At 65.7% G+C, this 56251-nt stretch carries 53 protein-coding genes and 2 pseudogenes (2 of these 55 only partly in view); 24 read left to right on the forward strand and 31 right to left on the reverse strand.

Annotated features, from left to right (window positions below):
* Positions 1–846, forward strand: the 3' portion of a protein-coding gene (gcvA, locus tag WS95_RS31430; RefSeq protein ID WP_059828050.1) for a transcriptional regulator GcvA. The gene continues 45 nt to the left of window position 1, outside the view; the window shows 846 of its 891 coding nt (coding positions 46–891); its start codon lies off the left edge, out of view; the stop codon is at positions 844–846.
* A 25-nt stretch (positions 847–871) separates the two neighbouring features.
* Here gcvA and WS95_RS31435 read toward each other — a convergent pair whose 3' ends face one another.
* The 8 genes from WS95_RS31435 to WS95_RS31470 form a co-directional block, all read right to left on the reverse strand.
* On the reverse strand, positions 872–1459 hold the full coding sequence (locus WS95_RS31435; protein WP_059828052.1) for a pyridoxamine 5'-phosphate oxidase family protein: 588 nt from the start codon (positions 1457–1459) through the stop codon (positions 872–874).
* 94 nt (positions 1460–1553) lie between these two features.
* Positions 1554–1745: a hypothetical protein gene (locus tag WS95_RS31440; protein ID WP_059828054.1), complete on the reverse strand. Its 192-nt coding sequence runs from the start codon at positions 1743–1745 to the stop codon at positions 1554–1556.
* A gap of 12 nt (positions 1746–1757) precedes the next feature.
* On the reverse strand, positions 1758–2957 hold the full coding sequence (locus WS95_RS31445; RefSeq protein WP_059828056.1) for an aminotransferase-like domain-containing protein: 1200 nt from the start codon (positions 2955–2957) through the stop codon (positions 1758–1760).
* Between the two features lie 226 nt (positions 2958–3183).
* Positions 3184–4659, reverse strand: a complete 1476-nt coding sequence (locus WS95_RS31450) for a phytoene desaturase family protein (protein ID WP_059828058.1) — start codon at positions 4657–4659, stop codon at positions 3184–3186.
* A complete protein-coding gene (locus WS95_RS31455; protein ID WP_179950246.1) occupies positions 4646–5278 on the reverse strand; it encodes a pyridoxamine 5'-phosphate oxidase family protein in 633 nt (210 codons plus the stop codon). Before WS95_RS31455 ends, WS95_RS31450 begins: the two co-directional genes overlap by 14 nt.
* Positions 5257–5664: a hypothetical protein gene (locus WS95_RS31460; RefSeq protein ID WP_059828062.1), complete on the reverse strand. Its 408-nt coding sequence runs from the start codon at positions 5662–5664 to the stop codon at positions 5257–5259. The genes WS95_RS31455 and WS95_RS31460 overlap by 22 nt, the downstream gene beginning before the upstream one ends.
* A 334-nt stretch (positions 5665–5998) precedes the next feature.
* Positions 5999–6364: a hypothetical protein gene (locus WS95_RS31465; protein WP_257139981.1), complete on the reverse strand. Its 366-nt coding sequence runs from the start codon at positions 6362–6364 to the stop codon at positions 5999–6001.
* A 75-nt stretch (positions 6365–6439) separates the two neighbouring features.
* A complete protein-coding gene (locus tag WS95_RS31470) occupies positions 6440–8740 on the reverse strand; it encodes an NADP-dependent malic enzyme (protein WP_059828064.1) in 2301 nt (766 codons plus the stop codon).
* 134 nt (positions 8741–8874) lie between these two features.
* Here WS95_RS31470 and WS95_RS31475 point away from each other — a divergent pair, with 134 nt between their 5' ends.
* Complete coding sequence (locus WS95_RS31475; protein WP_034205524.1) at positions 8875–9846, forward strand: LysR substrate-binding domain-containing protein; 972 nt, start codon at positions 8875–8877, stop codon at positions 9844–9846.
* A 5-nt stretch (positions 9847–9851) separates the two neighbouring features.
* Here the strand turns inward: WS95_RS31475 and WS95_RS31480 are convergent, their stop codons facing one another.
* From WS95_RS31480 to WS95_RS31490, 3 genes are all read right to left on the reverse strand, one after another.
* On the reverse strand, positions 9852–10550 hold the full coding sequence (locus WS95_RS31480; protein ID WP_257139982.1) for a hypothetical protein: 699 nt from the start codon (positions 10548–10550) through the stop codon (positions 9852–9854).
* Positions 10529–10903, reverse strand: coding sequence for a VOC family protein (locus WS95_RS31485; protein WP_034205526.1), 375 nt, complete (start codon positions 10901–10903; stop codon positions 10529–10531). The genes WS95_RS31480 and WS95_RS31485 overlap by 22 nt, the downstream gene beginning before the upstream one ends.
* Before the next feature lie 158 nt (positions 10904–11061).
* On the reverse strand, positions 11062–11403 hold the full coding sequence (locus tag WS95_RS31490; RefSeq protein WP_059828068.1) for a DHCW motif cupin fold protein: 342 nt from the start codon (positions 11401–11403) through the stop codon (positions 11062–11064).
* Between the two features lie 190 nt (positions 11404–11593).
* On the opposite strand from WS95_RS31490, the pseudogene WS95_RS35975 reads away from it, so the two are divergent.
* Positions 11594–11764, forward strand: a pseudogene (locus WS95_RS35975) (TetR/AcrR family transcriptional regulator); the annotation flags it as partial.
* Positions 11765–11867: 103 nt separating this feature from the next.
* Here the strand turns inward: WS95_RS35975 and WS95_RS31495 are convergent.
* From WS95_RS31495 to WS95_RS31515, 5 genes are all read right to left on the reverse strand, one after another.
* Complete coding sequence (locus tag WS95_RS31495) at positions 11868–12374, reverse strand: GNAT family N-acetyltransferase (protein ID WP_059828070.1); 507 nt, start codon at positions 12372–12374, stop codon at positions 11868–11870.
* 96 nt (positions 12375–12470) lie between these two features.
* Complete coding sequence (locus tag WS95_RS31500; protein ID WP_059828072.1) at positions 12471–14495, reverse strand: SMI1/KNR4 family protein; 2025 nt, start codon at positions 14493–14495, stop codon at positions 12471–12473.
* A gap of 79 nt (positions 14496–14574) precedes the next feature.
* Positions 14575–15672, reverse strand: coding sequence for a NucA/NucB deoxyribonuclease domain-containing protein (locus tag WS95_RS31505; protein ID WP_257139983.1), 1098 nt, complete (start codon positions 15670–15672; stop codon positions 14575–14577).
* A gap of 371 nt (positions 15673–16043) precedes the next feature.
* Positions 16044–16613, reverse strand: coding sequence for a YdeI/OmpD-associated family protein (locus WS95_RS31510; protein WP_059828249.1), 570 nt, complete (start codon positions 16611–16613; stop codon positions 16044–16046).
* Positions 16614–16709: 96 nt separating this feature from the next.
* On the reverse strand, positions 16710–17837 hold the full coding sequence (locus WS95_RS31515; RefSeq protein ID WP_059828076.1) for an aminotransferase class V-fold PLP-dependent enzyme: 1128 nt from the start codon (positions 17835–17837) through the stop codon (positions 16710–16712).
* Between the two features lie 277 nt (positions 17838–18114).
* On the opposite strand from WS95_RS31515, the gene WS95_RS31520 reads away from it, so the two are divergent.
* On the forward strand, positions 18115–19296 hold the full coding sequence (locus WS95_RS31520; protein ID WP_059828251.1) for a serine hydrolase domain-containing protein: 1182 nt from the start codon (positions 18115–18117) through the stop codon (positions 19294–19296).
* A gap of 140 nt (positions 19297–19436) precedes the next feature.
* On the opposite strand, the gene WS95_RS31525 is transcribed toward WS95_RS31520, so the two are convergent.
* From WS95_RS31525 to WS95_RS31545, 5 genes are all read right to left on the reverse strand, one after another.
* Positions 19437–19652, reverse strand: a complete 216-nt coding sequence (locus WS95_RS31525) for a hypothetical protein (RefSeq protein ID WP_059784705.1) — start codon at positions 19650–19652, stop codon at positions 19437–19439.
* Between the two features lie 186 nt (positions 19653–19838).
* Positions 19839–21011 carry an NAD(P)/FAD-dependent oxidoreductase gene (locus WS95_RS31530; protein ID WP_059784708.1) on the reverse strand — a complete coding sequence of 391 codons (1173 nt, stop codon included), beginning with the start codon at positions 21009–21011 and terminating at the stop codon, positions 19839–19841.
* A gap of 203 nt (positions 21012–21214) precedes the next feature.
* On the reverse strand, positions 21215–22366 hold the full coding sequence (locus WS95_RS31535) for a branched-chain amino acid ABC transporter substrate-binding protein (RefSeq protein WP_059828078.1): 1152 nt from the start codon (positions 22364–22366) through the stop codon (positions 21215–21217).
* A gap of 421 nt (positions 22367–22787) precedes the next feature.
* Positions 22788–22979 (reverse strand): CsbD family protein, encoded by a 192-nt coding sequence (locus WS95_RS31540; protein WP_059828080.1) that lies wholly within the window; start codon positions 22977–22979, stop codon positions 22788–22790.
* 141 nt (positions 22980–23120) lie between these two features.
* Positions 23121–24653, reverse strand: coding sequence for a helix-turn-helix transcriptional regulator (locus WS95_RS31545; protein WP_059828082.1), 1533 nt, complete (start codon positions 24651–24653; stop codon positions 23121–23123).
* Positions 24654–25037: 384 nt separating this feature from the next.
* Here WS95_RS31545 and WS95_RS35440 point away from each other — a divergent pair, with 384 nt between their 5' ends.
* From WS95_RS35440 to WS95_RS31555, 3 genes are all read left to right on the forward strand, one after another.
* The gene (locus WS95_RS35440) at positions 25038–25202 is read left to right on the forward strand and encodes a hypothetical protein (protein ID WP_179949047.1); all 165 of its coding nucleotides are present in this window, start codon (positions 25038–25040) and stop codon (positions 25200–25202) included.
* Between the two features lie 69 nt (positions 25203–25271).
* Positions 25272–25622 (forward strand): BON domain-containing protein, encoded by a 351-nt coding sequence (locus WS95_RS31550; protein WP_034205538.1) that lies wholly within the window; start codon positions 25272–25274, stop codon positions 25620–25622.
* Positions 25623–25675: 53 nt separating this feature from the next.
* Positions 25676–25873 carry a CsbD family protein gene (locus tag WS95_RS31555; protein ID WP_034205539.1) on the forward strand — a complete coding sequence of 66 codons (198 nt, stop codon included), beginning with the start codon at positions 25676–25678 and terminating at the stop codon, positions 25871–25873.
* 244 nt (positions 25874–26117) lie between these two features.
* Here the strand turns inward: WS95_RS31555 and WS95_RS31560 are convergent, their stop codons facing one another.
* Positions 26118–27146, reverse strand: coding sequence for a DUF1338 domain-containing protein (locus WS95_RS31560; protein WP_034205540.1), 1029 nt, complete (start codon positions 27144–27146; stop codon positions 26118–26120).
* A gap of 431 nt (positions 27147–27577) precedes the next feature.
* On the opposite strand from WS95_RS31560, the gene WS95_RS31565 reads away from it, so the two are divergent.
* Entirely contained in the window at positions 27578–28525 is a 948-nt protein-coding gene (locus WS95_RS31565; RefSeq protein WP_059828084.1) for a LysR family transcriptional regulator, read from the forward strand.
* Positions 28526–28544: 19 nt separating this feature from the next.
* Here the strand turns inward: WS95_RS31565 and WS95_RS31570 are convergent, their stop codons facing one another.
* Together WS95_RS31570 and WS95_RS31575 are read right to left on the reverse strand one after the other, a co-directional pair.
* Positions 28545–29006 (reverse strand): hypothetical protein, encoded by a 462-nt coding sequence (locus tag WS95_RS31570; protein ID WP_059828087.1) that lies wholly within the window; start codon positions 29004–29006, stop codon positions 28545–28547.
* A gap of 87 nt (positions 29007–29093) precedes the next feature.
* Positions 29094–31223, reverse strand: coding sequence for a TonB-dependent receptor (locus WS95_RS31575; protein WP_059828088.1), 2130 nt, complete (start codon positions 31221–31223; stop codon positions 29094–29096).
* A 938-nt stretch (positions 31224–32161) separates the two neighbouring features.
* Between WS95_RS31575 and WS95_RS31585 the strand changes: the two genes are divergently transcribed.
* Positions 32162–33790 (forward strand): NADP-dependent glyceraldehyde-3-phosphate dehydrogenase, encoded by a 1629-nt coding sequence (locus WS95_RS31585; RefSeq protein ID WP_059784728.1) that lies wholly within the window; start codon positions 32162–32164, stop codon positions 33788–33790.
* A gap of 73 nt (positions 33791–33863) precedes the next feature.
* Here WS95_RS31585 and WS95_RS31590 read toward each other — a convergent pair whose 3' ends face one another.
* Positions 33864–34496: a LysE family translocator gene (locus WS95_RS31590; RefSeq protein WP_034205545.1), complete on the reverse strand. Its 633-nt coding sequence runs from the start codon at positions 34494–34496 to the stop codon at positions 33864–33866.
* 593 nt (positions 34497–35089) lie between these two features.
* Between WS95_RS31590 and WS95_RS31595 the strand changes: the two genes are divergently transcribed.
* From WS95_RS31595 to WS95_RS31610, 4 genes are all read left to right on the forward strand, one after another.
* Positions 35090–35413: a hypothetical protein gene (locus WS95_RS31595; protein ID WP_034205546.1), complete on the forward strand. Its 324-nt coding sequence runs from the start codon at positions 35090–35092 to the stop codon at positions 35411–35413.
* Positions 35414–35523: 110 nt separating this feature from the next.
* Positions 35524–36009: a hypothetical protein gene (locus WS95_RS31600; protein WP_059828092.1), complete on the forward strand. Its 486-nt coding sequence runs from the start codon at positions 35524–35526 to the stop codon at positions 36007–36009.
* 243 nt (positions 36010–36252) lie between these two features.
* Complete coding sequence (locus WS95_RS31605; RefSeq protein ID WP_059828094.1) at positions 36253–37728, forward strand: PepSY-associated TM helix domain-containing protein; 1476 nt, start codon at positions 36253–36255, stop codon at positions 37726–37728.
* Between the two features lie 40 nt (positions 37729–37768).
* Positions 37769–39892 carry a TonB-dependent receptor gene (locus tag WS95_RS31610; protein ID WP_059828096.1) on the forward strand — a complete coding sequence of 708 codons (2124 nt, stop codon included), beginning with the start codon at positions 37769–37771 and terminating at the stop codon, positions 39890–39892.
* A gap of 94 nt (positions 39893–39986) precedes the next feature.
* On the opposite strand, the gene WS95_RS31615 is transcribed toward WS95_RS31610, so the two are convergent.
* The gene (locus WS95_RS31615) at positions 39987–41219 is read right to left on the reverse strand and encodes an NADH:flavin oxidoreductase/NADH oxidase family protein (RefSeq protein WP_059828097.1); all 1233 of its coding nucleotides are present in this window, start codon (positions 41217–41219) and stop codon (positions 39987–39989) included.
* A gap of 77 nt (positions 41220–41296) precedes the next feature.
* Here WS95_RS31615 and WS95_RS31620 point away from each other — a divergent pair, with 77 nt between their 5' ends.
* The 3 genes from WS95_RS31620 (at position 41297) to WS95_RS31630 (ending at position 43056) form a co-directional block, all read left to right on the forward strand.
* Positions 41297–41755, forward strand: a complete 459-nt coding sequence (locus WS95_RS31620) for a MerR family transcriptional regulator (RefSeq protein WP_059828100.1) — start codon at positions 41297–41299, stop codon at positions 41753–41755.
* A gap of 163 nt (positions 41756–41918) precedes the next feature.
* Positions 41919–42569 (forward strand): hypothetical protein, encoded by a 651-nt coding sequence (locus WS95_RS31625; protein WP_257139984.1) that lies wholly within the window; start codon positions 41919–41921, stop codon positions 42567–42569.
* A 166-nt stretch (positions 42570–42735) separates the two neighbouring features.
* On the forward strand, positions 42736–43056 hold the full coding sequence (locus WS95_RS31630; protein ID WP_034205553.1) for a DUF1330 domain-containing protein: 321 nt from the start codon (positions 42736–42738) through the stop codon (positions 43054–43056).
* Positions 43057–43154: 98 nt separating this feature from the next.
* On the opposite strand, the gene WS95_RS31635 is transcribed toward WS95_RS31630, so the two are convergent.
* Both WS95_RS31635 and WS95_RS31640 read right to left on the reverse strand, forming a co-directional pair.
* A complete protein-coding gene (locus WS95_RS31635; protein ID WP_059828104.1) occupies positions 43155–43874 on the reverse strand; it encodes a tetratricopeptide repeat protein in 720 nt (239 codons plus the stop codon).
* A 201-nt stretch (positions 43875–44075) separates the two neighbouring features.
* The gene (locus WS95_RS31640; protein WP_034205555.1) at positions 44076–44909 is read right to left on the reverse strand and encodes an NAD-dependent epimerase/dehydratase family protein; all 834 of its coding nucleotides are present in this window, start codon (positions 44907–44909) and stop codon (positions 44076–44078) included.
* 108 nt (positions 44910–45017) lie between these two features.
* Here WS95_RS31640 and WS95_RS31645 point away from each other — a divergent pair, with 108 nt between their 5' ends.
* The gene (locus WS95_RS31645; protein ID WP_059828253.1) at positions 45018–46082 is read left to right on the forward strand and encodes a LacI family DNA-binding transcriptional regulator; all 1065 of its coding nucleotides are present in this window, start codon (positions 45018–45020) and stop codon (positions 46080–46082) included.
* A gap of 78 nt (positions 46083–46160) precedes the next feature.
* On the opposite strand, the gene WS95_RS31650 is transcribed toward WS95_RS31645, so the two are convergent.
* Positions 46161–47453 (reverse strand): MFS transporter, encoded by a 1293-nt coding sequence (locus WS95_RS31650; RefSeq protein WP_034206257.1) that lies wholly within the window; start codon positions 47451–47453, stop codon positions 46161–46163.
* A 323-nt stretch (positions 47454–47776) separates the two neighbouring features.
* Here WS95_RS31650 and WS95_RS31655 point away from each other — a divergent pair, with 323 nt between their 5' ends.
* Both WS95_RS31655 and WS95_RS31660 read left to right on the forward strand, forming a co-directional pair.
* Entirely contained in the window at positions 47777–49249 is a 1473-nt protein-coding gene (locus tag WS95_RS31655; protein ID WP_059828107.1) for a DNA-3-methyladenine glycosylase 2 family protein, read from the forward strand.
* Positions 49246–49779, forward strand: a complete 534-nt coding sequence (locus tag WS95_RS31660) for a methylated-DNA--[protein]-cysteine S-methyltransferase (protein WP_059828109.1) — start codon at positions 49246–49248, stop codon at positions 49777–49779. Before WS95_RS31655 ends, WS95_RS31660 begins: the two co-directional genes overlap by 4 nt.
* A gap of 13 nt (positions 49780–49792) precedes the next feature.
* Here the strand turns inward: WS95_RS31660 and WS95_RS31665 are convergent, their stop codons facing one another.
* Positions 49793–50611 carry an AraC family transcriptional regulator gene (locus WS95_RS31665; protein ID WP_059828111.1) on the reverse strand — a complete coding sequence of 273 codons (819 nt, stop codon included), beginning with the start codon at positions 50609–50611 and terminating at the stop codon, positions 49793–49795.
* 77 nt (positions 50612–50688) lie between these two features.
* On the opposite strand from WS95_RS31665, the gene panB reads away from it, so the two are divergent.
* Positions 50689–51543, forward strand: a complete 855-nt coding sequence (gene panB, locus WS95_RS31670; protein WP_034205560.1) for a 3-methyl-2-oxobutanoate hydroxymethyltransferase — start codon at positions 50689–50691, stop codon at positions 51541–51543.
* A 29-nt stretch (positions 51544–51572) separates the two neighbouring features.
* Here the strand turns inward: panB and WS95_RS31675 are convergent, their stop codons facing one another.
* Positions 51573–52064, reverse strand: coding sequence for an Lrp/AsnC family transcriptional regulator (locus tag WS95_RS31675; protein ID WP_059828113.1), 492 nt, complete (start codon positions 52062–52064; stop codon positions 51573–51575).
* Between the two features lie 156 nt (positions 52065–52220).
* Between WS95_RS31675 and glmS the strand changes: the two genes are divergently transcribed.
* The 4 genes and pseudogenes from glmS to WS95_RS34490 form a co-directional block, all read left to right on the forward strand.
* The gene (gene glmS, locus WS95_RS31680) at positions 52221–54050 is read left to right on the forward strand and encodes a glutamine--fructose-6-phosphate transaminase (isomerizing) (protein WP_059828115.1); all 1830 of its coding nucleotides are present in this window, start codon (positions 52221–52223) and stop codon (positions 54048–54050) included.
* 771 nt (positions 54051–54821) lie between these two features.
* Complete coding sequence (locus WS95_RS34480) at positions 54822–55535, forward strand: DUF6708 domain-containing protein (RefSeq protein ID WP_373557177.1); 714 nt, start codon at positions 54822–54824, stop codon at positions 55533–55535.
* The gene (locus WS95_RS34485) at positions 55532–55840 is read left to right on the forward strand and encodes a PAAR domain-containing protein (protein ID WP_082747047.1); all 309 of its coding nucleotides are present in this window, start codon (positions 55532–55534) and stop codon (positions 55838–55840) included. The genes WS95_RS34480 and WS95_RS34485 overlap by 4 nt, the downstream gene beginning before the upstream one ends.
* Before the next feature lie 27 nt (positions 55841–55867).
* A pseudogene (locus tag WS95_RS34490) lies at positions 55868–56251 on the forward strand (helix-turn-helix domain-containing protein) (its annotated part continues 120 nt past the right edge of the window); the annotation flags it as partial.

Below are 56251 nucleotides of genomic sequence, written 5' to 3' on the forward strand. Positions count from 1 at the left end.
GCGTTCGAAGTGTCCGCGCGGCACCTCACTTTCCGCGCCGCCGCCGACGAGATCGGCGTCACGCAGGGCGCCGTCGCGCAGCAGGTGCGTCATCTCGAGGACGTGCTCGGCCTGAAGCTGTTCGAGCGCCTGCCGCGCGGCCTCGCGCTCACGCACGACGGCGCCGCGTATTTCTCCGACGTGCAGCGCGCGCTGCACGCGATCGCCGACGCGACCGACAAGCTCGTGAAACGGCGCGCCGCGCTGACGATCAGCACGACACCGTCGTTCGCGTCGAAGTGGCTGATCCCACGGCTCGCGCAGTTCACCGACGCGCACCCCGACTACGACGTGCGCGTGATCGCCGACCCGCAGATCGCGACGTTTCGCCACGACGGCGTCGATCTCGCGATCCGCTATGGCAAGCCGCCGTTCGGCAAGCATCTCGCCACCCATGCGCTGTTCCCGCTCGACGTGTATGCGGTATGCAGCCCGTCGGTGCTGACCGCGCCGGCTTCGCCGCGTGCGCTCGCCGGCCAGGTGCTGCTGCACGACGCGCACGATCTGTGGCCCGCGTTCCTCGCGGCGATGCCCGAACCGGTCGACGTCGATCCGCACAAGGGGCTGCGCTTCAACCAGACGTCGCTCGCGATCGATGCGGCCGTCGCCGGCCAGGGCATCGCGCTCGCGACCGAGCCGCTCGTCGAGCGCGACATCGCCGCCGGACGGCTGTGCAAGCCGTTCGACTTCGCGTTTCCGCTGTCGATGGGGTTCTATCTCGTGTATCCGGCCGAGCGCCGCGACGACGACGCGATCGCGGTGATGCGCGAATGGATGATCCGGGCCGCGTCGGACGGGCGGCCTTGAACGGCGCGAGCGCGCCGGGTTCGCGTCAGGGCGCGATCCAGCGGGCCTCGTAGCCGCTTTCGTTCAGACCGAATACCGCTCGACGATGGCCGGTGCGCGCGAGTTCGAGCCAGTCGATGCGCGTGACCGTCATGTGGATCAGGCAGAAGTTTTCGTAGCCGTCGCCGGTGGGGGCGGCACCGTCGACATGCGCGACTTCGGGCGACGCGACCGGCGTACCGGGCGGCAACGGCGCGCGATACAGCAGCAACGTATGCGGGCGGCTCGCTCGCCAGATCGCACGCCGTTGCGCTTCGTCGTCGCAGATCGACGCAACGCCTTCCGCGCGAATCTGCACGAGCGCATCGAGATCGCCGGCGACGATCGAGATACGCGGATCGCGACGCAACTCCGCCACCTTCGCCGAACGCGCATCGGTATGAAACGACAGCACGCGCTCGGTGCGATTCACCTCACGCAATACGATCGTCCGGACCTTCGGCGCGCCGTCGAGGCCGAGCGTCGCCGCCTGCAACATCGTGAACGGCGAGCGCGACACGCGCACGCCGGATTCGAGGCAGAACCACAGCCGGTCATAGGTTTGCGCGAGCGATTCGGAAGTCGGGTCGGACATGAGGCAGCGGCGATCGTCGGTGTGTCGATCGCGCAAGCTTAACCGTTCGTGTCGGCGACCGCTCGCATGCGATGCGCCGCCGCGCGTGCGCCGCTCAGTTGTAGCCGAGCACGACCGGCGCCGCATCGCCGGCATCGATCGCCGGCTCCGCGCCGAAGCGGCCGAGCACGTCGGCCACATATTGCGGCCCCGCGCCGATCTGCGTCGAGCGATGCGTGGCCGGCCGCTCGTCGCCGGCGACCGGTGCTGCGCCCGTCGATGTCGTTTCGTTGACGGTGATCGTCATGTCGATGTCTCCTCACGCGGCCAGCGCCGCACCATACGCGCGCACGAGGCGCGCGACGCCTTCCCTGATCGCATCGACGTCCGGCGCGGCGAACGACAGGCGCAGCGACGCTGCGTCGACGTTGTCCGCGAAGAACGCGTTGCCGGGCACGAACACGATCCTGTTGGCGATCGCCTGCTGCAGCAGCACGTCCGACGGCACCGCGCCGATCCGCGCCCACACGAACATCCCGCCTTCGGGACGATGAAATGCGATTGCGTCGCCGAAACCGTCGCGCAGCGCGTCGCACATCGCGTCGCATTTGCGCCGGTACGCGGCCGCGATGCGCGGCAGATGGCGTTCGAGCGCGCCGTCGGCCAGGTATTCGGCGGCGGTCGCCTGCGTCCACGGCGCGCTGCACAGATCGACCGTCTGCTTCGCGATCACGCAGCGCCGCGCGATTTCGGCCGGCGCGATCGTCCAGCCCACGCGCAACCCCGGCGCGACGATCTTCGACAGGCTCGCGAAATGCACGATCCAGTCGCGTGCGCCGTCCACTTCGGCGGCCAGCGCGAGCATCGACGGCACGGCTTCGCCCGCGAAACGCAGGTCGCCGTACGGATCGTCCTCGACGATCAGGAAACGGTATTGCACCGCGAGACGCAGCAGCTTCAGCCGGCGTCCGCGCGTGAGCGTCGCACCCGTCGGGTTCGCGAAGGTCGGGACCGTGTAGAGCAGCTTCGGCTGCGCGATCGCGCCGGACGCGAGTCGTTCGCCGAGACGATCGACATCGAGCCCTTCGCCGTCGACCGGGATCGTCACGATGCGCGCCTGTTGCAAGCGCATCGCCTGCAGCGTGGCCGGGTAGGCCGGCTGTTCGGTCAGCACGACGTCGCCGGGCGACACCATCACGCGCAGCAGCAGGTCGAGCCCTTGCTGCGACCCGGTCGTGACGAGCAGCTCGGCCGGCGTGCAGGCGACGCCGCGCCGCGCCATCAGCGCGATCAGTTGCTGCTTCAGTTCGGCGAGGCCGTCGGTCGGGCCGTATTGCAGGCAGCGAACGGGCTGCGCGTATGCGCGTTCGGCGGCCGCATTCAGGCCGTCGACGTCGAACAGGTCGCTGGCCGGATAACCGCCCGCGAAGGAAATCATGCCCGGTTCGGACAGGTACTTGAACAACTCGCGGATCGGCGAGCCGGCAGGGTTTTGGAATGAGGGCGTGAACGCGTACATGTCGTCGTGAGCGGGTGGGCACGGCCGGCCGGGATAGCCGTCGCGTGCCGGCCGCCAAGGCGCTTCCGGCGCCGCGGCGGGGAATTCGAGCCACGATTGTCGATAGTCATTAAGGGCTCGGCAAACGATATCTATGCACTAGGTCTTGCGGTTTGGTCATCAAATGGGGGAACGGCGGGCGCTCGATCCGGCGGCGGGCATTGCTGACGGTCACGCGACGCGCCGATCACGCATTCCCGCGCCCGTCCTGCATCGCGGCTTCCGCCGCCTGGATTCCGGAGAACATGGCCGTGGGTACGCCATACCCCGGGAACGTCGTTTGTCCTCCGAGATAGAGGCCGCGCAGCCCTGCCCGATGCGGAAAGAATTTGTCGGGCGCCGTACCCGGGGCAACGCCGTACAGCGCGCCTTCGTACACATGCCGTTCGCTCGCGAAATCCCGCGGATCCGCCACGCGGACGGTTTCGACGCACAGGCCGGGAAAATGCGCCTGTATCGCGGTGAGATAGTCGTCGACCGCAGCCTGTGTCATCGCGCGCGTCCACTCCGATACGGAGCGGATACCCGTCGCCGGCGCATACAGTTCCAGCACCGCCTTGCCGTTCGGCGCAAGCTCCGGCAACACCAGCGACGGACAGGTATAGGCGAGCCAGTGCGGTATGCCTGGAGTCGATACATGCAGCGCCGCCTGCTGCCGCATCGAGGGCACATGATTGGTCATGAACGCGCGTGGCGGCATGGCGCCCGAGCAACCGACCTGAATCGAAATCGCCCGATGCGACAGCGGCGCCGTGCGCGCCCTGTGCGCGAGCCGCCGTGGCACCGCGCGGCTGGGCAACAAGTGCCGAACCACTTCGAACCCCGAACAGGTCGCCACGACGCAATCGGTCGAAATGCGCTCGCCGTCAGCCAGCACGATGCCGCGGACCGCCCCGTTCTCCACGACGATTTCGCGTACATGGGCGCCGAACCGGATCGGCACCGAGCGCCTGGACAGCTCGCGCGTCATCGCCGAACTGATCGCGCCCATGCCTGCACGCGGCAGATGGAATCCCTCCTCCAGCATGGCAATGAGGCCGATGATCTGCGTCGCCGGAAGGCGGTCGGGGCCTTGCCCGGTGTAGAGCAGGGTCGACGCAACTGCCGACTGCAGGTCTGCATCGGCAAAGTGCGCTTCGATCAGACGGCCGGCATGCCCGCTCATGCGGGGCAGGTAACGCCATAGTTTGCCCAACGTCCGCAGCAGCGAAGGCTCGTGCGGCAACACTTCATCGACCAGCGTGCGGTAGGCGGGCCCCCATTGCTGCCGGAGCCTGCCAAGGCCGTCGCGCAGTTGCCGTGTCCTCGAATCCGCGCGATCGCCTTCCACATACGACGTATCGGCACTGGACAGATGAACGGCCGTTCCATTGTCCAGATGCGTGACGTGCGGGCGCTCGATGGCCACCATCGGCACCTCGCGATCGAAGTCGAGGCCGAGACGCCGGAAAGACGCGCGAATCAGCGACGGCACCGCGACATACATCGCGCCGTTGTTGAACGTGAAGCCGTCAGCCGTCGTGGTCGAACAGCAGCCGCCTGCTTCGTCCGATGCCTCCACGATGACGACGCGCCTGTCAGTGCGCGCCAGCATCAGCGCAGCAGCCAGGCCGGCGAGGCCGGCGCCGATGACGACGGCGGGCCGCTCGTCATTGCGCGTCATACGATCCCTCACGCAACGATTCGCGAGCGCCCGGAAACGTATGATTCACGCGCCAGTTGCCGTCCTTCCGGAACAGCCGGACCGAATTGAGGCCCAGCGGATCGGGCGCAATCCCCCGCATGCGCGACCACATCTCGACCCAGACCGGCGTGCACGTCACGGCGATCACGTATGAATCGTCCGGCCCGTCGGGAAACCACGTCAGCAACGACTCTTTCCAGATGCGTCGTTTCAACGCGGAGTCGGCGGAAACCGCCGGAGCGGTTCCGAGCGTCACGTATCCACGGTCGGCCATGCTGAGGAAGGACAGACTGATCGCACTTCCCCGGCTGATCTCCAGCGCCTTGCGCGTTCTCGAGTCGGTCATGAAACGAATCGTGAGGTCGCTTCCGATTTCCAGGATCTCGACGACCCTGGCGTTGATCTGACCGGCGGCGTCGCTCGAAGACACGAAACAGAGCGCGCAATGACTGACGATTTCATGGGCGTGTTGAAAGAGCTGGTTGGCATTCATGGTGATGTTGGACAGCGTTTCGTTTCGGGAAACTTCTCTAGAACCGTGAAAATCCGGCAATCGGAAGCACGCCGACGCCGCTTTCATGAAAGCGGTTGAGCGCATGACCATGCCTCGACGCCCACTTTCGCGGAATCAACGTATGTGACCGCATGCAGGCCCGCGCCAAGAACGAACACGGCCACGAAAACCCAGCTCAAGCGCGTTCCGGCAAACAGCACCGGCTGCGCAATCGCCCTCAGCAACCAGAATCCGGTTCCCGCCAGCGCGAGCGGGCCTCGGGTTCGCGTTTCGGCCAGGAAGAGCGACACCGCATAGACAATGAACACGTAACTCAACATCACGTTGAGGGTCTGGGTGATGCCCCGATTGAGTCTCCCGCTTTTCTCGAGAGATCTTGGCCAGTTGAACCAGCGCCAGAAGGTCACATGGAACAACGCGAAGCCAAGGTCATACATCGTGCTGAGCAAGGGCAATGGCGAGTGATGCATCGACGTCGCTCCAATGTTGGGTGTTGAACATCGAAGGTCCCGCTTGGCGTCGGCCTGTCATGGCTGTCGACCGGCTATACAGGAAACCCCCTGATGCACTACGGGCAACTGTATACGTCGTGCATTATTTTGGCAACACGTGTCGGCGATGTTCTCCCGCTTTTTCATGCAAGCCGTTTCGCCGGACGTGGCGCGACCTCACGGCCCTTGCGGCCGTGATAGTGGTTGAAGATGCCTATGGGATGAGTTGCGACGCGCGGGCAACGGCCACGCGAAGCCAGGATGTGGTCCGCCCCGCCTCAACGCGATGACCGCCCCGGAAACGGAAACGTGCTTAGCGAAGCCAAATCGGAATTCTCGCCGCAACCCGATCGAGCGTGGTGGGAAGCATCGAGATCGATCGCATGCCGTCATATCGATCCGACGCGTCGAGGTAGATCAACTTGCCATCACGGATCTCGATCGGCTCGTAGCCCGGTCGGCCGCCCCAGAAAACGAATGACAACCTGGTGGCCAACGTCGATCCGTGAGCATCGGCTACGACGATTTTGACCTGCTCATTTTGATCCGAGAAAAGGCCATCGCCGCGGCCACCGCTTCCGCAGATGTTCACGATGTACGTCGTGCCGTCGACTTGTTTGATACCGCCATTCAGCTTGGCGTTGTAATTGAAGCGCCGGCAATCGGTATCGTCGGTCATGATCCCGCGAAAGCCGATCATTACCGAAGCTGACAGACAAGGGGCGGCCGGAGCCGCCCCACAAGCGCCGCTCAATCAGCCCGTCACACCCCGATTGGCCTCGATCACGGTCAAAGCGGCCATATTCACGATCCGCCGCACGGTTGCGCTCGACGTAAGAATGTTCACCGGCGCATTGACGCCGAGCAAGAACGGCCCCACCGCCACATTGCTCCCCGCTTCCGTCTTGAGCAGGTTGTACGCGATGTTGCCGGCATCCACGTTCGGACAGACCAGCAAATTCGCCGCTCCCTTCAACGGCGACATCGGCAGCAGCTTCGCCCGCAGCCCTTCGTCGAGCGCGCAGTCGCCATGCATCTCGCCATCCGCCTCGATATCCGGCGCCTGCTCCCGCACGATCTCCAGCGCCCGGCGCATCTTCACGCCGGAAGCCGCACTTCCCGACCCGAAATTCGACCGCGACAGCAGCGCCACCTTCGGCGTCAAATTCAGCCATTCCATCTGCCGCGCCGCCGCGATCGTGAATTCCGCGATCTGCTCCGCATCGGGGTTGTCGTTCACGTGCGTGTCCACCAGCGCGACCGTCCGCTGATCGAGCAACAGGATGTTCATCGCCGCGTACGTCGACGCGCCGGGCTTCTTGCCGATCACTTCGTCCACGAACCGCAGGTGATTGTGATACTCGCCCACCGTCCCGCAGATCATCCCGTCCGCGTCGCCGAGTTGCACCATCATCGCGCCGATCAGCGTCAGGCGGCGGCGCATCTCCACGCGCGCCATTTCCTTCGAAATACCGTCGCGGCACCGCAGTTCCCAATACTTCGTCCAGTACTGCGGGAAGCGCTCGTCGTATTCCGGATTGGTCACTTCGACGTCCTGACCGAGCCGCAAGCGCAGGCCGAACCGCTCGATGCGCGCGAGCAGCACCTCCGGACGCCCGACCAGAATCGGCCGCGCCAGCTTCTCGTCGACGATGACCTGCACCGCACGCAGCACGCGCTCGTCTTCGCCTTCGGTGAACACGATCCGCGCCTTGCCGCCGTCGCGCACGAGCTGACGCGCGGTCGCGAACAGCGGCTTCATGAACGCGCCCGAGTGATAGACGAATTGCTGCAACTGCTCGACGTACGCATCGAGATTCGCGAGCGGACGCGTCGCCACGCCGCCTTCCATCGCCGCCTTCGCCACGGCCGGCGCGATCCGCACGATCAGACGCGGGTCGAACGGCTTCGGAATCAGGTATTGCGGGCCGAACGACACGTCGTATGCACCGTAGGCCGCCGCGACGACTTCGTTCTGCTCTTCCTCGGCCAGCCCCGCGATCGCGTGCACCGCGGCGATCTCCATCTCGCGCGTGATCGTCGTCGCACCCACGTCCAGCGCGCCACGGAAAATGTACGGGAAGCACAGGACGTTGTTGACCTGGTTCGGGTAGTCCGAGCGGCCCGTCGCGATGACGACGTCGTCGCGCGTCTCGTGCGCGAGTTCCGGGAAGATTTCCGGCGTCGGGTTGGCCAGCGCGAGAATCAGCGGGCGCGCCGCCATTTGCTTCAGCATCTCCGCCGTGAGAATGCCGCCCACCGACAGCCCCAGGAACACATCCGCGCCGCCGATCACGTCGGCGAGCTTGCGCGCATCGGTTTCCTGCGCGAAGCGCGACTTGGCCGGGTCCATCAGCGTGGTACGGCCGCGATAGACGACGCCTTCGATGTCGGTCACCCAGACGTTTTCCACGGGCAGCCCGAGGTCGACCAGCAGGTCCAGGCACGCGAGCGCGGCCGCGCCGGCGCCCGACGTCACGACCTTCACGTCCTCGATCGACTTCCCGACGACCTTCAGCCCGTTGATGAACGCGGCGGAAACGGTAATGGCCGTGCCGTGCTGATCGTCGTGGAAAACCGGAATCTTCATGCGTTCGCGCAGCTTCTGCTCGACGGTGAAGCATTCCGGCGCCTTGATGTCCTCGAGGTTGATGCCGCCGAACGTGGGCTCGAGGCCGGCAATGATGTCGACCAGCTTGTCCGGATCGGTCTCGTTGATCTCGATGTCGAACACGTCGATCCCGGCGAACTTCTTGAACAGGACGGCCTTGCCCTCCATCACCGGCTTCGACGCGAGCGGGCCGATGTTGCCGAGACCGAGCACGGCGGTGCCGTTCGTGATCACGCCGACGAGGTTGCCGCGGCTCGTGAAGCGGTGCGCCTGCAGCGGATCGGCGGCGATCGACTCGCACACGCTCGCCACGCCGGGCGTATAGGCCAGCGCCAGATCGCGCTGGGTCACCAGCGGCTTGCTCGCCACGACCGAGATTTTCCCGGGGGTCGGAAACTCGTGATAGTCGAACGCGGCCTGCTGCTGTGTCTCTGTCTGTTTCATGTTGGGGTCCCGGCGTGGGCGCCAGGCCAGTCCCGGCGCGATCCATGAAGGGGATTCTAGGGATCCGCCATAACGTGATGATTCTGTTTTAATATCGGTCCATCACTTTTTCCTGATGAATGCATGACTAGTCAATGAATTTTGACGCGAACGACGTGGTCAGGCGGCTCGGTGCGCGTCTGAAGATTCGGCATCTGGTGCTGTTGTTGCAGATCCAGCAGCACGGATCGCTGACGCGCGTCGCCGAGCACATGGCGAGCAGCCAGCCGGCCGTGACGAACGCGCTGTCCGAGCTGGAGAGCATGTTCGGCACGCCGCTGTTCGAGCGCTCGTCGCGCGGCATGCGGCCCACCGCGCTCGGCGCGGTCGTGCTCGAACGGGCAAAGGCGATGATCAAGGATCTCGACCACCTCGCCCGCGAGATGGAGGCCGTCGCCGCCGGGCATGCGGCCCATCTGCACATCGGCGTGATTCCGTTCATCTCCGGCCAGATGCTGTCGGCCGCGCTGAAGCGGCTGCAAGCGCGCATGGAGCGACGCCTGACCGTCACGATTCACGAAGGCACCAGCGATCAGTTGCTGCTGCAACTTCGGGATCACAGTGTCGACATCGTGATCGGGCGTGCGTCGTCGGCGATCGATCTCGGGCAGGTTTCGTTCGAAGTGCTGTATCAGCAGCAGCCGCGCATGATCGCGAGCCGGCGGCTGGCGGCGAAGCTCGCCCGCACGCCGCTGGACTGGCACAAGCTGCACGCGCTCGACTGGATTCTCGGCGCGCCGCATACGCCGATGCGCGAACAGGTGACCGACCTGTTCCTGTCGGCCGGCATCGCGCCGCCCGTGCCGATCGTCGAAAGCTACTCGTCGAAGCTGATCGGCGAAATGATCGCGTCGAGCGACGAGGCCGTGTCGATCGTGCCGGCCGATATCGCGGAAGAACTCGTGCGGATCGCCGGCGTGGCGATCGTGCCGTATTCGCTGGTATGGACGCTGCCGCCCATCGCGCTGTTCACGCGCTCCGCCGATTCGCAATCGCCCGCGCGCGACCTGCTCGTCGACGCGCTGCGCGCGGTATGCAAGGAGACGTACGGGGACGCGCAGCGATAACCGCGTTACTTGCCCGCTGAAAGCCGACGCAGGATTTCCGCGCGCTCGGCGGCCAGCACGCGGTCCGAACCCTCGCCTCTGTCGTAGCGTTTGCTCGTGCGGTAAGAAAAGCGCTTCGCGTATTGATGGGCGGCAGGGTCGAACACCCAGGCGTCGACTTCGAAGAAGTGCTTGTCGAAACGCACTTCGCCCTCTTGCCACTCGGCGTCCGCGCGAACAAACAACGGATACGGCGACACCTCCGGCAAGCTCCACATCGCGCGATCGGCCATTTCCGTCTGCGTGACCCTCGGCATCAGGTTCTCGATCTTGCCGTTCGCGCCGACTCGCAGCACCGCCACGCGCTCCAGCATCCCGCTGCCGCCACCCGAGAACATTCCGGAGAAGAACACCCACGAGCCGCCGGACGCGATCGGCAACCGCTCGGACCGTGGATTCAGGCCGAACTGGTACAGCGCCTTCGAAGAATGGGGAAGCGGCGCCGGCGGCATCTCGAAGCACGGCGCACGGTCGGGCAGCACGCAGAGCCTCACGCCGGAGAGCGGAAGCCCGTCGCCGTCGAGCTTGCCTTCCGTCTGCGTGAAGCGCGGGAATGCAGTTTCGCGGGGCGCTGCCTGAACGCAGGCGATGCCGACGAGTGCAATGCTTGCGATCGCCGCGAGCGTTTTACCGATCCCGCGCATCACGCCTCGGCCCGATGACACACCGCCTCGATATTGTGCCCATCCGGCCCGATGACGAACGCCGCGTAGTAATTCGCGTGATAATGCGGCCGAAGCCCGGGCGCGCCATTGTCTTTCCCGCCGGCCTCCAGCGCCGCGCGATGGAACGCATCGACTTGCTGCCGCGTGTCGGCCACGAACGCGATGTGGAGATGCGCCGGCTTCTCGTCGGTCGGGAACAAACACAGCGAGGACTTGCTGGGCAGTCCGATCTCGATCCCGCCCGACGGCTCGCGCTCCCCGACGATTTCGGCACCGAGCGGTTCGAGCGCCTTGAGGAAAAACGCCTTGCTGGCGGCGTAGTCGCTGACGCCGAATTTGACGTGGTCAAACATGAGTTCCCCCGATGGATGGATCAGTCAGCATGTTGATGCGATGTCGCGATGACCGCAACGGTGTCGCATGCGGTGGTGCTCCGTTACCCGCTCAATCGACCCGTATGAGACGTCCGGGGCATCCGAAAGCGGACTGAAAAAACGCGCGGGCACCCGGATCAGTCGACAATGAAAAGTTTCGCCCCCGTCCGGGTGTAGGACCGATGTGGCTCCGCGTCGTCGCCAACCTGGTAGCTCATGCCCGCCGTCAAAACGAACTTCCGCCCGTCCTCGAGCGTCGTTTCCAGTTCGCCTTCCATACAGAAAAGAACATGCCCTTTCTGGCACCAGTGATCGGCGCGATAGCCGGGCGTGTATTCCACCATCCGCACACGGATCCGATTCGGCTCTTCACCAAAGAACCGCGTGCGCCAATAAGCGACGCCGGTTTCTCCTCGATGTTCCGTTCGTTCGATTTCGGCCCAGTCGGTCGTGCCAAAGGCAAACGCATCCATTTTCATACTGTCGCTTCCTGTATCAGGTCGGGCTTTCGTGCCGGGGTCGATCCGCCGTCGCGATCATGCAATCCGTTCGCATCTGATCGCCTTGGACATCAAACACTATTCCACAATTGCAAGTCGAGCATTCCGTGACGAATGCGGAGTGACCGATACATGCCCCTGAGCTTGCGTCGTGACGCGGTAGCGCGGCAAGGTTCTGTCCTCGGCGACAGTGGTCGGTGCCCGGGAGCGCAAACAGCGGGCACGGGCGATCTTCGCCGCCATCGCCGGCGCCCAGCTCATCGCGCGGAGCCGCGCCGATCTCTCGCTCTATGACGCGCTGATCGACAGTTATCGTAAAGCGGGCCTTTTGCCGGCGTAGCAGGGTAACGGGGGCGCGGCTTCAGATGAACGCGTGGTGTTCGATCGTGCGCCCCCGCCTGACGTGGATTCCGTCGCCGATGTTCGCTGCAGGACCGCCGCGATCACCGGCGGCCCGAACTGACAGGTTTTTCGTAAAGAGACCAGACAATACCGTCCGCTTTCAATCCGACGCGGACAAAGCCCAGCGACTCGTAGTAAGCGCAGAGCGTGATGTTTTCAGCGCCGCAGTCGAGTCGAAGCAAACGCCGGTTCAAGCGGCTCACCTCACGAGCGCACCAGTCGAGCATGAAGCTGCCGAGCCCGAGGCCGTTGAAACCCTGCCGCACACAGAGGCCGTGCACGTAGCCTGCAATCGGCGCTTGGGGCCCCCAGTGCCTGTCATCGTCGAAGTCGAGCGAGAACGTTCCGACCAGCGCGCCATCCTGTTCGACGACGTATACGGCTTTCTCGGCGACGTGGTTTCGTACCCACCCTTCGGAGAATCCGTCGCCCTCCTTGCCCCATACGTAGTCGCGGTGCGCGACCTTCTTGGCATGTGCATCGTTCCGGATCCGTGTCAGCACCGGAACATCGTCGACCGTCGCCTTGCGGACGCTTTTCGACACCATCGTTCGTTTCTCCGTCGGGTCTGGGCCGCCATCCCGCCACATCGCGCCACGCGTTGGTTATCGACGAGGCGGCACGACTGCACGCTCCATGAGTACTCAGCTTGATTGTCGCGCCGACGCGATGCCGGCCAGCCACGCGGGAAAACTCCCCGCGACACGCTCGCGCCGCGCATCATCATGCCAGACCCGAATCACTTGACCGGCGACGCCGCCTTCAGCGGGATCGAGGTCGACACACAGGTGATTGCCACTGCCGTCGTGGGTGAACGGAATCCACTTCAGGTTGTACCAGTCGTCGGCGATGCCGGGATCCGGCTCCGATGTCATGCCGTCAAAATCGCCGCCGTCCACGAGACCTTTCCAGATGCGCCATTGCGCGAGGATCTCGTGAACGCTCAGCAGCGCATCGCTTCCGGAAAACGCATCGCCCAATGCCGTCTGGCCATTGTGAATGCGCAGACTGTCGATGAAAACGTCGGGCAGCGTCGTACCCAGCGCGACCTGCAATGCATCAATGTCATCGTCGGACGCGGGTCCGTTGAGTCCGCCCGGCAAGCGTGACGCATCGGCGGCGAACGTTGCATCGATCCGCTGCCATGTTTCGCGAAGGTCGATAGTGCGTGCGTCGTCGATCGCGTGGGCGGCCACGCGGGTGTCGACCGCCGGCAACGCTTGTTCGGCTCCCTCGGCGGATGTCGCCGTGACATGGCGCGGCGGCTCGCTGGCAAGGCCGCGATCGAGACGCAGGAACAGCACGGACGAACCTGCCGCCATCGGATAGTCCGCCGCGGGGATCGCGACGAGCACATCGGCATGGACGACACCACCGATCGACCCGTCATCTTCGGCCGGCAGCAGGCGAACGACCGGGTTACCATCGACGCCGCGGTGCAGATTGCCCCATCGCATCGCGTTCAGTCGAGCATCGCGCTCGACGCTGTGGTCAATGATGCCGGCTTCCCAATGGGGCCCCGGTGTTGCGGCGTGCTCGAGCAAATCGAGCACGCGCGGCATGATCGCGTGCATCAGCATAGCGACCGCATTCGTGTGGCCCGGCAGGTTGATCAGCGTGGCCTGATCGTAGCTGGTCATGACCGTCATCCCGCTCTGCGTACCGTCCGGCCGCGTGAACGTGAGCGTGGTTTTCTTCGGCGGCGAGCGATCGTCGCTGCGTCCGAAGTTGAAACGATCCGCCGGTGTTTGCTGGATCTCGACGGTCGCGTCGTCGCGCGAATACACCGGTTGCGCATTCAGTCCGACATCCCGGAAGGGCGGCTTGGCAGGCAATCCGGCTCCGACGATCAGGTCATAACGTTGCGCGAGCTCGGCGAGCTTCTTCCTGAATGCGTACTCGTTCTGTTGCACCTCGAGCGGCGACAACGCCATGTCCGGAGGCTCGATGTATTCGACCGAGTGGACTTCGTATCCCCAGCGCTGCAGTACCGCACGGATATACGGTCCGCTCGTGTCGGGCCGCTGCCAGCGTTCGCGAGCAATTCCGGGCGCGCGCTGTTCATATCCGACGATCACCACGCCGATGCGCGGCCGTTTGGTAACCTCGATATCGCGAACGCCTGCCGCTATCAGCGCGATCCGCCGTTCGGCCGTTATCCGGCTGCCCTTGGGCAGGAGCAGACTGCCTTGTCGATATTCGCTGCCGGGAGCGATGACGTGTTGCCCGGCGGATAGCGGCGCGTGCAACAGCAGGAAAGACCGGGCGCCGCGATGCGTAATTTCAACGTTGCCTTTCGGGACGACGGTGTCGGCGTTTTCCGGCAGTGCGAAATACGGAGGAACATCGACCGCACACCGCGCGCCGATTGCGCGAGCCGCCGGACTGCCCGCTGGCGAAGCCAGCGCGCGTCGGCTGAACTCGAAATCGAGTTCGGCGGGCGCACTATGCGTCGCGTGTACGGTATCAGATGCGCGCAATGCATAGCCTTCGATCGCAGCGAGCGGAACGGGCGGGACATTCTCCAGCGCGAAAACGTCGGCCGCCGTCACGCGCGTCAGCGCATCCTCCACCGCCACCGTCTCGGATTGCATCGCGCCCGGCACAACGCGTCGACAGCGTTCATAGGGCTGGTTGAGCCAGAAAGGGAAATTCTCGTGATCGCTCATGTGGTGAATGTTTTCATGCCGCGGTTTGGGGTCACCCGCGAACCGCGGCAACGGTACGGTTTTCCTTTTCCCCAGCGGCTCAACGTTTTGCGGCAGGCTGCTGAGATCCGACGTCGACGTAGAAATTCTCTTGGTCGAGCACACGCTGGTTCAAATAGAAATTGCCGAGAAAAGCGCCCGCGCGTCGATTATCGCTGGCATCGATACGCTTGACCGATACTTCCGGGTCACTCGATGCACCCTGCTCGGTCGACGCAAACGGATACTCGTCGCAATCGCAATCGGTCGGCGTTTCGTCCGGATCGCCGGTGAACGTGCACTGACCGTTAACCGAGCCGTATTTCGCAACGCATTGCTTCTTGGATGCATCCCGATTGTCGCGCCGAAGCGTTGCGTCGCGCGTGCGTGTCAGCGGCCGGGACTCCCAAGTATCGGGAAAAATCGTGCCGTCTCCCTTCGGCACGAACTTGCCGGGCCGCCCGGCCGCTTGCGCTTCGCGAATATGGATCGCCGATTCATCGACGTCGGGATTCGTGGCGACGATGGTACGGAGAACCGCCGGTGCGTCCGCGTAGACACATCCTTGCGAGTTGCTCTTGACGAGCGCGACGTCGCATCGAATGTCGGGAATATAACCCACACCCGCGTACGGACTCACGCTTGCTCCGTTCTCGAACGAGTCCCCCGACTTCGCGACCCGATACTCGAGGGTCGGACTGAACCTGAGCGGGTTATTGGCTCCCATGTTCGGCGTAACCATCACCGATATCTCGTTGGACAATCCGCCGAGGGCAAGCGGCACGCCGGCATTGGGCGCAACCGTGCAATCCGATCCGCATTCGACGACGGGCTTGATCATCAGGCCGCCCGGATTGCCGGAAATGACGCGGGTGCGAAATCGGAACTTCAATGGCCACGCAAGCTGATTCGACGGATTGTAGGAATACGCGTAGGCCTCGATAGCCACTCGCCCGATTTCATTGTTTTGATTGTCCTTCGCGACATATTCGAGCGGGACCGTTTTCTGGCAATAACTGCTTCGACTCAATAGCGAGTCCCTGGTCGGTTCGGTCCGGACTGTCGTGCAAATGGGAGAAACATCCGTCGCACTTTCCGCATGAGCCGGCATCGCCGTCGCAAGCACAATCGCACCGGCAAAAAGCATTCGATGAATCACATCCCCTCCTGATTATTTCATTAATCGAAATGACCGATTTCGCTGCACATCCATTTAAACTAACATTTAGATGAAATGCAGCTGTCAATTTCGTCAGGGATATGTAAATCATCGACACGACTACATATCTATTGTTTTATTTTTATAAACATAATTACCCATAAAATCAAAAAAACGAATTTTTCATGTCACGCCGACTAAATCGATCCCGTACGCGAAGCCCATGTCGCATAGTTCAATCCGTATGCGACGCAACCGACCTCGGCATGCCGAATAATTGAACGCTGCCGCCGTCAAGTGGCGGCAGCCGCCCGCTTCCGGCTGTTCTCGGCCAGTCATGCTTCTTCTGGTATGCCACCGGTGCCAAAGCCCTACGGATGAAACGTCTCGCCCCGCTTGAGCATGTCGATGAATTCCGCGATCTTTCGCGCCCGTGTTTCCGGCTTCTTCGCGTTCTGTATCCGAAACAGGATCGCATAGCGATTGCGGCTGTTCAGCGTCGCAAAAAACTTCGCGGCTTTCGGATTGGCGTCCAGCGCCGCCTGCAGATCGTCCGGCACGATCGAGTTGCTGGCCGACGTATAGGCCGCCTCCCAGCGGCCGTCCTTCCTCGCCCTCTCGATTTCGTCCATGCCGGCCGGCCACATTCTTCCTGCGGCGATCAGCGCTTCGGCCTTGTCCTTGTTGAGCCTGGACCAGATGCTTTTCGCCGAGCGTGGGGTGAAACGCTGCAACCAGTATTGCTCGCTCTCGGCCTTCTTTTGGCCATCGATCCAGCCGTGGCAGAGGGCGCTTTCCACCGCCTCATCATAAGTGACGGTTCGCTGCCCCGCGCCTTTTTTCGCGAGCCGCAGCCATGCGCCGGTCGACGCGCCGCCGTTTTTTTCCAGCCAGCTTTCCCATTCGGCTTGACTGGCAAACGTCAGCGCGCCTTCGGTCATGTCACGCTCCTGAACGGTCGGGTTTTCAACGATCCGGAAGCCGCCGCTCGACGAACGCGCGGCGGCCACCGGCGCAACCCGTTGCGCACGATCGCCTTACAGAATCCGGTTCAACGCATCGGCAAACCGCTTCACCGCGCCGTCGACATCGTGCAGCTTGTCGAGACCGAACAACCCGAGCCGGAACGTCTTGAAATCCTCCGGCTCGTCGCATTGCAACGGCACGCCCGCCGCGATCTGCACACCGACATCGGCGAATTTCTTTCCGGTGCGAATACCGTCATCGTCCGTGTAGCTCACCACGACGCCCGGCGCCTCGAATCCTGCCGCGGCCACGCTCCTGACCCCCTTCTCCGTCAGCAGCGCACGAATGCGCTCGCCGAGCTCGAGCTGTTCCGCCTTCACCTTGTCGAAACCGTACGCATCGGTTTCCTTCATCACGTCGCGCAGCGTCGTGAGGCTGTCCGTGGGCATCGTCGCGTGATACGCGAACCCGCCGCCCTCGTACGCTTCCATGATCTGCAGCCACTTGCGCAGATCGCACGCGAAGCTGGTGCTGGTCGTCGCATCGATGCGCTCGCGCGCGAGCGGGCTCAACATGACCATCGCGCAACACGGCGATGCGCTCCAGCCCTTTTGCGGCGCGCTGATCAGGACGTCGACGCCGCTCGCCTGCATGTCGACCCACACGGTGCCCGACGCGATGCAATCCAGCACGAACATGCCGCCGACCGCATGCACGGCATCGGCCACCGCGCGCAGGTACGCATCGGGCAGCATCATGCCGGACGCGGTTTCGACGTGCGGCGCGAACACGAGATCGGGTTTGTTTTCCTTGATCGCGGCGACCACTTCGTCGATCGGCGCCGGCGCATAGGCGGCCTGCCTGCCGGCTTCGACCGGACGCGCCTTCAGCACCGTCGTTTCGGACGGGATACTGCCCATGTCGAAAATCTGCGACCAGCGGAAGCTGAACCAGCCGTTGCGGATGACGAGGCACTTCTTGTTCGTCGCGAACTGTCGCGCCACGGCTTCCATGCCGAACGTGCCGCTGCCCGGGACGATCGCGACCGACTTCGCGTTGTAGACTTTTTTCAGTGTGGCGGAGATGTCGCGCATGACGCCCTGGAAGCGCTGCGACATATGATTGACCGAGCGATCGGTGTACACCACCGAATATTCGAGGAGCCCCTCGCGGTCAACATCGGGAAGTAAACCTGGCATGCTCGCCTCCGGTGAAAGATGAACGATGGAATCGGGACAAGCCGCGTCTTCGATTCGATACTGCTCTGCACCAATGCAAATGCGTCATTGCCTCGACGAAAACTGATTCTAACGAACGCCGCCGGCCGATTGGCGCATATTTTGTCGGCTGCCGGGCCGGGTGTTCGTCGCCGCGAGCCCGCGCCGCCCACATCGCCCCGCTCCGCGTACGGGTTAACGACGCGTGCGCCAGGCATCCCATAACATGTCGAACGGCCCCTTCACGACGGAAATTTCGATGACCTCCTCTCCCGCATCGTCACTGCAGTCGTCAACCGATCCCGCGCTCGCCGAGCGCGTCGACGCGGTCCTGTCCCGCCAGCTCGACACGCAGCGCCTCGTCGGCGCGGTCGTCCTCGTCGCCCGCGACGGCGAACTCGTCTATCGCCGCGCGGCCGGGTTCGCGGACCGCGAATCGCGTACGCCGATGCGCGAGGACACGCTGTTCCGGCTCGCGTCGGTGACGAAGCCGATCGTCTCGGCGGCCGCGATGGCGCTCGTCGCGCAACGCAAGCTGTCGCTCGACGAGGACGTCACGCGCTGGCTGCCCGCGTTCCGTCCGGCACTCCCCGACGGCCGCGTGCCGACGATCACGGTGCGCCAGTTGCTCGTGCATACCGCCGGTCTCGACTATCGCTTCAACGAAACCGACGCAAACGGCCCCTACGCGCGCGCAGGCGTCTCCGACGGGCTCGATGGCGCATCGATCACGCTCGCCGAAAACCTGCGCCGGATCGCCAGCGTGCCGCTGCTGTTCGCACCCGGCACCCGCTGGAACTATTCGCTGTCGATCGACGTCGTCGGTGCGCTGATCGAGGCCGTCTGCGGCGTGCCGCTCGCCGATGCGGTCGATGCGCTCGTGCTGCGCCCGCTCGGCGCACGCGACACGGCCTTCGTCGCACGCGATTCCGCGCGGCTCGCCACGCCGTACGTCAACGACACGCCGCAGCCGCACCGGCTCGCGGAGAACGAGACGGTGCCCATCGTCGAAGGGTTCGTCGGCGTCACGTACTCGCCGTCGCGCGCGCTGAATGCACACGCGTTCGCATCGGGCGGCGCCGGAATGGTCGGCACCGCCGGCGACGTGCTGACGGTGCTGGACACGCTGCGTGCGGGCGGCGGCGCGATCCTGCCCGCCGAGCTCGTCGACGAGATGGGCCGCGTGCAAACCGGCGATTTCGAATTGCCGGACCTGCCGGGCGCGGGCTTCGGAATCGGCTTCTCGGTGCTGCACGACCCGCAGGCGGCCGCGTCGCCGGAATCCGTCGGCACCTGGCGCTGGGGCGGCGTCTACGGTCACTCGTGGTTCGTCGACCGCGCACGCGGGCTCACCGTCGTGTCGCTGTCGAACACCCTTTACGAAGGCATGAACGGGCAGTACACGCTCGATCTGCGGGACGCGATTTATGGCGTTCGGTAGCGAGCGGAATGGAAAAGGCCCGGCGAAGCCGGGCCCGTGTCGTTCCGCGCAGATCGATCGCTTCCTCGCGTCCAGCGCGGCGCATGACGTGTCGCGACATCCATGAATCGACGTCACGCCGCTTCCGGCCGACCGCATCGCTATCGTGACCTGGCAAGCATCACGTACAAGCCCAGGCCGGTATAAAGAATGAACAAGACCGCAACGACCGTACAGGCAACACGCCCGACCCCGCGCAGACGCGTTACACCGAAATACATCAACCCTGCTCCGACAAGCAGCCACAATGGCCAATAGCTGACACCCAGAATCAGCATCATGACCGGCCACGGTATATCGATGGCGATGTCGCTCATCCCGGCCCCCGTTGCTCGAGTAAAGATCGTGTGTCGAAACCTCCGCGATGTTGCCACATCCCGGCATCGGCGACATCGAGCACGGCGCGGCGCGCCGACCATGAAAAAAGGCCCGACGGAGTCGGGCCAACGGGTTTGAGACACAAGGAGAATCCCGCCCACCCCACACCGGGCGGTCACGCCGCGCTACACGACGTTCTTTTCGACGATCGGCCGGTTTTCGAGCACGCGCGCCCAGCCGAGCGACGACAGGTCGAGCGTGTCGTAACGCCCGCCCAGAATGAGTTCGCTGACGCCACGCCCGGTCGCCGGCCCTTGCTGCAGCCCGTGGCCGCTGTAGCCGTTCGCGAACACGACGTTGTCGAGTTCAGGGTGGTAGCCGATGATCGCGTTGTGATCGAACACGTTGTACTCGTAGTAACCGGACCAGCAGTTCTCGACGCGCAACGCCTCGAATTCCGGCACGCGGTGCGCGAGCGTCGGCCAGATCACGTCGTCGAACAGCGCGTGATCGACTTCGTCGAGCGGCAGGTCGTCCGGGTCGCGATCCGGGCTCGGCGACGTGCCGCAGATATACGTCCGCCCTTCCGGCCGGAAATACACGCCGGTCGGGTCGATCAGCAGCGGGCAATCGGCGAGCTTCGCCGGCGACGATACGTTGAAGATGCTGCGCCGACGCGCATACACGGGAATGTCGATGCCCATCATCGACGACAGCGCGCGCGTCCACGCGCCGGCCGCGTTGACCAGCGTGTCGCATGCGTAGCGCTCGCCGTCGCCCGTCACGACATGCGTGATCCGGCGGCCGTCGCGCACGACGTCCTTCACGTCGGCGGCCACGTAGCGCGCGCCGAGCGCCTGCGCCTTCTTGCGCAGCGCCTGCACGAGCCCGTAGCCGTCGAACCAGCCTTCGCCGCTCACGCCGTACGCGCCCGACACGAGATCGTCGACGTTGAGCCACGGAAACTTCGCGCGCAGCGCGGCGCCGTCCATCAGCCGGATATCGGCGCCGAGGCGCGTCTGCAGCGCATGGTTCTCGCGCAGCGTCGCGTCGCCGGCCGGCGTCGCGAGGAACAGGTAACCGCCTTCGTGCAGATCGATCGACGGCCGGTTGCCGTCCACTTCGAGCCGTTCGCCGATCGTGCGCAGGAAGTCGATGCCGAACAGCGACATCTCGATCGACAGCGGCGTGGAGAACTGCTGGCGAATCGACGCGGCCGACAGCGCCGACGACGATCTCGCATAGGTGGGATCGCGTTCGATGACGGTCACGGCGACCGTGGGATCGGTGGCGCGCAGGAAATACGCGATCGAGCTGCCGATCACACCACCGCCGACGATGACGACTTGAGAACTCACGACTGACTCCGGTTGCACGTAAAAGGCTTGGGGCCGCTCACGCTGATGACGGGCTTGGCGCCGGCCTCCGCCAGCCGGCCGCGCCCGTGGCTGGTTCGTGCCGCGCCTCGCGCGGCGTCGCGCGGGCAGGCTTCGTCGACGATCGCTCCGGCTATTTCAGCACGTCCGGCATCGCCGCGAAAGCCCGCTCGCCCGTGTTGCGTTCAGTCCGCCGATTTCGTCGTGACGGGCTGCCACGCGGCGTTCTTCACTTCATACAGCGTCGAGCTCGGGCTCTTCAGGTCGCCCGTGTTCGTGAATGCGATCGTGCCTGTGATGCCGTCATAGCGCGTGCCCTTCAGCGCGCCGTTGAAATCGGCCGGCTTCGTTGAGTTCGCCTTCTGCATCGCGTTGATCGCGATCCACGTCGCGTCGTACGCGAACGGCGCATACGCGAGCATGTCGACGCCGTACTTCTGCTTGAATTTCGTTTCGAACAGCTTGCCCTTCGCGAGACGCGACAGCGGCTGCCCGTACTCCCACACCGCCGCGCCTTCGGCCGCGTTGCCGGCCAGCCGGATGAAGTTCGCGTTCATCACGCCGCCGCCCGCGAGGAACTGCGCGCGGATGCCGAGCTGGCGCATGCGCTTCACGAGCATCGCGGCCTGCGCGTCGAGGCCGCCGAAGAACACGAGGTCGGCATTCGTGCTCTTGATCTTCGTGAGCTGCGCGCTGAAGTCGACTGCCTTGTCGTTCGTGAATTCGCGCGCGACGATCGTGCCGCCGTTCGCCTTCACGGCCTTCTCGAACTCGTCGGCTTCGCCCTGGCCGAACGCGGTGCGATCGTCGATGATCGCGATGCGCTTCGCCTTCGTCACGCTCGCCGCATACGCACCGGCATTGCCGGCGTTCTGCGTGTCGGTCGCGATCACGCGGTACACGGTATCGAGCCCGGCGCGCGTGATGTCGGGATTGGTCGCCGACGGCGTGATCATCGGAATGCCGGCCTTCGCGTAGATCTTCGACGCGGGCAGCGTCGTGCCCGAATTGAAGTGGCCGATCACGACGGCGACCTGCGCGTCGGCGAGCTGCTGCGCGGCCTGCACGCCGGTGCGCGGATCGCTCTGGTCGTCCTGCGACGCGATGACGAATTTCACCGGCTTGCCACCGACGGTCGTGCGCGCGGCATTCGCTTCGTCGACCGCCATGCGCACGCCGTTCTCGATGTCCTTGCCGTATGCGGCGCCGCCGCCCGTGAGCGGGCCAGCCACGCCGACCTTGACGATCGTCTCCTGTGCGTGGGCCGCGCCCGTCTGGAACGCGAGAAGCGCGGCGGTCAGCGCAACGCCGGAAAGCGAACGAATGCGGAACGTCATGGCAGTCCTTCTTCTGGGGGTCGGGATGCAACGCGCGAGGGTCGCGCGCCGGCAACCTCCTGCGCGCCGGTGATGCGCTTGCGTGCCAGGGCGCGTGCCACGCGCCAATCCGGGCGGACGATGACCGCGGCTCCGTCTCCGAAGAGCCTTTCATCGCGTAAGAGGTGAAGGGATTGTGGGTAGCCAATACCCGTGCAGCAAACGAAATATCGGAACTATGTTGTGAGGATTTGTCATCAAGTTCCGTAGTCGCGGCCGATCCACGGCCCGCGCGTCGGTGGACCGTGCAGGGAAGCCTTCCATGGCGAAGGGCGGCCGCGCCGCTGGATCAAGGTCGGCCATGGTCATGCAGGCAACGCATCATCGTTGCGACGCGGGCCCGGCCGGCCTTCGCGACGCTGGCAAGGCGCCGCGTCATCGATCAGTGCCGGTCGGTGCCCTTGTGGTTGCGCGCCGCGTCGGCGGCCTCGCCGGCCTTTTCCTGAAGCTTGCCGGCTTGCTGTTCGGCCACGCCTTCCGCTTCGGTCTCGCGGTCGCCCGTGACCTTGCCGAGTGCTTCCTTGACCGAACCCTTGACCTGTTTGAGCTTGCCCTCGATGCGATTCCTGTCCATGGTCGTCTCCTGCGATGGTTGAGGAAAGCCGGCGATGCCGCGCCCCTGCGCGCCGCCGCCGAGTGGACAGGATCGCAAGCCGGCGCCGCGGGCGGCAGATGCGGATGCACCAGTGCGCCTGGTGCATTCGTACCGCCGCGGTCAGTCCTTGCCCTTCGCACCGCCCTTGTCGCCGCGCGCGCCGTTCGCCTCGGCCGCGCCGACGATCCCGCGCTCGCGCGCCCAGACGATCGCCTCGCCGCGGCTATGCACGTCGAGCTTCGCGTAGATCGTCGCGACGTGATTGCGCACGGTGTTCGGCGCAAGCCCGAGGCGGCCGGCGATCTCCTTGTCGGCCAGGCCGTGGCACAGCAGGTCGAACACGTCGCGCTCGCGCGCGGTCAGGTCGGACAGCTGCGCGCCCGCATCCGGCGCATTCGCGCGCCGCACGTTCGCGAGCTTCTCGATCAGCGTGCGGCTGAACCACGACGCATCCTGCATCGCGGTCTCGATCGCATAGACGAGCTCCATCTCGGTCCGCTTGCGATCGCTGATGTCGAGCAGCGCGACGAGCAGGCAGTCGCGCCCGTGGATCGCGACGGGGTCCGCCGACACGACGCAATCGCGCACGTCGCCGTCGCGCGTGCGGATCTGCACGTCGGCGTTGCGCACGTTGCCGTCGCGCGCGAGCCGACCTTCGACGCGCGACCACACGCCGCGCTCGGCCCACAGCCCGATCTCGTCGGCGGACTTGCCGAGCAGGTCGCCTTGTGCGTGGCCCGTCAGCGCGGCAAACGCGTCGTTCACGTCGAGCAGCTCGAAGCGGTCGGCCGTGACGATCGCGGTCGCGACCGGCGCCATCCGGAACACCGTCGCGAAGCGCTCCTCGCTTTGCATCAGCGCGCGCTCGGCCTGCTTGCGCGGCTCGAGATCCATGAACGTGAACAGCATGCACGCCTCGCCGTTCATGTCGATCGGCTGCCCGGCGACGACCACCGCCTTGGTGTTGCCGTCGGCAAGCTTCAGCACGGCTTCCATCTGCGGGATCGTCGCGCCTTCGCCGAGCCGCTCGATCGCGAGCTCGCGCCGCTCGGCCTGTTCGAGCACGTCGATCTCGTACACCGAACGGCCGAGCACGTCGTCGCGCGCGTACCCCGTCATGTCGAGAAAGCCCTGGTTGACCTTCACGTAGCGCAAGTCGTCGAGCCGGCAGATCACGGCCGGCGCCGGATTCGCGTTGAAGGTGCGCTCGAAGCGCTCCTCGGCGCTCGCCCATTCGGTCGCGTCGTGCAGCACGAGCGCGAGGCAATCGGGTGCGCCGGCCGCGTTCGTCAGCACCAGGCTGCGGATGCGGTGAACCCAGCTCACCGACTCGTCGGCCGCCGATTCGACCTCGACCGTCACGTCGCTGAACTCCTCGCCGGCGATCACGCGATCCATCGGATAGTGGCCGTCGCGCACCGGATGGTTGTTCCGGTAGCGCAGCCGGAATCGCTCGCGGTATTCGGTGACGTCCGCGCCGAGCGCCTTCAGCTCGGTCACGCCGTGCATCGCGAGCGCGGCCTCGTTCGCCCAGACGATCCGCTGGTCGGGCTCGATCAGGATCACGCCCTCGGTGAGCCCGGCGATGATCTGGTGCAGTTGACGCCGGTCGGTATGCGACTTGAGCGCCTGTTCGTCTACTTGTTCGTTCATCGAATCGTTGTCCCTGTCGTCGATACGGGCGTCGGCCGAGCGCCCGTTGCGGTGGCACGCCCCGGCCGGCGCGTGCGGCGATGATCGCCTGCCGCGCAACGGCCCGACAGGCGCGGATGCACTATCTCGAATAGTACATTCGCACGCCGCTCGCGATCGTGCGGTGCCCCGCCGAACGTCGCGGCGCGGCCCGCGCACCCGTCCGGCGGCGTTGCGCGGGACATGGTGCACGCGCGTGCTCCACCGCTGCGTTCCGTCCCCGGTGCAAACGCACTAGCCGATCAGGTGAATTTGCGCGATGTCCGCTCGCGTTCGCGTCGGTACGCTGGTACTGCATCGGCGCTCCATGCGCTGCCCTTTCATACCGCAGAGGAGGACATCTGGATGAAACTGCATCAGACACCCGATCCGACGCGGCCCGAACCGCCCCCGGACAATCCGCCCGAACCGGCGCCCGGCACCGACCCGCCGGTACCGCTGCCGCCCGACGTGCCGCGGCCCGACATGCCGCCGCGCGAGCCCGGCTACGACACGCCGATCGCCCGCTGAGGCCCGGCAACGCGCGGGAACGATCCGTGCTCACCCGTTGCTTCACTCGCCAATCGAAGGAGAACATCAATGAACAAGACCTCGCACCTTTCGACACTGCTCGCCGTCAGCGCGGCGTTCCTCCTTTCCGCTGCCCCGCTCACGAACGCGCACGCCCAGGCCTCGTCGACCGACAGCGGCATGGCGACCGAATCGAGCCAGCCGGTGACCGACACATGGATCACGACCAAGGTGAAGAGTGAACTCGCGACCACCGATGGCGTGAAGAGCACCGACATCAGCGTGAAGACGGTGGACGGCGTCGTCACGCTCACGGGCGTGTTGCCGACGAAGGTCGCCGTGAAGAAGGCCGTCGCCGTGACGCGCGCCATCAAGGGCGTGAAGCACGTCGACGCATCGGGCCTGAAGGCGAAGGCCTGAACTATCACGCGGCCGCGTGCCGCACTTTTCTCCCCTTACGAAAGGAGCACACCATGAACGAAGACAAGATCAAGGGCCAGTGGAAGCAGCTCACCGGCAAGCTGAAGGCCAAGTGGGGCAAGCTGACCGACGACGATCTCGCGGTCGCGGAAGGCAATCGCGATTATCTGGCCGGCAAGATCCAGGAGCGTTACGGCATTGCCCGCGACGAAGCCGAGAAGCAGTTGAAGGAATTCGACCGCGAGCTGTAACGCGCCAGTCGTCTCACCCCGCCGCGACGCACGCCGCGTCGCGGCCACGAGGAGGACAACGACATGGGCAAATATCTGATCGCATGGCTGCTCGGCGTGCCTATCGGGCTGCTGGTGCTGTTTTATCTGGTCACGCACCTCTTCTGACGCACGCGACGCCCCGTCGACGAACGAAAAACGGGCCGACGGCTGAAACCAGCCGCCGGCCCGTCTGCTTTTGCATGCGGCGCGCGACGCGTCGCGCTTACTTCGCCGCGTTCGCCGTCATCTTGAAGATGCCCTGTGCGTTGCCCGCGTCGAAGCGCAGGTCGGTCACCCAGCGGCGCGCCGTCTGGTCGAACGTGCGCTTGCGCGTGATGAACTCGTAGAACGAACCCGGCACGTTGCGTTTCACCGTGCCGCCGTCGCGGGTGCGGAACTCGCGTTCGACGGTATCCGCGCGATAGGCGGTCTGGAACACGCGGCCCGAGCGCGAGCGTTCGACTTCCGGCTTCATCGGCCGACCCTTCGCCTTCTCGTCGTCGGCCAGCTTGAACACGTCGGCGACGCGGTCGGTCGCGTGGTTGAACGCGTTGCCTTCGGTCGCGATCCACGCCATTTCCGCCGATTCCATCAGCAGCGTTTCATAGTCGAGCTCGTTCGGCAGGTCGTGCTGGCGCGCGAACGCGCCGACGATTTCCGGCAGCAACGCGTGCGCGTCGTCCAGCGACAGCCAGCCTTCGCGCTCGACTTCCCACAGCAGCGCGACGGCCGCCGGCGACAACGGGTCGCGCGACGAGCTGACGACATTCGTCACGGCCTGCTGGAATTCCTTCGAGAAGCGCTCCGGATGCAGCTCGCTGACGAAGAACTGCGCGATTTCGTCCGGCGCGTCCTCATGCGCGTACGCCCGGCCAGTCATGCCGAGCTTGTCGAGCGGGTAACGGCCGTTCAGGCGGAAGCCGAGCGGACGCAGGATGCGCGTGAACGCGGCCTCGCCCGGCGGCAGCGCGCCCGTGTGCGGCCAGCGCACCGTGCGCAGCGCGCCGTGGTCGAAATAGACCGAACCGCCGCGCTCGATCGTGTCGGCCGTGTACGCGCGGCCGTTCGCCGAACGCTCGAGCAGCCCTTCGAACAGCGCCATGTTCATCGCCTGCGCGATTTCCGCGCGCGTCACGACGCCGTCTTCCCATTCTTCGAGGATGGCCGGCATGTTCAGGGTCGAGAACAGGGCGTCGGTCTTCGCCTGTCCCAGCAGCTTCGTCAGCAAGCTGTCGATATTCGGATTGCGCATCAGGATTCTCGTCTCGGGGGACCCGCCGGCAAACGTGCCGGCCATTCGTCGGCCGGCCGCCCTGCGGGCGCCTGGCCTTGCACGGGAAGCATTATTCAAAGGGTTGCAGCGGGGCGTAAAGCGAGATTAAATTGATACGTGATGAGTTTTTGGAATGATCAGCCGTTCTTCGCCTGCCTTTCGCCCACGTGCGGCGGCCCTTTTTATCAGAGGAATGCAGGGTCCGTTTGGAGAGGGAACACACGTGCGAATGCCCGACATCGCTCATCCCAAGGGGCGTCCTTAGGGCGCAGGGCAAGGAGCGAGGAGCGCCGTTTGGTCGCGCCAGACAAGCGACGAGCGACGCCGCCCTGCGGGCGATGTCGGGCATTCCCGTGGAATGATTTTTTAATTTCGGGTGCGTGCTCCCTATCCAGACAGACCCAGACATCATGCGCAAATTCAAGATCCCCAACATGGGCGCGCTCGTGGCTTTCGAAGCCGCCGCCCGCCACGAGAGCTTCACGCACGCGGCCAAGGAACTGTTCCTGACCGAAAGCGCGGTGTCGCGGCAGATCGCGACGCTGGAGGCGAGCCTCGGCGTGCGGCTGTTCGCGCGCGTGAAGCAGCGCGTCGTGCTGACGCGGGCCGGCAAGCTGTACGGCACGCAAGTACGGCGCGCGCTGGAAACGCTCGACCGCGACACGTTGTCGATCATCGCGCACGGCAGCGGCGGCGGTTACCTCGAGCTCGCGGTGCTGCCGACCTTCGCGTCGCACTGGCTGATCCCGCGCATCAAGAGCTTCTACGACCGCACGCCCGACGTGCGCGTGAACATGGGCAGCCGCACCGACCTGTTCTCGTTCGAGGACACGCACTTCGAAGCCGCGATCCACTACGGCAAGCCGACCTGGCCCGGCACGTCGTCCGACTACCTGTTCGGCGAGGAAGTCGTGCCGATCTGCTCGCCGGCGCTGCTGGACGGGCCGGTCGAGCGCGTCGAGGATCTGCTCGCGTATCCGCTGCTGCACTCGACGACGCGCCCCGGCGCATGGGCGCAGTGGTTCGAAACGCATGGCGTCGAGGACATCCGCACGATGCAGGGCGTGCGCTACGAACTGCATACGATGCTGATCAGCGCGGCCGCGGCCGGGCTCGGCGTCGCGCTCGTGCCGAAGTTCTTCGTCGAGGAACAGTTGCAGCAGCTCGGCCTCGTCGTGCCGTGCGATGCGGCAACCGTCGGCGATTCGGCGTATTACCTCGTGTATCCGACCGAGTTCAGCCACAGCAAGCCGCTGGAATCGTTCCGCAGCTGGCTGCTCGAACAGGCGAGCGCGTATGCGGCGCCCGAGCGCGACGCGTACGCCGCCGATGACGAAGAGGACGAGGACGTCGAGTAACGGCGCCGTCGCGCCGGCGTCATCGCGCGATGGCGCCGCAGGCGTGCCGCGCCGGCGCGTCGGCCGCCACGACCTTCACCAGCCGCGCACGATCGGGCGTTTCCAGCCCCGGGCACGCCGTCTCCAGATCGCGGATCACGAGCGTCGCGCGCCCGTCGAACCGGCACACGCCGCGCGGCTGCGCGGCAGGCAGCCGCAGCCCGCGTCTCGCCTCGTGTTGATTCGTGAAAACGATCACGCCCGCGCGTTGCGAGCGATCGGGCAAGCGCCGCGCCGACGCGTCGTCCTCTTCGAACCATACGTCCGACCCGAGCGATTCGTCGCCGTAATCGAGCGCGTATTGCCCCGACAGCGTGATCGTCCGGTCGAGATGCGCCGCCCGGCAACCCGGCTCGGCATCCGCGGGGATCGTCTGCGCACCGGCCGCGAGCGGGCCGCACGCCAGCAACGATAAAAGCAGCGCGCGGGCGCGGCCGGCCATGGAGAATCCATCAATCGCGGGGCGGATCATGGGCAGTCGGGTGCGGGTCGTCGTGACGAAGACCCGCATTGTCGCGCACCGCGTGCGTTACATGTGCCACTTCACCGTGGCGGTCAGCGTGCGCGGATCGCCCGGCATGTTGTACAGGTCCGCGTTGCCGTGCGCGGCGATGAAGTAGCGGCGATTGAACAGGTTGTCGAGCGTGAGCGTCACGTCGACCTTCTTGCTCCGATAGCCGGCGCCCAGGTTGAACACCGTGAACGACGGCAGCGTGACGAGATCGCTCGCCGACGTGTAGCGCGCCGACTGGAACTGCATGCCGGCCGCCGCATAAAAGCCATACGGCAGCTCGCGCTTGAGCCACAGGTTCGCGCTGTGGCGCGGCATCAGCCCCGGCGTGTTGCTCGACACCGCGAGGCCGGCCGCGGTCGACTGCGCGGATCCGTCCACCGTGCCGTTCAGGTACGCGTACCCCGCATACACCGACCACTTCGGCGCGATCTCGCCGGTGAAGCCGAGCTCCATCCCGCGCACGTGCTGCGTGCCGATCGGTAGCGCATAGCCGGGATTCGCCGGGTCGCCGATCTGCTGGTTGGTCTGGCGCATGTCGAACAGCGCGACGCTGGCCGTGGCCTTGCCGCCGAGGTCGAAGCGCGAGCCGAGCTCATACGCGGTGGTCTTCTGCGGGGCGAGCGCGGCGCCGTTCGAGAACGCGCCGGAGCTGATCAGCGTGTCGGCCAGCGGCGAGAACGACTGGCTGAACGATCCGTACAGCGTGAGCCAGTCGAGCGGTTCGTAGATCAGGCCGACGCGTGGGCTCCACGCATGATCGGTGCGCTCGAGATTGACGTTCGACGACGTGTAGTCGTGGCGGGTCTGGTTCAGGTAGTCGAAGCGCAGGCCCGCGAGCACCTTCCAGTGTTCGGTCAGCGAGATCAGGTCCTGCGCGTAGACGCCCGCGAGCCCGACGACGGTCGACGCGTTCGTCTTCGCGCGCACGCCGGTCGGCACGCCGGGCAGCACGACCGGCTGCGGATCGAAGAGATCGTAGGTCGCGACCTTCGTCACGCCGTAGATCGTGTCGAACTTCTGCTGCTGCGACAGCTCGAGCCCGTACAGCAGCTCGTGACGCATGCCGAACAGCGACGTCTTCTGCGTGAGCTCGAACAGCCCGTCGATGCCGTGATCGGTGCGCTGGCGCGTCGACTGGTCGAGCGTGACGACCGGGTGCGCGGCCGTCTTGATCGGCTCGTACGTCACGTAGTTCTTCCGCTCGAGCGAGAAGTCGTACGCGCGGATCGCGCCGTGGAACGACAGCGAATCGTCGAAGCGGTGATCGAGCGACACCGTCGCGCTCTTCGCGGAGACGTCGTTGTAAGAACTGTTCCCCCCGTCGGCCGACCCGTAGTACGTGTTGATCGGCACGTCGACCGGCCGGCCGCGATACGCGGGCAGGCCCTGATCGGACGTGCGGCGGTCGTGCAGGTAGTCGAATTCGACGTTCAGCACCGTGTCGCGGTCGAGCTTGAACTGCGCGGACGGCGCGATCGCCTGCCGGTTGAGCTGGAACTGGTCGCGGAAGCTGTTCGAATTCTCGGCCGCGCCGGTCACGCGGAAGCGCGCCGCGTCGTTCGGGTTCCAGCCGAGGTCGAATTCGCCGCGCCGCTCGCCGCGCGTGCCGAGCGTCACGCCCACGTCGTTCACCGGCGTCGCCTGCGGCCGCTTCAGCACGCGGTTCACGATGCCGCCCGCCGAGCCGCGCCCGTACAGCACGGCCGCCGGCCCCTTCAGCACTTCGACACGCTCGACGTTCGACAGGTCGCGGTAGTACAGCGCATCGTCGCGAATGCCGTCGACGTACTGGTCCGTGATGCTGTTGAAGCCGCGGATCGTGATCTGGTCGCGCTGGCCGTCGCCGACCGAGAAGCCGACGCCCGGCACGTTGCGCAGTGCGTCCTGCAGCGACGTCGCGTTCTGATCCTCGATCACCGCGTGCGGCACGACGTTCACCGTCTGCGGCACGTCCATCAGCGACATGTCGGTCTTGGTCGCCGCGCGCGAATGGCCGCCGTCGTACGACGCATGTTCGGCCGCTGCGTTGACGGAAATCGCGGGCAGGGTCGCCGCGGTGTCGGCCGCCTGCGCAAACGAAGTGCGGGCGCCGGCCAGCGACGTGACGATCAGAAGCGCATGGCACGCGCTCGTGTTGAGTTTCATCGTGAACGTTCGTGAACGTAGAAGGTGGTGAAGAAAACGGCGAACGAGAACGCGCCGGCCCGCGCGCACATCGCGCGGCGAAGCGGCCAAGCCCTTTTCGCGAAAACGACGATGCGCGTGGAGGATCGCCCCGTCGCGCAGGCCGAGTGGCGAACGGCCGGCGCGGATCGCTGCCGGCCGGCGCCGCCGACACGAAAAAAGCCGTGACATCCCGTCACGGCTCGTAATGCGGCGAAATAATAAACGAGAATGATTCGTGTTTTTAGTTAATTTTAAACGTGTCGCCTGTCCACAACGCAAGCGCGCATGGCGCTCTGCATTCCTGACGAATACCTTTCTGTTTTGGGCCATCGAGTGGCTTGATTCGTAATGTAAACGAAAGATTAGAATCAACCGCCTCATGCGGCAACGATCGATAACAGGCGGGAGTCGGGATACGACGACGGGGAAACTGGAGAGGATCACGAAGGATCGGGTCGAGCAGACGGGGCGGATTCGACGGTCCGGTGCGCGCCGGACCGGGCAACCCCGACCCGGCGCTCCGGGCAGCCGACCTCGTATCGGCAGCGCAGCGGATCTTCGTCCGTTCTTCACTACGTCTGCTCTCAGGCTCACTGCGTTTTTTTCCTCGCCGCGCTGCGCCATTATCCGCTCAATTCGGCCCAAGTAAAACGTTTGCGCTTGCACCGCGGCCGTTATACCGGGGATTTGGACACATTCTTTCCGAATGCTTACGGTCATTGCGGCGCGCTTGCCCCCATGTTGCATTCGCTGCGGCGTTCCTTTTAAATGGAACTGGTTCCATTCGCTGAATCGACGCTATTCGCGCGTGACGCGCCGTCGCCGGCGCGTCATGATGCCGATTCAGGATCGAGGACCGTTCAGTTCAGGATTCGCATCGCCCGTCCTTCCCGGACACCCCGTCAAACGAGACCGTCATGCCCGATTCCGCCTCCCTGCAGCACCTGTTTCCCGCCTTACAGGACATCCCCGCCGAATTCCGGCTGGCTTCGCCGATTCACCAGCGCGTGTCGCTCGTCGACGGCGAATTGCGGCCGTGGGACGGCGCAACCAAGACCGTGCTGTCCCCGGTGTGCGTGCGCCAGGCGGACGGCAGCGTCGAGCAGGTCGAGATCGGCAGCTACCCGGTGATGGGCGAAACGGAAAGCGACGCGGCGCTCGACGCCGCGGTGCGCGCGTACGACGCGGGCCGCGGCGAATGGCCGACGATGAAGGTCGAGCAGCGCATTGCATGCATGCAGGACTTCATCAAGCGGATGGTCGCGCAGCGCGAACTCGTCGTGAACCTGATCATGTGGGAGATCGGCAAGAGCCTCGCCGATTCGCAGAAGGAATTCGACCGCACCGTCACCTACATGACGCAGACGATCGACGCACTGAAGGAGCTCGACAACGCGAACTCGCGCTTCGTGATCGCGGAAGGCACGATCGGCCAGATCCGCCGCACGCCGCTGGGCGTCGTGCTGTGCATGGGCCCGTACAACTATCCGTTGAACGAGACGTTCGCGACGCTGATTCCGGCGCTGCTGATGGGCAACACCGTGGTGTTCAAGCCGCCGCAGTACGGCACGCTGCTGTTCGAGCCGCTGCTCGAGGCGTTCCGCGACGCGTTCCCGAAGGGCGTGATCAACACGATCTACGCGCCGGGCGCGGTGGTCGTGCCGCACATGCTCGCGTCGGGCAAGATCAACGTGCTCGCGCTGATCGGGTCGAGCAAGGTGGCCGATCACCTGAAGAAGCAGCACCCGAAGTCGCACCGGCTGCGCGCGATCCTCGGCCTCGACGCGAAGAATGCGGCGATCGTGCTGCCCGACGCCGATCTCGACCTCACCGTGAAGGAGTGCCTGCTCGGCGCGCTGTCGTTCAACGGCCAGCGCTGTACCGCGCTGAAGATGCTGCTCGTGCATCGCTCGATCGTCGACGAATTCCTGAAGCGCTTCACCGCCGCGCTCGAACAGCTGAAGATCGGCATGCCGTGGGAAAAAGGCGTCAGCATCACGCCGCTGCCCGGCATGCATCGCACCGCGTACATGACCGACGCGATCGACGACGCGAAGGCGAAGGGCGCGCAGGTCGTCAATCGTTCGGGCGGGGAATTCAGCAAGACGCTGTTCTATCCGGCCGTCGTGTATCCGGTGTCCGAAGGGATGAAGCTGTACCGCGAGGAGCAGTTCGGGCCGATCATTCCGGTCGCACCGTTCGACGACGTGGAAACCGCGCTCGACTACGTGACGACGTCGGATCACGGCCAGCAGGTCAGCATCTTCGGTTCCGATCCGGCGCAGATCGGCGCGCTCGTCGATCCGCTCGTGAACCAGGTGTGCCGCGTGAACATCAATTGCCAGTGCCAGCGCGGGCCCGACGTGTTCCCGTTCGCGGGACGCAAGGATTCGGCCGAAGGCACGCTGTCGGTGAGCGATGCGCTGCGCGCGTTCTCGATCCGCTCGATGGTCGCGGCGAAGCAGACCGACGGCAGCAAGCAACTGCTCGACTCGATCGTGTCGGATCACCACTCGAAGTTCATCAATACCGGCTTCATTTTCTGAAGCCGTCCCGGTCGATGCCGGGGCCCCCGTCGCACGCCGCCGCGGCGGGGCGCTTCCGGCATGCGTCGCGCTGCTAGACGTTCGTCGCCAGCAGCCGAATGCCCGCGACGCCGAACACCACGGCCAGGCACGCTTCCATCGCGCGACGGCCGCGCACGTACAGCCGCCGCGCACCGTCCATCGAGAACACCAGCGCATAGCCGCCGAACACCATGCAGCCGATCGCGAGGCAGCCCGGGACGACGGCGCCGTGCGCGCCGCCCGCGCCGTTCGACGACAGCGCGACGATCGACACCCACACGAGAATCGCCTTCGGATTGGTCAGGTGCAGCATCGCGCCGCGCACGTAGAAGCGCGACAGCCGCTGCTCGCGGGCCTCGCTCGCCGATGCCGCCGGCGGCCCCGACAGCGCCGTGCGCGCCGACTTGAACGCGAGCCACAGCAGGTACAGCCCGCCGAAGACCTTGATCGCGACCAGCAGCTTCGACCACGCGAGCAGCGCGGCCGATATGCCGAGCGCCGCGATCGTCGCCCAGAACATCGACCCCGAAATCACGCCAAGCGCGAACGCGAGCGCCGCCTTGCGGCCCTGGGTCGCGGCGACCGACATGATCGCGAGATTGCTCGGCCCGGGGCTGGCCGTGCCGATGAAATAGGCCGTGTAGGCAAGCAGCAGGTTGGCCGAGAAGAAGGTATGGGCGCTCATGTCGTATCTCGCGGGGACGATTCGGAGATTGTTGGCAAACCTGCGCCGTCTGCCCATGGACAATTGTGCGGCCGATCGCTGGGCCAGTTGGATGACCACGCAACCGATCGGCCGCCGCCGGACCGTCTCTGTTTTGAAACAACCGGCGTGCTCGCCGCCGGTCCGCGCGATGCGACAGCGCACGTTCCGCGCAGCCGTTTTCCGTCGGCGGACGCACGGCGGGCGCGGCCGGACCACGCGGCACGCGTCGTTCCGGCCGTTCGCCGGCGCAAACGCGCGACGCGCCCGAGGCCCGCGTTACGTTACATCCGTGAAGCATTTCGCGCCGTCACGCCGCGTCGGGCGCCCGACGCGGCGCACCTCGCGCCCATAGACACCCTCCTCGACCGCCTGCGCGATCCAGTCCCGGCGGGACTCGCCGACCGACGGCGGAGCGCGGCTCAACATTGCTCAACAATCGTCCGGCGGCGCTGGTACGGAATATGCATTCCGTTCGGGCAGAGGCCGCGCGCGGGGACCGCGCGGACATGAATCCACCCTCGGGCGCGTCCGCGGATACGCCCGTACGATACGCACACGCAACGAGGCTCTTCATGGATGCGCAGCCCAACTCGTCCGACTCGTCGTTCCAGCTCTTCCTCGCGAAGGTGCTCGAACAGCCGCTGCCCGACTGGACCGAAAAACAGCAGATGGAACTCGAGATGGCGCGCACGCTGTCGACGCAAATGGTCACGCTCGCCGAAGACATGCGCGGCCGCGCGCCCGATCTCGCGCGCTGCCTCGTACTGCTCCGCTACGCGAAGGTGCTCGACTTCATGCTGACGTCGCTCGCCGCGCACCGCGACATTCATCCGCAGACGCTGCGCACGCTGTTCCGGCTCGCGAACCTGAAGGTCGACGACGCCTATCCGGTGTGAACCGGTGCAACGGATCGCGCGTCGCGCACGGCCGTTGCGGCAATCCAACCCACCCCACACACTCGCGCCCCGACCGCCCCTCCACGTAAACGGAGGTACAATCGCGCGCCATGAACGCACTTCGCCGCTTCCTGCTCCGGCCAGGCGTCGCGCGACGGTGGCTGTGGGGGTTCCTCCTCGTGACGCTGCTGTCCCGCGCGCTGATGTCGGGCGCCGTGATGCTCAATCCGGACGGTCCGGATGCGGGCTCGGTGGTGCTGTGTTCGGGCCGCGGCCCGCTGATCGTCACCGGCGCCGCGCTGGCCGCCCGCTTCGATGCGGGCGCGCCGATCACACCGGCCAACGATGCGCGCGCGCTCGCCGATGCACTGAAGCATGACGCGCATGCCGACCAGGCGGCGTCCTCCGACAACGGCGACAGCCTGTGCGCGTTCGGCGCCGCACTGTTCACCGCGCTCGCGTCGTTCGTGCTGCTGGTGCTGCTGTTTCCCGCGGCGCCGCCGCGGCGCTTCTTCATTCGCTTCGACGGTCTTCCATTCGTGCGATCGATATGCGACGATCGCCCGCCCTCCCGCGCTCCTCCTCTGTTCTGCTGAACGTTTTGCCCCGTGACGCGCGCACGTCGACGTGCATGCGCGTTCACGCCGTTCGTTTCGCCCTGACCTGATTCACGCGTTCACCCGAATGCCCGCATCGCGCGGGCGACGCCGCCCTGCGCACCGTTTGCGCAGCGCGCCGCGCCGCCTGTCGCGGCGATGCACGCATGCGGGTGCGACGCACGTCGACCGCAGCCGGCCCGCGCCGGTCGCGCCGCTCGACGCACCCGAGGAGTTCACACCATGTCGACCACCGTCGATCGGGCCATCTCGCCCGCCCGTTCCGCCAGCGCCGGTTACCGGACGCTCTGGCGCTGGCATTTCTACGCCGGCCTGTTCGTGATGCCGTTCCTCGTGATCCTCGCGATCACGGGCACGCTCTACTGCTTCCAGCCGCAGATCGAACCGCTGCTGTATCCGCACCGGCTGGTCGTCGAACCGCGCGCGACGCCGCGGCTCGATGCCGACACGCTGCTCGCCCGCGCACGCACCGTGATGCCGGCCGGCGCCACGCCGGTGTCCGTGCAGGTCGCCACCGCGCCGGACCGCAGCGCCGAGTACGTATTCCGGCTGCGCGACGGCAGCCGCGAGAGCGTGTACGTGAACCCGTACGACGGCAGCGTGCTCGGCACGCTGAGCGTCGAGAACCGCTTCATGCAGATCGACCGGATGCTGCATCGCAAGCTGCTGCTCGGCAAGACCGGCGAGTTGCTGATGGAGCTCGCCGCCTGCTGGACCTTCGTGATGATCGGCACCGGCGTCGCGCTGTGGTGGCCGCGCGGGACGGCCCGCGTCGGGCGCGCGCTGCGGCCCGACCTGTCGCTGCGCGGCCGGCCGCTGTGGAAGAGCATTCACGCGTCGGCCGGCATCTGGCTCGCGGCCGGCACGGTCGCGTTCATCCTGACGGGGCTGCCGTGGTCGGGCTCGTGGGGCAAGAATTTCAAGGCGCTCGCCGCGACCGTGAACCTCGGTGCGCCGGAAGGCGCGTGGGGCGGCGGGTCGATCCGCTCGACGCGCCCGGGTGCCGCCGTGACGGCCGGGCACGCGCCTGCGCAGCCGGCCATGTCGTCCGGCCATCACCACGATTCCGGCGAATCGATGCCGGGAATGGTGATGGACGACCTGCCGTTGCCGCAAACGCCGTGGGCGGTCGGCAACGTGCCCGTGCCGCATTCGCCGTCGGCGTCGGCGCCGGCCCCTGCGCCGCTGCCGCTGGCCCGCGCGATCGCGATCGTCGCCGGGCTCGGCGTGACGAGCGGCTACACGCTCGCGTTGCCGTCCGGCGCGGATGGCGTGTTCACCGCGTCGTACTTTCCGGCCGACCCGAAGGCCGAACGCACGATCTACGTCGACCAGTACAGCGGCGCCGTCCTGAAGGACATCCGCTACGGCGACTACGGCGCGGTATCGAAAGCCGTGTCGTACGGCACGTCGCTGCACATGGGCCGTTATTTCGGGCTCGCGAACCAGATCCTTTGCGCAGTGTTGTCGCTCGGGCTGGCCGCGATGGCCGTCACGGGCACCGTGATGTGGTGGAAACGCCGCCCGGCCGGGAAGCTGGGCGCACCGTCGCGCGAACGCGGCACGCCGCCGATGCGCGGCTGGATCGCCGGGCTCGTGCTGCTCGGCATCGTGTTCCCGCTGATGGGGTTGACGCTCGTCGCGGTCTGGCTGCTCGACCGGCTGCTGTTCGGCCGCGCGGCGCCGGCCGCAGCGTGATCGATGCAAGCGCCTCCCCCATTCGAAGGAAACCGAAACGATGAAGTTCAGATCGATGCTGCCCGCTGCCGTTCTCGCGGCGCTCTCGCCGGGCGGGCACGCACACGCACAGAAAAGCGGCGTCGACGAAGCCGGCGCCACGCTCGCACCGATTCGCGTCGACGCGCAGAAGGCGCCCGCACTGACGCAACCGCTCGACACCGGCAGCCATCTCGGGCTGTCGCCGCTCGAAACGCCCGCGAGCGTCGAGCAGATCCGCCGCGCCACCCTCGACACGCGCGGCGACAGTTCGATCGTCGACGCAGTAAGCCGCGCCGCCGGCATCAGCGCGTCGCCGCATCCCGGCAACGGCAATTCGGAACTCGCCGCGCGCGGCTTCGTCGGCGCGTCGTCGGTCACGCAGCTCTATGACGGCGTGCGCCCGTACGGCGCGATCGGCGTCACGTTCCCGTTCGACACGTGGTCGGTCGACCATATCGACGTGCTGCGCGGCCCCGCCTCGGTGATCTACGGCGAAGGCGCGATCGGCGGCGTGGTCAACATCGTGCCGAAGAAGCCGACGCGCACGCCGATCCGCAACGAGCTGCAGGTCGGCGGCGGCACCGAAGGCACGGCGCGCGCCGCGTTCGGCAGCGGCGGCGCGATCGACGACAAGCTGTCGTACCGCTTCGACATCAGCGGCAACCGCTCGTCGAACTGGGTCGATCGCGGCGACTCGCGCAACCTGTCGGTCTCGGGCGCGCTGCGCTACGACGTGACGCCCGACCTGTACGTGACGGCGTCGTACGCGCAAGGCTTCCAGCATCCGATGCGGTATTTCGGCGCGCCGCTCGTCGGCGGTGCGCGCGATCGCGCGCTCGACGAGAAGAACTACAACGTCGGCGACGCCGACATCGCGTTCCGCGACAGCTGGGCCACCGTGTCGGCGAACTGGCAGCCGAGCGACGGCCTGAACGTGACGAGCACGCTGTACCGGATGAAGAGCAATCGTCACTGGAAGGATGCGGAGTACTACACGTACGTGCCGTCGAGCGCGCAAGTGCGGCGCAGCAGCTACACCGAGATCTTTCATGATCAGGAGCAATACGGCAACGTGACGACGGCCACCGTCGGCAGCGCGTTGTTCGGGATGCGCAACACGTTTTCGGCGGGCGTCGAGTTCAACCACACGACGTTCCAGCACGACAACAACTCGCCGTATTCGGGCACGTCGACGGTCGATCCGTTCGACTTCGATCCGGGCGGTTTCATCAATACGGCCGGTACGTTTCCGAAGTACCGCAGCCAGTCGAACCAGTACGCGCTGTTCGCGGAGAACCGGCTCGCGATCACGCCGCGCTGGTCGGTGATCGGCGGGCTGCGCTACGACCATGCGAGCGTGAACCGCGACGATCTCGTGAACGGCGGCGCATTCACGAAGGTGTTCGCGAACACGGGCTGGCGCGTCGGCACCGTGTACGACGTGCGGCCCGGTCTCGCCGTGTACGGCCAGTATTCGGTCGCGGCCGATCCGGTCAGCTCGCTGCTGTCGCTGAATGCGTCGAAGGCGAACTTCACGCTCGCGACCGGCCGCCAGATCGAGATCGGCGTGAAGCAGTCGTTCCTCGACGGCAAGGCGGAATGGACGCTGGCCGCGTACCGGATCGTGAAGAGCAATCTCCTGACGGCCGACCCGGCGAACCCGAACCAGTCGATCCAGGTCGGCCAGCAGTCGTCGCGCGGGCTGGAGGCGACGGTCGGTGCGGAGATCGCGAAGGACTGGCGCGTCGATGCGAACGTGTCGATCCTGCGCGCCAAATACGACGATTTCCAGCAGTCGTCCGGCGGCGCGACCGTATCGCGCGCGGGCAACGTGCCGGTGTCGGTACCGCAGCGTCTGGCGAACCTGTGGGTGAGCTGGCGCTTCGCGCCGGACTGGACGGGCATCGCGGGCGTCAGGTACGTCGGCAAGCGGTTCGCCGATACCGCGAACCAGCTCGTGATGCCGTCGTACACGACCGTCGACCTGGGCCTCGCGTGGCGGCCGCGCAAGGACACGACGATCACCGCCCGCGCGTACAACGTGTTCAACCGTCGCTACGTGCAGTCCGCGTACTACAACGAGACGCAGTATCTGCTCGGCAACGACCGGCGGCTCGAAGTGCTCGCGAACTACCGGTTCTGATGCGGCGCGCCGCCACGCCACGCGCGCGCCGGCGCGTGCGCGGCGGCGGGTCGGTCAGCCTCCGGTATCGCCGCGGCCGACCCGGACGCATCGATCAAGTACGCGGCCCCGCCATCCACTTCCGGTAGCGTCGCGTCTGGCACTGCGCGGCCAGTTGCTGCTTCACCAGCGCGCGCAGCGGCGACACCTGCGGGTGCGTACGACGCCCTTCGCTGAGCCGTGTGAGCTGGAACTTGACGACGGCCATGTTCGCCAGCGCGCCCAGCGCCTTGTTCTTCCAGCGGATCGGCTGCAGCACCGGCGCGCTGTCCTTGCCGGCGCGCCAGTCGCGCGGCAGGTTCGGGTCGATCGACAGCGCGGTCGCGATGCCGACCATCGCCACGCCGCTGTTCACCACCTGCTCGGCCACCGCACGGCGCCGGATCCCGCCCGTGACCATCAGCGGCATCCGCGCGACGGCCGTGATGTCGCGCGCGAATTCGAGGAAATACGCTTCGCGCGCGAGCGTGCGCCCGTCGCGCGCCTCGCCCTGCATCGCCGGCACTTCATAGCTGCCGCCCGACAGTTCGACGAGATCGACGCCGAGCGGATTCAGCAATTCGACCACGCGCTTCGCGTCGTCCGCGCTGAAACCGCCGCGCTGGAAATCGGCCGAATTCAGCTTCACCGCGACGGCGAAGGCCGGCGATACCGTCGCGCGCACCGCCTTCACGATATCGAGCAGCAGGCGTGCGCGATTCTCGATGCTGCCGCCCCATTGATCCTGCCGGCGGTTCGTCAGCGGCGACAGGAACTGGCTCAGCAGATAGCCGTGCGCCGCATGCACCTGCACGCCGGTGAAGCCGCTTTGCTCCGCGAGCCGCGCGGCACGCACGAAACGCTGCTGCACGTCGGCGATATCGGCCGCCGTCATTTCCTTCGGCACCGGAAACTGCTTCGACAGCGCGCCGAGCGCGAGCGGCACGGCCGACGGCGCGAGCGTCGTCTGGCCGAGCGCCGCCTGCATCTGGCGCCCGGGGTGATTGATCTGCATCCACACGTGCCCGCCGCCTGAGCGGGCAATCTGCGCCCAGCGGCGGAAACGGTCGAGATGCGCGTCGCTTTCGAGCACGACGCCGTTCGGCCCCGTCATCGCGCGGCCGTCCACCATCACGTTGCCGGTCAGGATCAGGCCGGCCTGACCGTCGGCCCACGCCTGGTACAGGCGCAGCAACGCATCGGACGGCGCGTGGTCCGCATCGGCCATGTTTTCTTCCATCGCGGCCTTGGCCAGACGGTTCGGAATCACCGCCCCGTTGGGCAGTGTGAGGGGCTCAAACAGATTCATGTGGCAGATCCTCGATTGACGATGGCCCACGATAACTTTAAAGTCAACTTTAAGGTCAAGCCTTTTTGGAGTCCAACATGAAAATCGGCGAACTGGCGAAGGCGAGCGGCCTCGCCGCGTCGCGCATCCGTTTCTACGAAGCGAGCGGCCTGCTCGAACCGGCCCGCCGGCAGGCGAACGGCTATCGGGAATACGGGCCGGAAGCGTTGACGCGGCTCGCGATCATCGACCGCGCGCAGTGTGCGGGCTTCTCGCTCGACGAGATCCGCGCGGTGCTGCCGCCCGATCTCGGCGCATGGCCGCACGACGAACTGCTGGTCGCGCTGCGGCACAAGGTCGACGAGATCGCGCTGCTCGAACGGCGGCTCGCGCAGAACCGTCAGCACCTCGAGACGTTGATCGACGAAATCGAGAACAAGCCCGAAGGCGAGGATTGCGCGAGCGCCGCGCAACGGATGCTCGACCGGCTCTGCGAGCAGGCCAGCCAGCCACTGGAGTCCGCACCCGCGGTGCGGCCGGCGCGCAAGCGCGCGTGAGGGATTGCGTTGCGGGATTACGCTACGCCGTCCGTCGATCCATCCATTTGCGCCGTGGCGAAACGGGTTGACGCATAGGCGTCGGCTGCCGCAGCGCAATCTCACGTCCCCTATTCATATGACAGCCCCCCGCATCAGAGAATGTCTCGTCGCCGCGCTGCTGATGTTCGGCATCGGCGGCGCCTTCGCCAGGACTTGCGCCGACACGCCTGCTTCGTTCGCTTGCCCGGACAAACCCGATCTGCCGGACGAGATCGTCGCGCAGCTTCCGGCCGGCTACGAAGCGATGGACGCCGCATCCGGCCAGTTGACCGATAGCACGCGCAACGGCTACGTCGTCGTCGCGCACCGACCCGACGACTCGATGGCCAACGCGTCGCTGCGTCCGCTGATGATCTTCCTGCAAGGCAAGGACGGGCGCTACCGGCTGGCCGCGCGCAACGACACTGTGATCATGAAAGCCGACGAAGGCGGCATGGACGACCCGTATCTCGATGGCGTCGCCGACAACGCGCTCACGGTCGGCGCTCGCGCCTTCACGGTCGAACAGGGGGTATTTGCGGGCCACAACCATTGGCGCGACCGCATCACGTTTCGCTACGACATCTCACACCGTACGTGGGTGTTTCATCGCGACGTGTTCCGGAACTGGCGATTCAACTATGACGAGGACGGCGATGCGCTAAAGGCCGACCCGGTACGCATTACGCGCGCCAATGCGGCCAAGCCCGTCACGTTCGAAGCGTGGCGACCGCGTGACTGGTGCGATTCGGCGGAGCGGCGCGAAAGTGATCCGGCTTGCCGCATGCATTGATGGCGGCACTGCCGCTGACGATGCGCGCCAATAGCGGGCCCGAAGCACGGCGCAGCGCGGCGCGGCTGCACCGATTTGCTTACGTCGCAGGTAATCGACGCGCGCGTCCCGCGCCGCAATCATGGCTCCATCGATTCACGCACCGCATCCCGCCAAGGAGCCCGCCATGACCGCCTACGCCATCGCCCACCTGCACGACGTCGAGATGTGCGACGACATCGTCGAATACCTCGAACGGATCGACGGCACGCTCGCGCCGTACGACGGCCATTTCGTGATTCACGGCGCACGGCCGGAAGTGCGCGAAGGCGTGTGGCGCGGCGACCTGATCGCGATCGCGTTTCCCGATCTCGACACGGCGCGCGCATGGTACGAATCGGACGCGTACCGGCAGATTCAGCCGCTGCGCGCACGACACGCGAGCGGCCCGTTGATCCTGATCGACGGCGTCGACGAACGGCACAAGGCGACCGACATCCTGCGCTGAGGCTCGATGCGCGTGGCGTTCCCTACGCGCTCGACGCCGCGCTGCGTGGCGCACCATCGGCACGCCACGCAGGCCGCGACGCGCGGGCGGCTGCCGCGTCAGATCCCGTCGAGCGGCTGCCCCGGCTGCCACGCATCGATGGTCGCCTTCGCCCGCGCGCGATCGCGCGCCGACAGTTCCCCTTCGAGCGCGCGTGCAGTCGCCTCGGAGAACTCGACCTTGCGGCTGCCTTTCCCGGCCTTCACCGCGGCAAGATAGAACGTGTACGCGGTCGACAGGTTCTGCTTCACGCCGCGCCCTTGCTGGTAGAGCGTACCCATGCTTTCGAGCCCCAGCGGATCGCCCTGGCGCGCAGCGGCGCGATACAGCACGACGGCTTTCTCGAGGTCTTGGGGCAGCTTCATCCCCATGTCGTACATCATGCCGAGCGCGCTCTGTGCGGGTGCGTAGCCGCGATCGGCCGCCATCTGGAAGCAGTCCGCCGCCACGCGGAAATAGCGCTTGGCCGGATTCTCCTCGTGCCGGAACAACTGCCACGCGGCATCGTCGATCTGCACGCCCATGTCGTATTGCATCTTCGCGTCGCCGTGCTGGGCCGCGAGAAAACTCCACTTCACCGCCTGCTCTGCGTCCTGGTAGCGGTAGTAATCACCGAGCAGCGCAGCCGCTTCGACGTTACCCGCGTTCGCTGCGGTCGTGAGTTCGGGGATGGCAGTCTTGTAGTCGTTCTTCTTGTAGGCGGCAAATACGTCCTGCAGATCCGCAAACGCCGGCGCAACGGCCAGCGCAAGGCTCAACGCCAATAAGATCTTCTTCATTGCTCTCGATATTGTGATTATTCGATCGGATCGCGGTGCGGTGCGACGTCGTGCCCTCGAGCGTCGCGCCGCGCATGCAGCCGTCCGGTGCGCGTCGTCGTTCCGGGCACCGCACGGCGGAGCCTGTCGCACCGGATGGCTCCCCTTTTACCGCATCCGCCAATCCGTCGTCAATGAAGCATCTTCGGCCAGCCGCGCCGCCTACGCGTTCCGCTCCATCGGCTCGCCGACGACGAAGCCGCCGCCCTGGAACCGCTGCGCGGGATCGTCGTAATCGGCGGTCGGCGCCGTCACCGGAAACAGCCCGGCGAACTGCTCGGAGCTGTCGCGCGGGCGGAAGCCGAGGAAGCCGACCTTCGTGTTGTCCCACCACTTCACCGGGTTGTCCGACGCGCCGTAGACGATCGCGTGGCCGACACGATTCGTCAGCAGCGAGCAGCGCACGAGCTCGATGAAGTCGCGATAGCTGAGAAACGTGACGAGCATGCGCGGGTTCTTCGGCACCTCGAACGACGAGCCGATCCGCAGGCAGACGGTTTCGATCCCGAAGCGGTCGAAGTAGTAGCGCGACAGCGATTCGCCGAAGCACTTCGTCACCCCGTACAGGCTGTCGGGGCGCAGCGGCGAATCGGCGTCGAGCACTTCGGTGACCGGATGGAAACCGATCGCATGGTTCGAGCTCGCGAACACGACGCGCTTCACGCCGTGCTTGCGCGCGGCTTCGTACAGGTTATACGTGCCGGTGATGTTCGCGCCGACCAGATCGTCGAACGGCGCATCGACCGAAATGCCGCCGAGGTGAACGATCGCGTCCACGCCGTCGACGAGCTGCATCACGGCCGGCCGGTCGGCCAGGTCGACCTCGCGGATTTCTTCATGCGCGGCCGCGTCGCCCAGCGCCGCGATGTCGCTGACGCGCACGACGTCGGCCCAGTCGGCGAGCGCGCCGCGCAACTGGCGGCCGAGGTTGCCAGCCGCGCCCGTCAGCAGCAGGCGGCCGAACGGTTTGCGCGCGGCGGTGGATGAGGCGTTCATCGAATCTCCTTGAATCTACCCAAATCGGAAAACGTTTTCCAACTATACGCGGACGCGGCGCCGAACGTCAATGGCCGAACCGCGCGCAGCCATCCGCACTTTCCCGATATCGACCGCTGGCCGCGCGCCGGCTTTTTCTGCCACAATCCGGCGTTATCGAACGAAAACGTTACCCTGCGGATGAAAAAAGTTTCCCCGACGATCCGCGACGTGGCCGCGGAAGCCGGCGTGTCGGTCGCGACGGTCTCGAAGTACGTGAACGGCACGCAGCGCTTCTCGCCGACCGTCGAGGCACGGCTGAAGGACGCCATCGAGCGGCTCGGCTACCGTTCGAACCCGCTCGCGCGCTCGATGATCACCGGCCGCACGCGCACCATCGGCCTCGTGATCCTCGACATCAGCAACCCGCACTTCACGAACGTGGTGAAAGGCGCGAACCGCGTCGCGCTGCAGCACGACTACACGCTGCTGCTCGTCGATACCGAGGAGAGCCAGGCACGCGAACGTTCGCTGATCGAGGCGCTCGCGCAGCGCGTCGACGGGCTGATCGTCAGTACGCGGATGCCCGACGAGGAAGCCGGCTGGATGCTCGACCTCAACAAGCCGCTCGTGCTGCTGCGTCGCAGCCCGGGCCTGCCGATTCCGAGCGTCGGCATCGACAACCGGCTGTCGACCTACATGCTCGCGCGCCACCTGCTCAACCTCGGCCATACGCGCATCGCGTATCTCGGCTTCGGCACCGCGCGCGTGAACGACGAACGGATCCAGGGCGCGCGCGACTGCCTCGCCGAAGCCGGGCTCGCGCTCGACGTGCACGACGCGCATGCGCCGACCGCCGAGGCCGGCGAGCGCGCGTGCTCGCGCGTGATGCTCGGGCCGCAGCGCCCGCAGGCGGTGATCTGCTACAACGACCTGATCGCGCTCGGCTTCATGAAGGAGGCCGCGTCGCTCGGCTTCCGGCTGCCTCAGGACGTGTCCGTCGCCGGCATCGACAACGTGCCGTACGGCGCCTACGCGGCGCCCGCGCTGACGACCGTCGACATCCAGAGCGAGAACATGGGCGAGCTCGCGATGCAGAAGCTGATCGACGCGCTCGCCGGGCGCACCGACGCGAGCTATTCGACGTTCGAGCCGCGGCTGATCATGCGCGCGTCGACGGCCGCGGCCGGCTGACGCGGTCGCGACACGCCTCCGCCCCGAACGCAAAAAACGCGCCGTCCGACGCGGCGCGTTCGTTTGCAACGACGCGAATCACGCGTCGAGTTTCGCGGGCTTCATCTTCGGCACGAGCCCGTGCATCACGGCCAGCGCGATCAGGTAGGCCGACGCGCCGATCGCGAACAGCACCCAATAGTGGCCGGTGCGTTGCAGCACCTGGCCGATCACTTCCGAGAACAGCACGCCGCCGATCGAGCCGGCCATCCCGCCGATGCCGACCACCGACGCGACCGCGCGGCGCGGGAACAGGTCGGACGCGGTCGTGAACAGGTTCGCCGACCAGCCCTGGTGCGCGGCGGCGGCGAGGCCGACGATCAGAACTGCGATCCACAGGCTCTGCACCTGCGACACGAACGCGATCGGCAGCACGCAGCAGGCGCAGATCAGCATCGCCGTCTTGCGCGCACGGTTCACGCTCCAGCCTGCACGCAGCAGCATCGACGACAGCCAGCCGCCGCCGATGCTGCCGACCGTCGTCAGCGCATAGATGCAGACGAGCGGCAAACCGATGTGCTGCATGTCCATCCCGCGCGACTCGTTGAGCCACTTCGGCAGCCAGAACAGGTAGAACCACCACACCGGGTCGGTCAGGAACTTGCCGACCAGGAATGCCCACGTCTCGCGCTTGCGGATGAGTTCGCCCCAGCGCGGCGCGCCGGCGCTCGCATTCGCCGCGTCGAGCGCTTCGGCTTCGTCGCGCGGCTCGTCGTATTCCGCCGCGAGTGCGCGCGTGTCGGCCGTGCGATACATCGCCAGCCACACCGCGAGCCACACGATGCCGATCGCGCCGATGATCACGAACGCCGCGCGCCAGCCGTAGGCCACGGCGATCGCCGGGATGATCGCCGGCGCGAACACCGCGCCGATGTTCGCGCCCGAGTTGAAGATGCCGGTGGCGAGCGCGCGCTCGCGGCGCGGGAACCATTCGGCCGTCGTCTTGATCGCGGCCGGGAAGTTGCCGCCCTCGCCGATGCCGAGCAGCGCGCGCACGAACGCGAACCCCGTCACCGAACCGACCGCCGCGTGCAGCATCGCGGCGATGCTCCACACCAGCATCGCCACCGCGTACGACACGCGCGTGCCGAGCCAGTCGACGATGCGCCCGAAGCCGAGCAGGCCCAGCGCATAGAACGCCGAAAACGCCATCACGATGCGGCCGTACTGCACTTGGCTCCAGCCGATGTCGTGCTGGAGCATCGGCGCGAGCAGGCCGAGGATCTGCCGATCCATGTAGTTGATGACGGTCGCGAAAAACAGCAGCGCACAGACGGTCCAGCGATAGCGACTGGCAACCGCGCGCACGGCGCCGACGACGGCAGTGGGCATGAATGTCTCCGATGCGCGGTCGCGCCCGTCGCGCCGCACGAAGTTCGTTGACCGGCGACCGGCGCCGGGGCGAACGGCGGCGCGCGGCTGCGCACGGCACGTTTCGCCAATCCGTCTGGAAAACGTTTTTCAAAGGATAGGGTGTCTGCCGGGGCCGTGTCAGTCGGGGATTTCGATGAGTCATCTCAAATTGGTCGCGGTAAAAGAGACGACTGTTCCGCAGATTGGCATTAACCGTTTTTCCCCTGATTTTCCCGCTGGGGCGCGGCGGGCGCGCAGCCGGGAAGACACATGTCCGATTCCAGCCAGAATCGGCGCCGGGGATGGTTTACAGTCGTCCCATGCGCCTCGATCCCGACACCTGTTACGACGCCCTGCTTTCGCGCAACCGCCGCTTCGACGGCTGGTTCTTCGTCGGCGTGGCGACGACCGGCGTGTACTGCCGCCCCGTCTGCCCGGTGAAGCCGCCGAAGGCGCGCAACTGCAGCTACTACCCGACCGCCGCGGCCGCCGAGAAAGCCGGCTTCCGGCCCTGCATGCGCTGCCGCCCCGAGCTCGCGCCCGGCCACGGGCTGCTCGACCTGTCCGACAATCTCGCCGACGCGGCCGCGACGCTGATCGACGACGGATTCCTGAACGCGCATTCCGTCGATGCGCTCGCACGGCGCGTCGGCGTGACCGAACGCCATCTGCGCCGCATCTTCGGCGCGCAGTTCGGCGTGTCGCCGGTCGAGTTCGCGCAGACGCAGCGGCTGCTGATGGCCAAGCGGCTGCTGACCGATACCGCGCTGCCGGTGGCCGTCGTCGCGTCGACGGCCGGGTTCGGCAGCGTGCGGCGCTTCAACGACCTGTTCCGCCAGCGCTACGGCCTCAATCCGCTGCGGCTGCGCAAAGGGGCCGGTGCATCGGCCGACGGCGACATGACCTTCCCGCTGCCGTACCGGCCGCCGTTCGCATGGGCCGACCTGATGCGTTTTCTCGCGCAGCGGCAGATCGATGGCGTCGAGCGGATCGATGCGCAGCGTTATGCGCGCATCGTCGAGCTGCCGGACCGGAACGGCGGCCGCCGCTTGGCCGGCTGGCTGTCCGTCGCGCACGTGCCGCAGCGCTTCGCGCTGGCCGTCACCGTGTCGCCCGCGCTGACGCCGGTCGTGCCGGCCGTGCTCGCACGCGTGCGCCGGCTGTTCGATCTGGACAGCCGCCCCGACGTGATCGACGCGCATCTCGGCGATCTCGCGAGCGGCTCGCCGGGCCTGCGCGTGCCCGGTGCGTTCGACGGCCTCGAGATTGCGATCCGTGCCCTCGCGGGCGAGCAGCTTGCGGCCGCGCAGGCGGATACGCCGTTGCTCGCACGAATTGCGGCACGCTTCGGTCACTCGGTCGACGGCGCGCCGCAGGGCCTCACGCACGCGCTGCCCTGCGCCGCGACGCTGGCCGCGCTGCCGCCTTCGGCCCTCGAGACGATCGGCATCGAGCGCGACACGGCACGCGCGATCGTGTCGCTCGCCCGTGCCGTCGACGACGGCACGCTCGCGCTCGAACCGATGGCGCCGCTCGACGCGACGCTCGCCGCGCTGCGCGCGCTGCCCGGCTTCGACGAACGCGCGGTGCAGTACGTCGCGATGCGCGCGATGGCGTGGCCGAACGCATTTCCCGCCGACGATGCATGGCTGCCCACCCGCACCGAACCCGCGCGCGGGCCGTCCTCCGCGCCGCACGCGGCGACCCGCTGGGCGCCGTGGCGCGCGTATGCCGCATTGCATGCATGGCGCCTTCATGGAGAAATGTCGCGATGACTCCCGCTCACCTGATTCCGAGCCCGCTGGGCGACATTGCCGTGCGCATCGAGGACGATGTGCTGACCGGCCTGTACTTCGTCGGCCAGAAATACTTCCCGCCGCTGGCGATCGTGCGCGAAGCGGACGCGCTCGCCCGCTCGCCGGTCGCCCGCCGCGTCGCCGAAGAAATCGCCGAATACTTCACCGGTGCACGCGACACGTTTTCGGTGCCGATCCACCTGCGCGGCACTGCCTTTCAGCGACGGGTATGGCAGGAACTGCTGGCGATTCCGTTCGGCGAACTCGTGTCGTACGGCGACATCACCGAGCGCGTCGGGCTGCCGATGAGCGGTGCGCGCGCGGTGGGCGGCGCGGTCGGCCGCAATCCGGTATCGATCATCGTGCCGTGCCATCGCGTGGTCGGCGCGTCGGGCAGCTTGACCGGTTATGCGGGCGGCGTCGACCGCAAACGTGCGCTGCTGTCGCTCGAAGGCGCGGGGTTTTCGCGCGGCGCCCGGCACCCGGTGCAGCAGGCGCTGGCGTTCTGATGGAGGGTGCGCGTCACGCGCTCGACACCGGCCGGCGCGCTTCACGCTTCGCATACGCGCCGGGCGTCACGCGGAATTTCGCGTGGAACAGCGCGATGAAGGACGACGTCGAGTCGTAACCCAGTTGCGCGGCCACCGCGCCGATCGGCGCACCCGCATCGAGCAGCGGCAGCGACGCGAGCAGCCGCACGGCCTGCCGCCATTCGGTGAACGACAGCCCCGTGTCCTGCCGGAACAGGCGCGACAGCGTGCGCCGCGTCGCGCCGACCCGATGGCCCCATTCGTCGAGACTGCGCGTATCGCCCGGCGCCGCATGCAACGCGCGCGCGATTTTCAGCAGGCGCGGATCGCGCGGCAGCGGCACCGTGATCGGCGCCGGCTGCATGCGCGCGATCCGGTCCGCGATCAGGCACACGAGCGCACCGTCCGGCCCCGCCTCGTCGTAGTTCACCGGCAACTCGCCGGTCGCGATCACCAGCTCGCGCAGCAGCGGCGTCATGCACAGGATCGTGCAATCGTCGTTCACGTCGCTGCGCGCGATTGCCTCGTCGAGATACAGGCTGTGGAACGCGACGCCATCGCGCGTCGACACCGCGTGCGGCACGTGTGGCGGAATCCACATCGCATAGTGCGGCGGCAGCAGTTGCCGGCTCGACGGTGTCGTCACCTCGAGCACGCCGCTCGTCGCATACATCAGTTGCGCCCACGGATGACTGTGCGCGTCGACGCTCACGTTGCCGGGAATGCCGAACGCACGCACGTACAGCGGCCTCGGCAGGCGCGCCATCGGCGGCACCGCGTAAGGGCCGCCGGGTTGTCCCGCCAGCAACATAAGACGTCCTCCGAAGGTCATTGCACGAACGAGCGCGATGCTACCGTGGCGGCTCCTTTTTCACACGGCTTCCGCCCATGAGCGCTCATACCCGCATCACTCGCAAGACCGTCACCGCAATCCGTTCGACCAAAGGCATCGGCAGCCTCGTGTCGCTGACCGCGTATTCCGCGCCGATGGCGAAACTCGTCGACGACGTGGCCGACGTGATCATCGTCGGCGACTCCGTCGGCATGGTGCTGTACGGGATGCCCGATACGCTGCGCGTCACGCTCGACATGATGATTGCACACGGCGCGGCCGTCGTGCGCGGCGCGGCGCAGGCGTGCGTCGTCGTCGACCTGCCGTTCTCCACGTTCCAGGAATCGCCCGCGCAAGCCTATCGCTCCGCCGCGCGGCTCCTCGCCGAAACCGGCGCACAGGCCGTGAAGCTCGAAGGCGGCGGCGAGATGACCGACACGATCCGCTTCCTGACCGATCGCGGCATTCCGGTGATGGCGCATGTCGGCCTCATGCCGCAGCAGGCCAACGCGACGGGCGGCTTCCGCGCGCAAGGCATGGACCCGCGTTCGGCCGCGCAGGTGTTCGACGCCGCGTGCGCGGCCGAGCGTGCCGGCGCATTCGGCGTCGTCATCGAAGGCACCGCCGAAGCGCTCGCGCGCCACCTGACCGAGACGCTGACGATCCCGACGATCGGCATCGGCGCATCGCCCGCCTGCGACGGGCAGGTACTCGTGACCGAGGACATGATCGGCGCATTCGACGCGTACACGCCGCGCTTCGTGAAGCGTTACGCGGATGCGAACGCGCTGATGCGCGACGCGATCCGCCAGTACGCGCACGACGTGCGGCAGCGCGTGTTTCCCGAGCCCGCGCATTGCTTCGGATACGGCAAGCCGCTGCAACTGGCGAACGCGGCCCCGACTGCGTGATGCGGGACGAACGACGCGGTTACCTCACGTTACGTGCGCTTGCGCATCGCATGCGCAACCCGCGCGTTCGCTTCGAATTTCGCGCGATGCGTCGAGAAAAACGTCCGCACGTTGCGGACGTTCGACGCGCCGGTGAACAGCCGCCGCGCGAATTCGTCGTATTCCGCGACATCGGTCAGATCGGCGATTACGACGAAATCGGGCCCCGGCGACACGCGATAGCACTGCGTGACGGCCGGCTCCGCGCACACGTACGCTTCGAACGCGTCGTAGTCCTCGGCCGTCTGCCGGTCGAGGCTGATCTCGATCAACGCGGTGACGGCCGTGCCGATCGCGACCGGGTCGAGCATCGCGACCTGCCGACGGATCACGCCGGCCTCCGTCAGCCGCCGCACGCGACGCATGCAGGTGGGCGGCGACGACAGCGCGCGCTCGGCCAGTTGAAGATTCGATACCGACGCGTCGTCCTGCAGGATCGCGAGGATGCGCAGGTCGAGATCGTCGAGGGTGATGCCGGCCATCGGCCACTCCTTCCGGTCAGCAGATGAAATTTAATTTCAATATGATAGCCGATCCGCCATTAATTTCATTTTCTGTGGTTTTTTGAAATTAAATTCCATTCAACTGCTTCTACCATCGCTCTCACTCATCCAGACGGGACATTTACGGAGCGCGATATGTGTGGAATTGTCGGAGCGGTTGCCCAGCGGGACATCCTGCCGAACCTGGTCGACGGCCTGAAGCGGCTCGAATACCGCGGCTACGATTCGTGCGGCGTCGTGGTCTACCGCGACCGCGCGCTGGCGCGCGCCCGCAGCGTCGATCGTGTCGCGAACCTGCAGCGCGAGATCGCCGCGCAGGGGCTGTCCGGTTACACGGGCATCGCGCATACGCGCTGGGCCACGCATGGCGCGCCCGTCACGCTCAACGCGCATCCGCACTTCTCGCCGAACGACGCCAACGCGCGCATCGCGCTGTCGCACAACGGGATCATCGAAAACTGCGATCAATTGCGTGCGGAACTGCAGGCGCACGGTTACGTGTTCGCGAGCCAGACCGACAGCGAGGCGATCGCGCACCTGATCGATCACCTGTACGAAGGCGACCTGTTCGACGCGGTCCGGCGTGCGGTCGCGCGACTGCGCGGCAGCTATGCGATCGCGGTGATGTGCCGCGACGAGCCGCACCGGATCGTCGGCGCACGCGACGGGATGCCGCTCGTGGTCGGGGTCGGCGAAGGCGAGAATTTTCTGGCGTCCGACGCGATTGCGCTGTCCGGCATCACCGATCGCATTGCGTACCTGGAGAACGGCGACGTCGCCGATATTCAACTGCATCGCTACTGGATCGTCGACGCGGCCGGCCAGCGCGTCGAGCGCGCGGTGCAACGCGTCGCCGCGCATAGCGGCGCTGCCGATCTCGGATCGTATCGCTACTACATGCAGAAGGAGATCTTCGAGCAGCCGCAGGCCGTGGCCGATACGCTGCTCGACGTTTCGTCGATCATGCCCGAGCTGTTCGGCGATGGCGCATGGCGCGTGTTCAACGACGTCGATTCGGTGCTGCTGCTCGCGTGCGGCGGCAGCTATCACGCGGCGCTGACCGCGAAGTACTGGATCGAGAGCATCGCGAAGCTGCCGGCGAGTGTGGAAATCGCAAGCGAGTTTCGTTATCGCGACGGTGTGCCGAATCCGCGCACGTTGGTGGTTGCTGTGTCGCAAAGCGGTGAAACCGCTGACGTGCTCGGCGCGGTGCATGTCGCGAAGCGCAGCGGAATGATGCACACGCTCGCGATCTGCAACGTCGCGACGAGTGCGCTGATGCGCGAATGCGCGCTGCAATTCGTGACGCGTGCGGGAGTCGAGATCGGCGTGGCGTCGACGAAGGCGTTTACGACGCAGCTCGTTGCGTTGTTCCTGCTGACGCTGTCACTGGCGCAAGTGCGCGGGCGCTTGAGCGACGATGAAGAAAAGGAGCATCTGCGCGCGCTGCGGCATCTGCCCGATGCGATGTCGAAGGTGCTCGCGCTGGAACCGCAGATCATGGCGTGGTCGGAGTTGCTCGCGCGACGCGACAACATGCTGTTTCTCGGGCGCGGGATGCATTATCCGATCGCGCTCGAAGGGGCGCTGAAGATGAAGGAGATTTCGTATATTCATGCGGAGGCTTATCCGGCGGGAGAGCTCAAGCATGGGCCGCTGGCGCTCGTCAGCAACGAAATGCCGGTGATCGCGGTCGCGCCGAACGACATGTTGCTCGAGAAGCTCAGGTCGAACATGCATGAAGTCAGTGCGCGGAATGGCAGGCTTTTCGTGTTCGCGGATGTGGACTGCGGGATCGTGCCGAGCGAAGGGATCGAGGTGATTCGACTCAACGAGTATTACGGACCGTTGTCGCCGATCTTGCATACGGTGCCGATGCAACTGCTCGCGTATCACGCGGCGCTGGCGCGGGGGACGGATATCGATAAGCCGAGGAATTTGGCTAAGTCGGTGACGGTGGAGTGAGGGGGCGCTTCCCCCTTGTTGTTCGCCAGAATGAAGGTGTCCCGAGGCCGCTCGGAAAAGCGTTCCAAGAAGGAGGTCAATAATCTCTCAAGCGCCTTCTGCACGCGGCACGGGACGCTTTTACTGTGCCATGTGTATTTCGTAAGAAATACCGGCTAGGGACCCCTGCTTTTGGCGCAATCACAGGAGGTGAGCTGCCACGGAGCGCAGCCTCAATGCATATCATGCCTACGACGAACTCGAGCACGGAAATATTCTTATGTTTGTGCTCTACACTACGTCGGCACTTATTGGAGGAACCTTGGTCGTTGCCGCGTTCGTTGGAAGTGTTCTGACGTTGCCATTGCTCCTTCTCGCTGCTCTTATCGGTGTTTTGATTAACTATTTCAAAAGTCGCGAAGTATGCGATTGGCTAGAGCAATGTTATTTCGGCGTCAAGGCGACTAGCGAAAGATTTTAGCGCCTTGAAGAGGACCGGAATGCGTTCACAGCAATTTTTTCTTGAATGGGCTCAGTATGGCTTTCGACGGACACTCGCGGTACAAGCTCAATCGACCGGTAACGGATACGGAGTCATCGGCGCGACTACATGTCAACGAACGATGCACCGATAGTGCAAAGAGCGTAGGGACGGCCTTCAAAGCAACCGATTCCTACCTTGAGGTATGTGACGGCCTTTATCGTGAAAAGGGCTGGGGGTTATTGGCGTTTTCTACGGCCGGTGTCCTCTTCCTCTGCTTGGTCGCGATGTTTATGTGGATAGCAACACACATGCCAATCGCCGTCCGTGAAAAAGGGCAGGAAGGCGTTGTTTACGCGCTTCTGGCCATCTTCACATTAGTTGGCGTTGGCGGCCTCGCAGTAACGGTGCGAGCGCTTCTCGTCGATTGCTTCAATTACACTCGCAAGCCGATACGGTTTAACCGCCTGAACCGCACGATTTACGCCTTTCGCCACAACGGGCCCGGTGGCGTCTTGTCAGTTCCTTGGGATAACGCATTTCTGTACATTGAACGCAAGCCAAAAGCTGGTCTCGCTGGAACGGCGCCGCGTGTGGTTCGTTGCCTCGTGCTTGACGACAAGGGGTTGGTTGTCGGCACGTTCTCCATCGGAAAGTACGTAGAACTAGCATTTGACGAAGACAGTCCGACTGGACAGCTGGCGATGGAAGAACTTTACCAAGACTTTGAATACTATCGGCGTTTCATGGAAGATGGACCATCTGCGGTACCTCCGGTAGCTGAATTCCTGACCACAGAAGTCTCGCTCCGAAATTCTCTCAAATTGCAGTTTGATGGAGCGTCGGGCCTACTGAGGTCGGGAAATCTGGTTATGTCTTTGGTGACGGCCATTGCCACGCTACCGACATTCATCCTTGCGGTTGCCTACTACATCGCGCAACGGACCTGTCGGGAACCAGTATGGCCCGAGGACGTTGAGCGGGCGTGTAACGCTGCGATGCCGTCCAAGAGGCTTCCTGTATGAGCCGACGGTTCATTCGTCAGGGCGATAAGACTAGCCGCAACGGTGTTGTTGTCGACGGTATCGCGGGGACCTCGCTGCAAGGCCAATCTTTCGCTTATCTGGGCGCCTCGATTCAATGCCCTGCCTGTGGCACCACGGGTGTCATCATAAGCGACGGCTCAACACGCGCGATGACGATGATGGGTAAGCAGGTCGCATTGGAGAACGATTTGTGCCAATGCAAATGTGAGCCACTGCCGAAGCTGGTGACGTCACAGACTTTGTGCTCCATAAAGTATGTGATTCACGGACATCGTCTCAACTAATATGGGACGATGGAGCTCGAAATCTCGATGCGATTACGCTGGATGCGTATGTATCACGAGACCGGCAACGCCGGTCTCGTGTGCACGCGTTGTGGCATCTCCAGACCAACGCTTCGCAAGTGGCTGCGCCGCTACCAGGAGGCAGGAGAAGAAGGTCTTCGCGCTCAAAGCCGTCGCCCTCTAACCAGCCCGAATCGGAAAGTCTCTGACGCAGATCGCGCGACGATTCTTCGCCCGCGAGCCGAGCGCAAGGGCGCACGGCGGATTCAGAACGAATTGCGCCTGTACGAGCAAAGAGAACTGTCCCTTGCGACCATTCACAAGGTTCTGTGCGAAGCGTCGGTGAAGCCGTTGGTTTCCCCAGGAAGTCTGGCACAACTGAGGCGCTACAGCCGTCCGGTTCCCGGAGAC

It is taken from the genome of Burkholderia sp. MSMB1826 (genome assembly GCF_001526325.1).
Taxonomy (GTDB): Bacteria; Pseudomonadota; Gammaproteobacteria; order Burkholderiales; family Burkholderiaceae; genus Burkholderia.

Excerpts from the sequence above, each read along its gene's own strand:
- WS95_RS31435 (WP_059828052.1), bottom strand. The coding sequence starts at position 1,459 with ATGTCCGACCCGACTTCCGAATCGCTCGCGCAAACCTATGACCGGCTG.
- WS95_RS31440 (WP_059828054.1), bottom strand. The coding sequence starts at position 1,745 with ATGACGATCACCGTCAACGAAACGACATCGACGGGCGCAGCACCGGTC.
- WS95_RS31445 (WP_059828056.1), bottom strand. The coding sequence starts at position 2,957 with ATGTACGCGTTCACGCCCTCATTCCAAAACCCTGCCGGCTCGCCGATC.
- WS95_RS31450 (WP_059828058.1), bottom strand. The coding sequence starts at position 4,659 with ATGACGCGCAATGACGAGCGGCCCGCCGTCGTCATCGGCGCCGGCCTC.
- WS95_RS31455 (WP_179950246.1), bottom strand. The coding sequence starts at position 5,278 with ATGCGCTCAACCGCTTTCATGAAAGCGGCGTCGGCGTGCTTCCGATTG.
- WS95_RS31460 (WP_059828062.1), bottom strand. The coding sequence starts at position 5,664 with ATGCATCACTCGCCATTGCCCTTGCTCAGCACGATGTATGACCTTGGC.
- WS95_RS31465 (WP_257139981.1), bottom strand. The coding sequence starts at position 6,364 with ATGACCGACGATACCGATTGCCGGCGCTTCAATTACAACGCCAAGCTG.
- WS95_RS31470 (WP_059828064.1), bottom strand. The coding sequence starts at position 8,740 with ATGAAACAGACAGAGACACAGCAGCAGGCCGCGTTCGACTATCACGAG.
- WS95_RS31475 (WP_034205524.1), top strand. The coding sequence starts at position 8,875 with ATGAATTTTGACGCGAACGACGTGGTCAGGCGGCTCGGTGCGCGTCTG.
- WS95_RS31485 (WP_034205526.1), bottom strand. The coding sequence starts at position 10,903 with ATGTTTGACCACGTCAAATTCGGCGTCAGCGACTACGCCGCCAGCAAG.
- WS95_RS31490 (WP_059828068.1), bottom strand. The coding sequence starts at position 11,403 with ATGAAAATGGATGCGTTTGCCTTTGGCACGACCGACTGGGCCGAAATC.
- WS95_RS31495 (WP_059828070.1), bottom strand. The coding sequence starts at position 12,374 with ATGGTGTCGAAAAGCGTCCGCAAGGCGACGGTCGACGATGTTCCGGTG.
- WS95_RS31500 (WP_059828072.1), bottom strand. The coding sequence starts at position 14,495 with ATGAGCGATCACGAGAATTTCCCTTTCTGGCTCAACCAGCCCTATGAA.
- WS95_RS31510 (WP_059828249.1), bottom strand. The coding sequence starts at position 16,613 with ATGACCGAAGGCGCGCTGACGTTTGCCAGTCAAGCCGAATGGGAAAGC.
- WS95_RS31515 (WP_059828076.1), bottom strand. The coding sequence starts at position 17,837 with ATGCCAGGTTTACTTCCCGATGTTGACCGCGAGGGGCTCCTCGAATAT.
- WS95_RS31520 (WP_059828251.1), top strand. The coding sequence starts at position 18,115 with ATGACCTCCTCTCCCGCATCGTCACTGCAGTCGTCAACCGATCCCGCG.
- WS95_RS31525 (WP_059784705.1), bottom strand. The coding sequence starts at position 19,652 with ATGAGCGACATCGCCATCGATATACCGTGGCCGGTCATGATGCTGATT.
- WS95_RS31535 (WP_059828078.1), bottom strand. The coding sequence starts at position 22,366 with ATGACGTTCCGCATTCGTTCGCTTTCCGGCGTTGCGCTGACCGCCGCG.
- WS95_RS31540 (WP_059828080.1), bottom strand. The coding sequence starts at position 22,979 with ATGGACAGGAATCGCATCGAGGGCAAGCTCAAACAGGTCAAGGGTTCG.
- WS95_RS31545 (WP_059828082.1), bottom strand. The coding sequence starts at position 24,653 with ATGAACGAACAAGTAGACGAACAGGCGCTCAAGTCGCATACCGACCGG.
- WS95_RS35440 (WP_179949047.1), top strand. The coding sequence starts at position 25,038 with ATGAAACTGCATCAGACACCCGATCCGACGCGGCCCGAACCGCCCCCG.
- WS95_RS31550 (WP_034205538.1), top strand. The coding sequence starts at position 25,272 with ATGAACAAGACCTCGCACCTTTCGACACTGCTCGCCGTCAGCGCGGCG.
- WS95_RS31555 (WP_034205539.1), top strand. The coding sequence starts at position 25,676 with ATGAACGAAGACAAGATCAAGGGCCAGTGGAAGCAGCTCACCGGCAAG.
- WS95_RS31560 (WP_034205540.1), bottom strand. The coding sequence starts at position 27,146 with ATGCGCAATCCGAATATCGACAGCTTGCTGACGAAGCTGCTGGGACAG.
- WS95_RS31565 (WP_059828084.1), top strand. The coding sequence starts at position 27,578 with ATGCGCAAATTCAAGATCCCCAACATGGGCGCGCTCGTGGCTTTCGAA.
- WS95_RS31570 (WP_059828087.1), bottom strand. The coding sequence starts at position 29,006 with ATGGCCGGCCGCGCCCGCGCGCTGCTTTTATCGTTGCTGGCGTGCGGC.
- WS95_RS31575 (WP_059828088.1), bottom strand. The coding sequence starts at position 31,223 with ATGAAACTCAACACGAGCGCGTGCCATGCGCTTCTGATCGTCACGTCG.
- WS95_RS31585 (WP_059784728.1), top strand. The coding sequence starts at position 32,162 with ATGCCCGATTCCGCCTCCCTGCAGCACCTGTTTCCCGCCTTACAGGAC.
- WS95_RS31590 (WP_034205545.1), bottom strand. The coding sequence starts at position 34,496 with ATGAGCGCCCATACCTTCTTCTCGGCCAACCTGCTGCTTGCCTACACG.
- WS95_RS31595 (WP_034205546.1), top strand. The coding sequence starts at position 35,090 with ATGGATGCGCAGCCCAACTCGTCCGACTCGTCGTTCCAGCTCTTCCTC.
- WS95_RS31600 (WP_059828092.1), top strand. The coding sequence starts at position 35,524 with ATGAACGCACTTCGCCGCTTCCTGCTCCGGCCAGGCGTCGCGCGACGG.
- WS95_RS31605 (WP_059828094.1), top strand. The coding sequence starts at position 36,253 with ATGTCGACCACCGTCGATCGGGCCATCTCGCCCGCCCGTTCCGCCAGC.
- WS95_RS31610 (WP_059828096.1), top strand. The coding sequence starts at position 37,769 with ATGAAGTTCAGATCGATGCTGCCCGCTGCCGTTCTCGCGGCGCTCTCG.
- WS95_RS31615 (WP_059828097.1), bottom strand. The coding sequence starts at position 41,219 with ATGAATCTGTTTGAGCCCCTCACACTGCCCAACGGGGCGGTGATTCCG.
- WS95_RS31620 (WP_059828100.1), top strand. The coding sequence starts at position 41,297 with ATGAAAATCGGCGAACTGGCGAAGGCGAGCGGCCTCGCCGCGTCGCGC.
- WS95_RS31625 (WP_257139984.1), top strand. The coding sequence starts at position 41,919 with ATGTTCGGCATCGGCGGCGCCTTCGCCAGGACTTGCGCCGACACGCCT.
- WS95_RS31630 (WP_034205553.1), top strand. The coding sequence starts at position 42,736 with ATGACCGCCTACGCCATCGCCCACCTGCACGACGTCGAGATGTGCGAC.
- WS95_RS31635 (WP_059828104.1), bottom strand. The coding sequence starts at position 43,874 with ATGAAGAAGATCTTATTGGCGTTGAGCCTTGCGCTGGCCGTTGCGCCG.
- WS95_RS31640 (WP_034205555.1), bottom strand. The coding sequence starts at position 44,909 with ATGAACGCCTCATCCACCGCCGCGCGCAAACCGTTCGGCCGCCTGCTG.
- WS95_RS31650 (WP_034206257.1), bottom strand. The coding sequence starts at position 47,453 with ATGCCCACTGCCGTCGTCGGCGCCGTGCGCGCGGTTGCCAGTCGCTAT.
- WS95_RS31655 (WP_059828107.1), top strand. The coding sequence starts at position 47,777 with ATGGTTTACAGTCGTCCCATGCGCCTCGATCCCGACACCTGTTACGAC.
- WS95_RS31660 (WP_059828109.1), top strand. The coding sequence starts at position 49,246 with ATGACTCCCGCTCACCTGATTCCGAGCCCGCTGGGCGACATTGCCGTG.
- WS95_RS31665 (WP_059828111.1), bottom strand. The coding sequence starts at position 50,611 with ATGTTGCTGGCGGGACAACCCGGCGGCCCTTACGCGGTGCCGCCGATG.
- panB (WP_034205560.1), top strand. The coding sequence starts at position 50,689 with ATGAGCGCTCATACCCGCATCACTCGCAAGACCGTCACCGCAATCCGT.
- WS95_RS31675 (WP_059828113.1), bottom strand. The coding sequence starts at position 52,064 with ATGGCCGGCATCACCCTCGACGATCTCGACCTGCGCATCCTCGCGATC.
- glmS (WP_059828115.1), top strand. The coding sequence starts at position 52,221 with ATGTGTGGAATTGTCGGAGCGGTTGCCCAGCGGGACATCCTGCCGAAC.
- WS95_RS34480 (WP_373557177.1), top strand. The coding sequence starts at position 54,822 with ATGCCAATCGCCGTCCGTGAAAAAGGGCAGGAAGGCGTTGTTTACGCG.
- WS95_RS34485 (WP_082747047.1), top strand. The coding sequence starts at position 55,532 with ATGAGCCGACGGTTCATTCGTCAGGGCGATAAGACTAGCCGCAACGGT.